Origin of the sequence: Actinomadura harenae, from assembly GCF_003696215.1 — a bacterium.
GTDB lineage: Bacteria > Actinomycetota > Actinomycetes > Streptosporangiales > Streptosporangiaceae > Spirillospora > Spirillospora harenae.
Map to the genome: position 1 here is coordinate 1 of NZ_RFFG01000005.1, position 57,671 is coordinate 57,671.

Here is a 57,671-nt window from a genome sequence, read left to right on the forward strand (position 1 = left end):
GGCGGCGGCAGCGGCGAGCGAGGCGAGCAGGACGGCGACCGCGAGCAGCGCGCCGCGCACCCGGCCGACGGGGACGCCGAGCGCGCGTGCGGCCTCGTCGCCCATTTCGAGCGTCCGCAGCGCGCGCCCGCACGAGGCGGTGACGGCGACCGCGAGCGCCAGGGCCGCGAGGACGGGCGCGGCCTGCTTCCAGTCGCGTCCGTCCAGGCTGCCGGTCAACCACAGGACGGCGCGCGCGGCATCGGTGACCTGCGCCTTCGTCAGCAGGTAGCCGTTCACGCCGGTGAGGATCGCGGCGACGCCGACGCCCACGAGGACGAGCCGCTGCCCATGCGCGCCGTGCCGTCCGGTGAGCAGGACGATGAGCGCGCCGGTCAGCGTCCCGCCGGTCACCGCGCCGGCCGCGAGCCCGACCCCGCTCCCGCCCGCGAGGACGGTCGCGACGAGCACGCCCGTGGCCGACCCCTGCGTGAATCCGAGCAGGTCGGGGCTGCCGAGCGGGTTCCGTGACAGGGACTGGAACAGCGCGCCCGCCAGGCCGAGCGCCGCGCCGACGGCGAGCGCGGTGGCGGCGCGCGGCAGCCGCAGCCGGTTGACGATGAAGTCGGTGGACGCGTCGCCGCGTCCGAGCAGCGCCCGCACGACGTCGCCGAAGCCCACCGGGTAGTCGCCGCCGCCGATCGCGAAGACGCTCACGACGACGGCCACGGCGGCGAACGCGGCCGCGACCAGCACCGCGCGCGGGCTGTAGCGCAGCGAGACGCCGCCCGCCCTCAGCGCGTTCACAGCGCCACCGCCTTCCGCCGCCGGACGAAGTGGAGGAAGAACGGCCCGCCGAGGACCACGGTCAGGACGCCGACCGGCACCTCGCCCGGACGCGCGACGACGCGTCCGAGGACGTCGGCGGTGAGCATCAGCACGGGCGCGGCGAGCGCGCTGTACGGAAGCAGAAACCGCAGGTCAGGGCCGGTGACGGCGCGGACGAGATGCGGCACCATGAGGCCGAGGAACGCGACCGGCCCGCACGCCGCCGTCGCCGCGCCGCACAGCAGCGTGACGGCGGCGATCCCGGCGCCGCGCACCAGGGCGGGCCGCGCGCCGAGGGCCCGCGCCGTGTCGTCGCCCATCGCGAGCGTGTTCAGCGGACGGGCCAGCGCGACCGCGAGCACGACGCCCACCAGGACGAACGGCGCGACCGTCCGCACGGTCGAGGCCTGCGCGGCGGCGAGGCTGCCGACCGTCCAGAAGCGCATCCGGTCGAGGGACGCCGTGTCGAGCAGTTCGACGGCGCTGACGTACGAGGCGAGCGCGGCGCTGACGGCCGCGCCCGCGAGCGTGAGCCGCGCCGGGGTCGCGCGGCGACCGCCGCCGATCCCGTAGAGCAGGACGGCGACGATCCCCGCCCCGGCGAACGCGAACCACACGTACCCGGAGAACGAGGTGACGCCGAGGAACGAGATCGCCGTGACGACCGCCGCGGACGCCCCGACGTTGATGCCGAGCAGCCCGGGATCGGCGAGCGGGTTGCGCGTGAGGGCCTGCATGAGCGCGCCCGCGAGGCCGAGCGCCGCGCCCGCGACGAGCCCGAGCGCCGTGCGCGGCAGCCGCATCCGATGGACGACCGTGTACGCCTCCGTCCCCGAGTCGGTGAGGCCGCGCCACACCTCGGACGGTCCGAGCGGGCGCGCCCCGACGGCCAGGCTGAGCGCGGCGACCGCCGCCAGCAGGACGGCGGCGAGGGCGAACCGCCGTACGAAGGTGAACGTCACGGGCGACTCCTCGGGGGACCTGGACAAAAACTTAGGTTAGGTTAACCTAAGTTCTGCCTATCGGACCGATAGGCGATCCTGCGGCCCATCCCCGATCCCGGAGAACGCACGACATGACGAACCTCGCCTCCTCCCACCTGTCCCGGCGCGGCCTGCTCGGCGCCGGCGGAGCGCTCGCCCTCGGAGCCGTCCTCACCGCGTGCGGCGGCGGCCGCGACGGCACCGCGAACGCGTCCGACGACGGAGGGGCCTGGTCCTTCACCGACGACCGCGGCCAGAAGGCGGAGGCGGCGTCCCGTCCGCGCCGCGTCGTCGCCTACGTCGGCGCCGCCGCCGCGCTCTGGGACTTCGGCGTCACCGACCGCATCGTCGGCGTCTACGGCCCGGCCAGGCTCAAGGACGGCGGCCGCGACCCGCAGGTCGGCGACGTCGACATCAGCAAGGTCGAGATCATCGGCAACGCCTACGGCGAGTTCAACATCGAGAAGTACGCGGCGCTGCGCCCCGAGCTGCTCGTCGACCACATGTTCGTCAAGCCGAACCTGTTCTACGTCCCCGCCGAGAGCAAGGACAAGATCTTCAAGCTGGCCCCCGGCGTCGGCGTCCAGACCGGGGACACCACGCTCACCACCCCGATCGAGCACTACGCCGCCCTCGCCGTCGCGCTCGGCGCGGACCTGAGGTCCCCCGCCAACACCGCCGCCAAGAACCGCTTCGACAAGGCCGTCACGTCACTGCGCCTGGCCGCCGCCGCGAACAAGGGCCTGAGGGTGCTCGCCGCGTCCGCCAGCCCGAACCTGTTCTACGCCTCGTCCCCCGCGAAGAACGCCGACCTGCGCTTCCTCAAGGACCTCGGCGTCGAGGTCATCGCCCCCGGCAAGCTCGACCAGGCGGGCTACTTCGAGTCGCTGAGCTGGGAGAACGCCGACAAGTACAAGGCCGACGTCATCCTTCTGGACGCCCGCACCCAGGCCCTCCAGCCCAAGGACCTCGGGTCCAGGCCTTCCTGGGGGAACCTGCCCGCCGTGAAGGCCGACCAGGTCTTCGCGTGGGAACCGGAACCCCGCTTCTCCTACGCGGGCTGCGCCCCGATCATCGAGAGGCTCGCCGAGACCGTCAAGAACGCGAAGAAGGTGGCCTGACCCGATGTTCCGCTTCTTCGACCTGCCCGTGCTCCGCACGGCGCGCCTCGGCCCGTCCATGCTGAGGATCACCTTCGCCTCCCCCGCCGGGTTCCTCTCCGGCGGACGCGACCAGCGCTTCAAGCTGTTCTTCCCGCACCCCCACCAGGACCGCCCCGTCATGCCGGACGTCCCGGACGACGACTGGTTCGCCGCCTGGCGCGCCCTCGACCCCGCCGAACGCGCCGTCATGCGCACCTTCACCGTCCGCGCGCAACGCCCCGGCGAGGTCGACGTCGACTTCGCCCTGCACGGCGACCTCGGCCCCGCGTCCCGCTGGGCGTCCCGCGCCCGCCCGGGCGCCCGCCTCCTCGCCCTCGGCCCGACCGCCCCCGACAGCGGCGGCGTCGAGTTCGCCCCGCCCGCCTCCGCGCAGGCGATCCTCATCGCCGGGGACGAGTCGGCCCTCCCCGCGATCGGCGGCAACCTGGAGTCCCTGCCGTCCGGCGCGTCCGCGCACGTCTACGTCCAGATCTCCCACGAGGACGACCGCCAGGACGACCTCCCCGGCCACGTCACCTGGCTCGTCCGGCACCGCGACGAACCCCTGCTGGACGCCGTCCGGAACGCCCCGGCCGTCGACTACGCCTGGCTCGCGGGCGAGGCCGCCACCGTCCGCGACCTGCGCCGCCACCTCGTCCGCGACCGCGGCATGCCCCGCACCGCCGTCGAGTTCATGGGCTACTGGCGCCGAGGCTCCACCGAGGAGACCCTCCTCACCGAGACCCTCGCCGGCGGCACCCCCCACACCCCCGACGACTGACGCATCAGAGGTATCGGGGCAGGTTCAGGACTTGGACGGTGCCGTTCCGGTCGGAGGTGATGACGACCTGGCGGCCGTCCAGTTCGGTGATGCGGAGAGCGGTGATGGGGTGCTCGCCGCAGGTCGGCTCGGCGAGGAGGCGGCGGGCTTCGAGGTCCCAGGCGCAGACGGTGCCGTCCTCGGAGCCGGTGACGGCGACCGCTCCGCCGTCCAGCACCGTCGCGTCCAGGCAGGTCACGGCGGCGCACGGCACCTCGATCGGGTCCTCCCACTCCCCCGTGGCCAGGCCGCCGACCAGAAGCGTCCGCCCGCCGGACGCCACGACGCGCGGAACCCCGGCGTCCACCAGGGCGAAGTCGCGCAGCTCCACGTCGATGTCGTCGATCTCGAGGAGGAGCGCGTCGTTCTCGATGTCCCAGACGAACACGCGGGCGTCGCCGCCGGGCCCCACCAGGACGGGCCGGTCCTTCAGCGTCCCGGCGGCGACCGCGCTGGACGCGCGGGAGAACGCCTCCAGCGCGTTCACCTCGATCAGATGGTCGTAGGGAGAAGGCGCGTCCGCCGGGTCGGCTTCACCCGGTTCCGCCACCGCCGGATCCCACAACTGGACGGGCGGACCCGACGAGACCCCCACGACGAACCAGGTGCGGCCCCCGACGACGGCCGCCGTCGCCGAGGCCACACCGCCGTCCTCGGCGTACATGCGCACCGCGCCGCTCTCCAGGTCCCACTGCGCGAACCCCTGACGGTCGCCGCCCCCGCCGACCACGATCCGGCCGTCCACCACGGTCGCAGCGAGCGCGGCGAGCTCGGTGTACCCGTCCTCCCCGAACCACGGATCGCCGAGCGCGTGCTCCGTCCAGGTGTCGCGCGCGAGATCCCAGCTGAACGCGCGCAGACTCCGGTCGTGCGTCCCGACCAGGAACGGCCGGCCGTCACGCTCGACGACGTCGAAGTCCCGGATCGCCCCGTCGAAGGGGATCCGGCCGACGGTCACGGTGGGGAGGGGAGGCATGCCCGGATCGTAGGCGACCCACCCCCTCGCGATCACCCCTTTCGGGATCTTCCCGGCGCCCCTGCGATGATCAACTCATGAACACCGAACTTCCCGCACCCCTGGTCACCGGGCTCGGACTCCGGCTGCGCCCCTGGGACGAGGCCGACCTGGACGCCATGGTCACGCTGTTCGACCACCCCGACTTCGCCCGCTGGACGCCGCTCGTGTCGCCCTTCGACCTGGACGCCGCGCGCGCGTACGTCCAGCGGAGCCAGGAGCGCCGCGAGAGCGGGAGCACCCTCCAGCTGGCCGTCACGACCGACGGCCGCGCGCCCCTCGGCGAGGTCCTGTCCATCTCCAGGCTCGACGAGCCGGTCCCCGCGATCGAACTCGCCTACGGCATCGGCGCGGAGCACCGAGGTCAGGCCCTCGCCAGCCGCGCGGTCCGCCTCATGACGGGCCACGCGTACGAGACCCACCCGGGCGCGCGGGTCATCCTGCGGATCGTCGACGAGAACACGGCGAGTCAGCGCGTCGCGCAGGCCACCGGGTTCCACCTCAGCGACGAGGAGCCCGTCACGCGCGAGGTTCCGGGCCGTCCGGCCGCCGTGCTGCGCACCTGGGTCCACCGGCCGGACGCGTCATGAGTCGCCCGGCGTGAGCCGGAGGGTGGCGGCGTCAGAGCGGATCGCCACGACCCGGACCGTCAGCATCGTCCGGCCGCTCCCGACCGTGACCGGACCGCTCGGCCCCGCCTCCCCGGACCCCGTCCCGCCGCCCTCGAACGTCCAGCGCATCGACACGCGATCGGGCTCGACGGCCGTGACGACCAGCGGCCCGGCCTCGAAGTGCTCCGCCAGCTCGATCTGGTCCCCGGTGCGGACCCGCACCTCGCAGCGCGCCTCCCGGCACCCCGCCAGGCCCGTCCCCTCCACCGCCCCGTCCTGAACGGACGGCGCCTCGGACGCCCTCGACAACAGCGGAAGCGGCGGACTCGACGACCCGTCCTCCCCGCCCCCGCCACACCCGCCGGCCAACAAGGCCAGCCCGACGACACCCGCGCTGAGAGTACGTGCCCGCATGGCTCCCGCTTCTTCCCGTCACCTGCCGTACTCCCTCCCCGCCCACCCCCGCTCCGACACTCCCCGGAACGCTTTGTGAGCGGGATGTGTCCATAGCCCGCCCCCGCTCTCACACTCTGATCAACTGACGAAGGGTCAACACCGCCGTAAACTCCCCGTACGGCGGCGGAGAGGAGCCCGTATTGGCGGAGAAGCAGGCAGCCCCCTTTCCGGTGACCGAGCTTCTCCGAGCAGTGCGGGCGGAGATCGACGCAACCCTCCAGGACGACCACACGAACGCCGAACGCGTCGCGCTCCAACGCGGCCAGAGGACGGGCGGCTCCGACGACGCCCGCGAGTACGTCTTCGCCTGCCGTACCTGGAAGGACGCGTTCACCGGGAGGGACCTCCTGATCAGGCCGGGTCGCGGCCGGGAGGCGTGGGAGCCCGCGCAGGCGCGCAAGTTGCCGGACGGGAAGGTCCTCGTCACCACGGCGGCCGACCTCGGCTCGGCCGTCCAGGGCGCGACGCTCATCGAGGACGAGACCGCGAGCCTGGACCTGCTCGCGCAGAAACTGGAGTCCGCCGGGGGCAAGGGCGGCCCGATCGACCCCACGTCCGCGGGATGGCTCGTCGGGCGGGGACGCCCGCGCGTCGACCGCTGCCGCACGCCCGAACAGTTCGTCGCCGGTTACCGCGACCTGAGTCTGAACCCCCGGCAGCGCCGGGCGATCGAACAGGCCCTCGCCAGCGAGGTCACCTTCATCTGGGGTCCCCCTGGGACGGGCAAGACCGACGTCGTCACGTCCGTCGTCGAAGGGTGTCACCGGCAGGGGCTGCGCGTGCTGTTCGTGGCCCCGACGCACGTCGCCGTCGACCAGGCGCTCCTGCGCATCTGCGCGACGCTGGAGTCCGAGGAGGGCTTCGCGGACGGCCTCGTGCAGCGGGCGGGCGACATCGCCGTCGAGGCGCTCGCCAGGAAGTACGGCGAGCGGATCAGTCCCGAACGGCTGATCGCGCGCCTCTCGTCCCGGCTGGACGAGCAGATCGGCCTGCGCTCGCGGCAGCTCGCCCAGATCAGCGAGCCCCTCGCGCTCCACGCCGAGCTCGGCACGCTCCAGGTCCTGTGGAACGAGCTGGTCCAGCGCGCGGCCGCGGCCCAGAGCACGGTCATGAGGTCCGAGGCCGCGATCCGGACCGAGGGCGCCGCCGCCGAGGACCTCGTCCGGGCGATCAACGAGACCCCGGAGCCCGGCAGGCTCTTCCACCAGCGCAGACAGGTGAAGCTCGACGAACTGCACCGCCAGTACGCCCAACGGCGGCAGGCCGAGCAGATGGCGATGCAGCGCCGTGCCGCGGCTCAGGCGGAGGAGCGGCGGGTCACCGCGGAGGCGCGCGGCGTCAAGACCCGGCTGGATCTGTTGAAGGCCCGGCTGGAAGGCCAACCTCCCGCGGCACAACTCCAGCAGTTCGCCGACCAGATCGAGGCCGACCTCAAGGAACTCCAGGCGGAGCGGGGCAAGGTGCCGGACGCGGTCCGCGCGCGATGCCGGATCCTGGGCACCACCGTCGCCAAGGCCGTCCAGTCCCGGCGGCTGCTCGACGAGGTCGACGTCGTCGTCCTCGACGAGGCCGGCATGGTGGACCTCCCGTCCGCCTGGCTGACCGCCGGGCTGGCCCGCCGCCGCGTGGTCCTGGCGGGCGACTTCCGCCAACTGCCCGCCGTGACCCGCGGATCGGACAGCCGGACGGCGTCCAAGGACGACAAGGCCCACTCACGGCTGTGGATGGACCGGGACGTGTTCCACGCCGCGGGGCTCGTCGACGCCTCGGGCAGGGTCCGCACGGACGACCGTCTCGTGGCCCTCAACGAGCAGTACCGGATGCGCCCGGCGATCTGCACCCTCGTGAACGAGGTCGCCTACCCCGACTCCCCGCTGCTCACCGGACGCGACGACACGTCCCGGCTGCCGCCGTCACCGCTGATCGACGGCGCGCTCGTCCTGATCGACACCTCGTCCCGGCAGATCGGGAGCGGCGGCCAGAAGGCCCACCTGTCGAACCCGGTGCACGAGGCCGTCATCCACGAACTGATCCGCGGCCTCCAGTACGACACCGTCCTGCCCGCCCGGAAGCAGGACGGCGTCCGGCCCACCGAGCGGATGGCCGTGATCTCCCCCTACGCCGCCCAGAAGCACGCGCTCAAGGGCAGCCTCAAGTACCGCTTCGGCGAGGAGTACGAGGGGCTCGTCGACACCGTCCACCGCTTTCAGGGAAGTCAGCGGCCGCTCGTGGTCATCGACACCGTCGCGGGCGCGGGGAGACGGCCCGGGTACTTCTACGAGGGCACCGGCCTCGCCTCGCACACATGCCGCCTGCTCAACGTCGCGCTGAGCCGCGCCCAAGACCACCTGGTCGTCGTGGCGAACGTGGACTACCTACGCGGGGAGCTTCCCCCGGGCGGCGAGGCCGTCCGGATGCTCGACCGGCTGGAGAGGTTCGCGCAGCGCGTCCCCGTCGACGACCTCGTCCCCGTCCGGGCGGCCGCCGACCTCGGTTCCCTCGCCCCCGAGGACCTCGCCCGTCCGGCCTTCTTCCCCGCCGACGAGGTCGACCGCGCCGTGGCCTGGGACATCGCCCGCGCCACGACGAGCATCGACGTCTACTGCGCGTTCCTCGGAGTCGCGCCGACCAGGAAGTGGCTAAACCCGTTCTCCGAACGGATCCGGGCGGGCGTGCGCGTCACCGTGCACACCCGCCCGGCCGATCCCGCTTCCCGGGAGGAACGCCTGGTCGGTGAACTCCGGGCCGCGGGTTGCGAGGTGATCCCCCGTGACCGCATGCACGAGAAGGTCCTGATCGTGGACGACAGGGTGCTGTGGCACGGATCCCTCAACCTGCTCGCCCATTCCGGCTCGACCGACCTCATGATGCGCGTCACCGACCCGACGTCCTGTGAGCGCGTCAAACGCATCGTGGACCGCGCCCAGATGGACCGCCCCGCCCGAAAGCCGCCCGCCGCAACGCACGACAACGGCGTCCGCCCTGGTCAGATTCACGATGGACGCCTCTACCTCGATGTCTCCTTCGCGGAGAAGGACCAGGCGAAGCGCGCAGCGAAGGCCCGCTGGGACGCCGCCCTGAAGCTGTGGCACGTCCCGGCCGACACCCCCAGGCACCTCGTCGAGCGCTGGCTCCCCGACCAAGGAAACCCCACCAGGTAAGACCGGCCATCGCCGCACCCGAACCACAGGAGGAGGGCGCTACTGCGGTTGGAGCCCGAGCACCACGGTCACACCGGTCCGTCCTCGACACCTCCCCGGTCTCCTGTCGACGGGGCTTCCGAAGAGCCTGCGAGGACGCTCGGGTCGCCGTCGCTCCACACGCTGACCAATGTGCGGCGGGTGAATCGCCAGCCTTCGTTCGTGCGGCGCAGACGGTCCGTGTAGCGCCCCGCTCCGAGGTACTTCTGGCCGCCCTGGCCGACGTGCTGGGCCTGGACGTAGCAGGTGTGCTCGGCCTCGTCTCCGTCCACCTTCACCATGTGGTTGCCGAGAAGGTGCTGGGTGGCCTGGAGGGGTTGCAGCACGAGGGAGATCCGGGCGACGGCGTCCGGGGCCGGCAGCGGTGCGCCGTCGCCCGCGTACTCCCAGGTCGCGTCTTCGGTGAACAGCGATCCGAGTTCTGCCCAGTCCTTGGCGTCCAGGGCGGCGGCGTACCTGGTCGCGACTTCGAGAATGGCGGACCGATCGGTGATCTGCCGCAGAAGTGCTTGTTCCTTCGTTAGCGACGGCATGAGCGGCCTCTTTCCGGTGTTGATCGTCGAAAGCGGTTCCATGGTCCGAAGGCGCAGGCCCGTTGGGAAGAAGGCACTTTCATGTCCCACCGTCACACCGATGTGACACGCCAGGTCGCGGACGCGTGCCCGGTCACGGAGGTTCTGGACCGGGTCGCCGGCAAGTGGAGCATCGGGATCCTGATGGCCGCGGGAGAGGGGCCGGTGCGGTTCACGCAGCTCGAGCGGTCGCTGACCGGCATCAGCCGGCGCATGCTCACGCTGAACCTGCGCAAGCTGGAACGGGACGGCCTGCTCACCCGGACCGTCCACCCGACCGTGCCGCCGAGGGTCGACTACGCCCTCACGCCCTCCGGCGCCGAACTCCGCGAGGCACTGCTGACGCTGACCGGCTGGGCGCGGCGCCATGGCGGCACGATCGCCGTGGCTCAGCAGGCCTACGACCGGGAGCACGCCGTCGATTCCGGCTCCGCGCGTTGAGGGGGACGGGCCAGTACGGCGCCGTCCCGTGCGCGTAAGCGTTCGGGTGTTGCCTACCGACCGGTCGGTATGGTGATATCGGGCACACGTACCGGCCGGTCGGTCCCACCGGGAGGATGGTCGTGATCCCCAGCACCATGCAGGACTTCCCGCTCACGGTCTCCGCGCTCATGCGGCACGGGCGGCTGATCTATCCCGACAGCCAGTGCGTGACGTGGACGGGCGGGCAGGCGCCGCCGCGTCGGGCGGGGTTCGCGGAGATCGCCGGGAACGCGGAACGGCTCGCGGCCGCGCTGACGAGGCTCGGCGTCCGGGCGGGCGACCGCGTCGCGACGTTCGCGTGGAACGACCAGGAGCATTTCGAGGCGTACCTCGCCGTGCCGTCGATGGGCGCGGTGCTGCACACGCTGAACATCCGGCTGTTCCCCGAGCAGCTCGCGCACATCGTGAACCACGCCGAGGACTCCGTGGTCATCGTGGACGACTCGCTCGTCCCGCTGCTCGCGCGGATCGCCGACCGGATGCCGACCGTCCGGCACGTGATCGTCGTCGGGGACGGCGACGCGTCCGCGCTCGGACGTCCCGTCCTGCGGTACCGCGAGCTCCTGGACGCCGAGGAGCCCGGGTTCGCGTGGCCCGAGCTGGACGAGCGGTCGGCGGCGGCGATGTGCTACACGTCCGGGACGACGGGCGACCCGAAGGGCGTCGTGTACTCGCACCGTTCGACGTTCCTGCACGCGCTCGCGGCGAACTCGTCGTCGCTGGTCGGGCCGCGTGAGGACGACCGGGTGCTCGCGATCGTCCCGATGTTCCACGTGAACGCGTGGGGGCTGCCGTACGCGTCGCTGCTGTCCGGCGCGTCCCTGCACATGCCGGGCCGGTTCCTCCAGCCCGAGCATCTGACCGCGTTCATCGCGTCCGAGCGGACGACGGTCGCGTCGGCCGTCCCGACGATCTGGCACGCGATCCTCGACCACGGCGAGCGGCACCCCGTCGACCTGTCGTCGCTGCGGCTGGCGAACTCGGGCGGGGCCGCCGCGCCGCGCTCGCTGCTCGAACGCGCGCACGAGCGGTACGGCCTGCGGATCGTCCAGGGGTGGGGCATGACCGAGACCAGCCCGCTCGGCGGGATGGCGTTCCCGCCGCCCGGGGTCGACCCCGACTCGGCCGAGGACGTGGACTGGCGCATGAAGTCGGGCCGTGTCGCGTCCGGCGTCCAGATGCGGATCACCGACGCCGCCGGCGACGAGCTTCCCTGGGACGGCGAGTCGGTCGGCGAGATCGAGGTCCGCGGCCCCTGGATCACCGGCTCCTACCACCGGGCGGACGCGCCGGAGAAGTTCCACGACGGCTGGCTGCGCACCGGCGACGTCGGCACGATCGACCGCCGCGGCTACTTCCAGATCACCGACCGCGTGAAGGACGTCATCAAGTCGGGCGGCGAGTGGATCTCGTCCGTCGAGCTCGAGGGCCACCTGATGGCGCACCCGGCAGTCGCCGAGGCCGCCGTCATCGGCGTCCCGGACCCGCGCTGGGACGAACGGCCGCTGGCCTGCGTCGTCCTGCGTCCGGACGCGACGGCGACCGCCGCCGAACTGGCCGGGTTCCTGCGCGGGCGCATCGCGAAGTGGCAGGTCCCCGAGTACTGGACGTTCCTGGACGAGGTGCCGAAGACGACCGTCGGCAAGTTCGACAAGAAGCCGCTGCGGGCGGCGCACGCCGCGTCCGAGCTGACGGTCGAACGCCTCTAGGCGCGCGGCGCGGGCGGGCGGGAACGCCTCTAGGCGCGGGCGACGGGGGTGGCGAGGAGGCCGTCGAGGAAGAGGCCGACGTAGTGCTCGCCGATCTCCTCGGCCCTCAGCCGCCCGCCCGGCCGGTACCACGCGCCGATCTGGTGGACGGTCCCGAAGAAGAAGTTCACGACGATGTCGGCGGGCGTCCCGGACCGGAACGTCCCGTCGGCCTGCCCCTCCTCGACCAGCGCGCGGAACCGCTCGTGGTACCGCCGCCGCTCCGCCCGGACGGCCGCCCGCCGCTCCGGGGACAGCAGGTGCGTCGAGCGGAAGAAGACCGTCAGGTCCTCGAGGTTGCCGAACGAGGTGCTCAGGACGTCCACGGCCGCCGCGCGGACGCGCTCCTCGACCGTCCCGGGGCCGTCCGCGATCTCCTCGAGCCGCCGGGTCTGCACGTCGAGCAGCCGGTGGTAGATCTCGTAGAGCAGCTCGTCCTTGGAGCCGTAGTAGTGGTACATCGCGCCCTTGGTGACGCCCGCCGCGGCCACGATCTCCTGGACGGACGTCCCCTCGTAGCCCTTCTCGGCGAACAGCCGGGTCGCGACGGCGACCAGCCGCTCCCGCAGCGTCCCGCCGTCCCGCGGGGGCCCCTCGTCCGGCGGCGTCACGCGGCGCCGCCTTCCCGGAAGAGCGGCAGCAGGACGTCGTCCACGATGCCCTGGATCTCGGCGTCGGTGCGGCGCGGCCGTCCCGCGACGCAGTAGTAGAAGAGCAGGGCGGGCCCGGCGGACGCGGCGCTCTCGGACGCCGTGCCCCCGTGCGCGCGGACGAGCTCGGCGATGCGCTCCTCGCACGGCCGCGTGACGGACACGTGGAACAGCGTGCGCAGCTCGCCCGTGCCGTCGGAGGCCTCGGCGGCGACGGTCTGGAACGCCGTCCCGCGGGAGTCGTTGAGCGCGTGGTCGAAGTAGCGGAGCAGGTCGGTCAGGCCGTCGCGCAGCGGGGTGCCGCCGGGGATCTCGGGCGGCTCGGGAAGCAGGTCGCGCAGCGCGTCGCGGACCAGCTCCTCCTTGTTGTGCCAGCGCCGGTAGAGGGCCGCCTTGCCGGTGCCCGCCGCCGCGGCGACCTTGTTGGTGCTCAGCTTCGCGTAGCCGACGCTGTCGAGCTGCTCGACGACCGCGTCGAGGATCGCCCGGCGCAGTTCCTCTCCGCGCCGCCGGGACGCCGTGACCGTCACCCGTCGTCCCCCTCTCGGACCTCGATCATCGTAGCGCGGGAAATAGTGGACCACCTGGTTCCCTAAACGCCGCTTCCTCCCCTACAGTGAACCACCTGGTTCCCTACTGTGGAGGTCCGCGTGTCACGCGCCACGCTCACGCTCGCCGTGATCGTCTCCTGCGAGCTGATGCTCATGCTGGACGGGACGATCACCAACGTCGCGCTGCCCGGGATCCGGGACGGCCTCGGCCTCTCCCCCGGCGGCCTCGCCTGGGTGAGCAACGCGTTCCTGCTCGCCTACGGCGGCCTCATGCTCCTCGGCGGACGCGCCGGAGACGTCCTCGGCCGCCGCCGCGTCTTCGTCGGCGGCATGGTCCTGTTCACCGCCGCGTCCCTGCTCGGCGGCCTCGCCCAGAACCCCGCCTGGCTCATCGCCGCCCGCGCCGCCCAGGGCGCCGGGGCCGCGCTGGCCGCCCCCAGCACCCTCGCCCTGCTCACGACCAACTTCGACGGCCCCGCCCGGACCCGCGCGCTGAGCGTCTACTCGTCGGTCACCGCGTCCGCGATGACGCTCGGCCTGGTGCTCGGCGGCGTCATCACCTCCACGCTCTCCTGGCGCTGGGTGCTGCTGGTGAACGTCCCCATCGGCGTCCTGGTCGTCGCGCTCACCCCGCGCGTGGTCACCGAGTCCCCGCGTCTCGGCGGACGCTTCGACCTCTCCGGCGCCCTCACCTCGGCGCTGGGCCTCGCCGCCCTCACGCTCGGCCTGGCCGGAGTGGGGAACCGGCCGCTCGCGATCGGCCTCGGCGTCCTCCTGCTGGCGGCGTTCGTGCTGGTCGAGCGGCGGGCCGTCCAGCCGGTCACGCCGCTGCGCCTGTTCGCCGACCGCGCCCGCTCGGCCGCGCTCCTGGCCCTGCTGCTCATCCCGATGACGACGATGAGCGCGCAGTTCCTGATCGTCCAGTACCTGCAGGAGGCCCTCGGCTGGGGAGCGCTGCGCGCGGGCCTGGCGTTCCTCCCCATGGCGTTCGGGATGTTCGTCACCGCCCGCTACGCGCCGCGCGTCATGGGCGCCCTGTCGTCACGCCTCGTCGCGCTGCTCGGGACCGTCCTGATGGCGGGCGGCCTCGCCTGGCTCGCCTTCCTCCCGGAGACGAACGGCTACGCCCTCGGCGTCGCCGGACCGCTTCTGCTCCTCGGCGCGGGGCTCGGGTTCGTCGTCGTCCCGTTCAACATGACCATCATGGCCACGGTCGCGCCCGCCGACTCGGGCGCCGCGGCCGGCCTGCTGCAGACCGCGATGCTGACCGGAGCGTCGATGGGCATCGCGGTGCTCTCCAGCGTCTACGCCTCGTCCGTCGACGGACGCGCGGCGTCCCGGTCCGTCATCGCGGACGGCATGAGCGGCGCGTTCACCGTGGCCACCGTCCTCGCCGCCGTCGCGTTCCTGGTCGTCCTGGCGGCCTTCCGGACGCCCGCTCCCCCGGTCCCGGACGCCCCGCGCGAGCCCGCGCCCGCGCTCGAGGGCGAGAACGGCCGGGTCTGACCCCGTCAGCCCGCGCGGTGCCGAGCGACGATCAGGTTCACCAGCGGCGTGATCAGGACGGCGTTCGGCACCTCGTGGTTGGTGACGAGCACGCCCTTCTCCCGCCCGCGGACGGCACGACCGGCGCAGGCGGCACGACCGGCGCGGACGCCATCGGCGCGGGCGTGGGTGGCGCACCTGGCACGGGTACGGCGTCCGGGGGCGGCGGAGGCGGGGCGGGCTTGGCGTGCTCGGTCCAGACGGCCCCGTCCCACCAGCGGAGCCCTCCCCCGCCGTACGGATCGGAATACCAGCCCGGTCGGCTCATGCCGTCCTCCCACACATATCGGGCCCAGGCTACCGACGCTCGCGGCGGTCAGCGCGGGACGGCCACCAGCACCGTCGCCAGCGCCCACCCCCGGCGTTTGCCGACCAGCGGACGCAGCAACTGCAGCCTGCCGCCGTGGACGGCCGTCTCGTACCTCCCGCAGAAGTCCCGCTGGTAGGTGCGCCCCGAGACCTTCTGGCAGGCGACCGGGCCGCCGTCCAGGTTCAGGGCCAGGCGCAGTCCCAGGCCCGCCCGGGGCAGGTACGCGGCGAGCGAGCGCAGCGAGAAGTAGGCGTCCCTGGTGGTGCCGACGATGATGTTCCCGGTGCGGTCCTGGCCCAGGAAGCTGCGGTTCGCCAGCCACCGCTCGTCCTGCTGGTCGGCCCGTCCGCGGCCGTCCGCGCCGATCAGCATCGGATAGGACACCATCGCCTGCCGCGCCCCGTCGACGGCCTGCCGCCAGTCGCGTCCGGCCAGGTCCACCAGCCGGGTGCCGTCCGGGCCGTCCACGAACGCCCCGTGCGCCGCCTGGTAGGACGCGGGCCCGAGCCGGCGTCCGTCACTGACCACGGGGGTGTCCGGCCTCCCGTGGCGGTCGAAGTAGCTGCCGTTGACGACCAGCGCCGCCCCCGTCGCCTTCATCCACGCGCCGACCCCCCGGTCACCGGCCGGACGGTTCAGCACCCGGAACCGGTACCGGGCCGGGTCGATCCGCGTGAGCAGCAGGGCGTCCACGTGCCTCCCGCCCACCCGGACGGGCTGCTCCGCGACGTCCATCCCCGGCGACGCCTCGCGCCACCGCACCGGCGCCGCCTCGTCGGGCGTCCGCCGCCCCGCCAGCGACAGCCGGATCCCCTCCGACAGGCGCGCGTCGTCCGGCCTCACGTCGATCCACGTGCTGGCCCCGCGCCGCAGCAGCACGTTGATCCCGTACCGGCCGCCCTCCCCGTAGGCGATCGCCACGGCCCCCAGCCCCAGCGCCAGGACGAGCAGCAGAGGCGCGACGACGGCCGCCGGCCACGACCGCAGAAACCCGGACCCGATCATGCCGGTTATGACGCCACCCCGACCGGAACAGTTCGGACCATCCACCACATCGACCCCGAGAACGCCGAAGACCCCGCCTCGTGATCACGAGGCGGGGCCTTCGGAAGATGGCTCCCGCGATTGGACTCGAACCAATAACCTGCCGGTTAACAGCCGGCTGCTCTGCCAATTGAGCTACGCGGGATTGTCCCTTGCCGCCGGGGCTTTCGCTCCCTGGCGACAGGAATACATTAGCGCATCCAGGGAGTGGTTCGCTCCTCCGAATCGGGCGCGGGGGTGAGGCCGACGTGGGCGGGTATGGGTCCGATCACGGTTCGTCGCGTCCTGTGGGGGTGGGATGAGGTACCGGGTTCCGTTCGTGGTCGGGCTCATGGTGGGGTACGTGCTGGGCGCCAGGGCCGGACGCGAGCGGTATGAGCAGATCAGGCGGGCGTCGCGGAAGGTCGCCGGGAGTCCGGCCGTCAAGGGGGCGGCGGGCGCCGTCCGGGAGCGGGCCTCGGACGCCGGGGGGCGGGTCGTCGAGAAGGCCCGCGAGCACGGCGGCCCGGCGCCGAAGGGCTCCGGGCACGGCGCGCACGGCCCGCACCACGAGAAGGCGCACGCGGGGAAGGCGCACGCCCACCGGGGGCGGGGCCGGGGCCGGAAGGGCCGCAGGCACGGAAAGGCCGACGCGGACGCCGAAGCGCCCGGCATGGAGGCCGGGCGGGAGAACGCGGACTTCTAGGGTCTCTCAAAGACCGCGCCCGCAGGGCAGGCGGCTTTGAGTCACGCGTTAGAGACCCGTCTGGCGGCGGAGGTCCTCCAGGACCTGTTCGGCCTGGGCGCGGAGGCCCGGGTCGTCCGGGTCGAGGCCCGGGTCGAAGACGAAGGTCCAGCGGACGGCGCCGCCGCCCGGCGGACGGCGCCCGGCGATGCGGACGCCGCCTCCGTTCGGAAGCTGCGCGTGCTGGGACACGGCCACGGTCGAGGTGACGCGCTCGCGGACGGTCTCCGGGACGGATCCGGGATCCGACAGGCGGACGTGGTGCTCCGGGCCGCCCAGGGTCTCCTGGACGTGGAGCCAGCCGTCCTTCCAGGAGGCCTGGTCGACCTGTTCCCAGGGGACGCGGGCCAGGCCGTCCTCGGTCGGGACGTAGAGGGCCCGGGTCGTGGCGACGACGTGGGATCCGCCGCGGGTCCCGGCGGCGGCGAGCACGCGGTCGCCGCGCGGAAGGTCCAGGGCGGCGCGGACGTCCGCGGGGAGGGCTCGGTTCGACCGGGGCAGGCGCATGATCCCAGCGTAGTCGGCGGCGGGCCGGGCGGACCGCCGGGCGGGCGCGCCCGGCGGGCGAGCCGTCAGGCGGCTCTGGGGGCCCGGCGGGCGCCGAGGAGGTCCAGGACGAGGGCGGCGGACCAGCTGTGGTCGTGGCCGCCGCGGCCCGTCCCGTCGAAGGGGTCGAAGAACTCGCGGAAGCCCGACTGCCGGACGAGGCGGAGGGTGGACCCGTACAGCAGGTCCGCGACGACGGTGTGCCCGTGGGCGAGGGCGCCGTGCCAGACGAGCCAGTTGGTGTTGATCCAGGTGGGGCCGCGCCAGTGGCCGCCGCGGTCGAAGGCGGGCGCCTGGATGTCGCAGGTGGGGACGGGGTATCCGGCCGCCCCGGCGAAGCGCGCGGACAGCAGCAGGTCGACGAGGCGCCGGACGTTCGCGGCGGGGAGGTCCGGGTCCAGGAGGGGCGCGAACGACGCGATGGTGACGACCGGGAGGAGGCGGCCGTCGCGGAGGTCGCGGGCGCGGAAGCAGCCCTGTTCGGCGTCCCAGAGGTGGTCCAGGAGGGCCGCGTGGACGCGTTCGGCGCGGGCGCGGTGCGGGGCCGGGTCGGCGCCCGCGAGCACGGCGATCTCGGCCAGGGCGTGCTCGGACACGAGGTAGGCGGCGTTGAAGAGCGGGTCCTCGATGACGAACGGGTGGTCGTCGCGGATGTAGGCGGGGTCGTAGTCACGCGCGCGCAGGAGGGCGACCAGGTGGACGTACCGGTCGTAGTCCTCGCCTGTAGGCAGGTCCCGTGGGGTGCGGCCCGGCGAGTAGGCGGCGGGCGGGAGGCGGAGGGCTCCCAGTGGACGGTCCCAGGCGGGGCTGTTGTCCAGGCCGGATTCCCAGGGGTGGCATATGGCGACCAGGCCCGAACCGGAGAGGTCGCGGGCCTCGGCCAGGTAGCGGTGCTGGGCGGCCAGGCGCGGATAGAGGACGCGCAGGAAGTCGCGGCTGCGTTCCGCTTCCGGTGGGGACGCGCTCTCGTGCAGGCGCAGCGCGGCGAGCGCTTGCAAGGGCGGCGAGGTGAGGCCGGACGTCCGGACGCCCTGCGGGGCGTGGCGCGAGACGCTGCCGCGATGCCACAGCCCGGCGTCCGGGAAGTAGCCGTTCCGGGGCAGGGTGTCGTTGAACACCAGGTGCGGGAGCAGGCCGTCCGCCCACTGGCCGCGGAACAGCGACCGCAGCTCCCGCTCGGCGCGGTCGCGGCGGTGCCGGGCGAGCCCCATCACGGCGAACGCCGAGTCGAGGCTCCACTGGTGCGGATACAGGCCCGGTGAGGGGACGGTCGCCGTCCCCGTCCAGTTGGCGTCCAGGACCCGCGCCGCGGCCTGCCACAGCGCGGTCTCGTCGCCGGTGAGACGGGAGCTCATGGGTGTCGCATGTCCTCCCGGGGGCGGTGCGGTTACCGCGATTGTGAACCCTGGAAGGCGTCCCGACGACCCTTGGCGGCACGTAGCTTGTCTTCGCCTGACCCGCCTCGCCCGTGATCGACCACTGCCGGCGGCCGCCGGCGCGCGGCCGCTACGGCATTCCCCCAGGCCGGACGGCCTTCTCGTCCTCCTCGAGCGCGGCGATCTCCTGCTCGGAGGGCTCCCCGCCCGCGGGCTCGGGGGAGGATTCCACGGACTCGGCGGCCGTCTCGCGGCGGTTGCGGACGACCGAGGACAGGAACGACACCAGGATCAGGCCCGCGCCGATGCCGCCGGTCACCCAGTCCGGCAGCTCGTGCCCGATGCTGATCATCATGCAGACCGACAGCGCGCCGATCGCCCAGTGCGCGCCGTGCTCGAGGTACTCGTACTCGTGCAGGGTGCCCTTGCGGACGAGGTAGACCGTCAGGGACCGGATGTACATCGCGCCGACGCCGAGGCCGAGCGCGATGACGATCGGATCGGTGCTGATCGCGAACGCGCCGATCACGCCGTCGAACGAGAACGACGCGTCCAGGACCTCCAGGTACAGGAACAGGAAGAACCCGGCCTTGCCGACCGCGAGCGCGGCGCTGCTCGGGCCGCCGCGGCGCGCGGGGGCCGCGCCGGCCTCCTGGCCCGCCTCCCCGGCCTCCCCGGCCTCGTCCGCCTCCTCGTCGTCGCTCACGTCCGAGAACAGCGCGCCGAGGCCCTCCACCAGGATGTAGGTGATCATGCCGAGGACTCCGGCGATCATCACCTCGGCGGGGTCGTCGGCGACCAGGCCGGACACCAGCGCGAGCACGCCGCCGGTGACCACGACGGGCAGCTGGTCGAGCCGTCCCATCCGGGCCAGGAAGCGCTCGGGCGGGCCGAGCCAGCGCAGCTCGCGCTCCTCGAACACCCAGTTCAGGAACAGCATGAGCAGGAACGCCCCGCCGAACCCGGCGATCATCGGGTACGCGTCCCGCATGATCGTCTCGTAGCGGTGCGGCTCGGACAGCGCCAGGTCGAACGCCCTCATCGGGCTCAACTTGGCCGTCAGCGCCACGATGACCAGCGGGAACAGCAGCCGCATGCCGAACACCGCGACCGCGATGCCGACGGTCAGGAAGATCTTCTGCCAGAACGGCGACATGCGGTCGAGCACCTTGGCGTTCACCACGGCGTTGTCGAACGACAGCGAGATCTCCAGGACCGCGAGGATCGCCACGAGGGCGAGCGCTCCGGGCCCCTGGTAGGCCAGGGCGACGAGCATGGCCACCCCGGTGAGGGCGGCGGACCAGCCGAACGTGCGAAGGATCATGCGCCCGGTTTCCGTGTCGAGGGTCGGTGGGGGGTGCGGCCCGAGGGCCGGTGGGAAACGGTGCGGCCCGAAGGCCGGGGCCGGTGGGGAACGGTGCGGTTCATCGGACCGGCAGACCGTGCTCGTGGACGATCTCCCGCAGCCCGCCGGGGTAGCCCCGGCCGACCGCGCGGAACGTCCAGCCTGCGGCCCCGCGGTCCAGCTCGCCGAGCAGGACCGCCGTGGCGGGGTCGTCGGCGCGGCGGGCGGGCAGGTCGTAGCGGGCCAGCTCGGCGCCGTCCGGACGCCGGGACAGCCGGACGCGCACCGCCCGGACCTGCCCGAGGCGCTGCTCCCGGTTCTCGGCGTCGAAGATCGAGACGGGGAAGGCGATGCGGGCGCAGCGGTCCGGGACGGCGGCGAGGTCCACGTCGATGATCTCGCCGGGGCCGTCCGGGGCCGGTCCTCGGTGCTCGACCGAGCCGTCCGGGCTGCGCGGGTTGTTGAAGTACACGAAGTGATCCTCGGACAGGACGGCGCCCGCGTCGTCCAGCATCAGGGCCGCCGCGTCGACGTCGAAGTCGGCGCGCGGGTCCCCGGGCGGCGTCCATCCGAAACCCACCGACAGGGCGGGCGGGGCGGATCCGGGCAGGGGGACGCCGACTCCCCCGGTGAGCGGAACAGCCATGACGGACCACTTCCTCGGAGTCGGCGAACCGGCCGCCGGCCGCGGCGGGCCGGCCGGCGCCGACGACGGGACGTTCTTCGACGCACTCGCGATGCTATCCGCTCCGGCCGGGATCGGCTCGCCCGCATGATCATCCGGAGCGGGCCGCCCGGTCACGCGATGCCGGTCATGCGAGGCCGGTCATGCGAGCCGGTCATGTGAAGAGGGTCTCTCCCCAGTAGCCGCCCTCCTGGACGCCCGGCGGGCAGGCGTAGACGCCCGACCCGACGTGCTGGACGTACTCGTTCATGGCGTCGGTGGCCAGATTGTTCTGGACGCGGATGAAGCCGGTGCGCGGGTCCCGCTGGAAGGCGATGAAGAACAGGCCCGCGTCGAGGCGGCCGAGGCCGTCCGAGCCGTCGGTGAACGAGTAGCCGCGGCGCAGGATGCGGGTGCCGCCGTTGGAGTCCGGATGGGCGAGCCGGACGTGCGCGGTCGGCTTCAGCTTCGCCAGGTCGACCGCGTCGTGCTCGCGCCTCTGGCCGATCGGGGCGCCCACGTTCTTGTCCCGGCCGAAGACGTCCTCCTGCTCACCGAGGGACGTCCGGTCCCAGGTCTCGATGTGCATGCGGATGCGGCGCGCGACGAGGTAGCTGCCGCCCGCCATCCACTCCGCGCCGTCCGGCCTGCCGGCCCAGATGTGCTTGTCGAGCGCGTCCGTCTCGGTTCCGGCGACGTTGCGGGTGCCGTCCTTGAAACCGAACATGTTGCGCGGGGTCTGCGCGTCCGGGGTGGTGGACGACGTCTTGCCGAACCCCAGCTGCGACCAGCGGACGGACACGACGCCGAACCCGATGCGCGCCAGGTTCCGGATCGCGTGCACCGCCACCTGCGGGTCGTCCGCGCACGCCTGGACGACGATGTCGCCGTCGCTGCGCGCGGGGTCGAGGTTGTCGCCGGGGAAGTGCGGCAGGTCGACGAGGGCCGCCGGGCGCTTGGCCTTGAGGCCGAAGCGGTCCTTGCCGTCCTTCTCGAACAGGGTCGGGCCGAACCCGACGGTCAGCGTCAGCCGGGACGGCGGGAGGCCGAGCGCCTCGCCCGTGTCGTCCGGCGGGGACACCTCGGGACCGCCGACCGCGCCCGCGCCGACAGGCTTCCCGGCGGTCATCGCGGCGGCCGCGGCCGTCCAGTCCTTCAGCATCCGGACGAGCTTGGCGCGGTCGCCGGTGACCACGTCGAACGCGGCGAAGTGCAGCCGGTCCTGGACGGGCGTGGCGATGCCCGCCTGGTGCGCCCCGTGGAACGGGATCGGGGACGTGACGTCGCTCCCGCCGCCGTCGCCGCCGCTCTTCGCCACGACACGGTCGATCCCGGCCCCGGCCGCCGCGCCGACGACCAGGCTCGCTCCGCCGAAGCCGAGCATCCGCCGCCGCGACATCCGCGCGTCCATCCGCGCCGCCCGCTCCCCGTCTCCGGCCACTTGGCCACCGCCTCCGGTCACTCGGCCATCGCTCTGGCCGCCGCTCATTTGGCCATCGCTCACTTGGCCACCGCTCATTTGGCCACCGCGCCCGCGAGCTTCGACAGCGGCTCGCCGAGGGCGTTCACCGCGTCGGCGAGGGACTTGCGGTCGCTCTCGCCGACCTTGTCGTAGGAGACGTAGCCGTCGCCCTTGGCGTACTTGGCGAGCAGGTTCTCGACGGCGGTGAAGTTGTCGTCCAGGTCCTTGGCGAGCTGCGCGTCCTTCTCCTGGACGACCGGGCGGAGCAGGTCGTAGACCTTCTTCGCGCCGTCCACGTTGCCCTTGAAGTCCCAGAGGTCGGTGTGGCTGAACGCCTCCTCCTCACCGGTGACCTTGCCGGTGGCGACCTCGTCCAGGAGCTCCTTCGCGCCGTGCGCCATGTCGTTCACCGGGTCGAGGTTCAGCGTCCCCATCTGGCCCCGGAGGTTCTTCAGGTCGGCCATGAGGCGGTCGGCGTACCGCTCCTTGCCCTTGACCGAGCCGTCCTTCCAGAGCGCCTTCTCCAGCAGGTGCCAGCCGGACCAGTTCGCCTTCTCCGCCGGCTTCAGGTCGGCCTCGCGCGCGTCGACCTTCGGGTCGATGTCGCCGAACTTCTCGGCGACCGGCTCGATCGTCTCCCAGCCCATCCGGGACGGCGCGTACAGCGCCTTCGCCTTCTCCACGTCGCCCGCCTTGACCGCGTCGGCGAACTTCTGGGTCTTGGCGATCGTATCGTCCACCTGCGCGAGGACGAACGTCCTGTAGTCGGCCGAGGCCTTCGCCAGGCGCGGGTCGGCGGACCCGGCGGCGCCGCCCGCCCCGGTGACCTTGATGTCCTTGGACGGGCCCTTGCCGGTCTGACCCGCGCTGCACAGCGCCTTGTAGTCGCCGGCGGCCAGGTTCACGACGAAGTTGATCGTGGTGCCGGGGCCGATGTTCTCCCGCTCGGCGATGATCTTGCCGTCCGGGCGGAGGATCTCGAACTCGTTGGCCTGCGAGCCCTTGTTGAACACCTTGAAAGTGATCTTGCCCGCGGGGATCTCCGTCTTCGCGACCTCACACGCGCCGTCGGACGCGGTCACCTTGATCGCGTCGCCGCCGCCCTTCTCGTCACCACCGCCGCACGCCGCGAGCAGGGACGCCGAAAGGGCGGTGACGCCCGCGAGGGCGAGAACGGACGAGGAACGCATGACGGACTCCAGAACGGACTATTTGGTAAGGCTTGCCTAAATTAGCTGAACCTAACCAGATGACGTCAAGTCACGTTCTGGACAGTGACTAGAAACACCCCTCCCGCGTGCCCCGTCCGGCCTGGTCAGCGGCCTGGTCAGCGACTTGGTCAGCGGCCTGGCCGGCAGCCGGTCAGCGGCCCGGGTCGCGGAGGCCGATGGTGAGGTTGCGGGCGGCCATCGGCGGGCCGCCGGGAGCCGCGTCCGGATGGAACGGAGGCACCCCGCCGCCCTGCTGGTACTGCGGCTGGTTCTGTTGCGGCTGGTTCTGCACGTTCTGGACGGGATCGACCCACACGGCCGTCCCGTACGCGCACACCTCGTGCCCTCCCCCGGCCCCGAGCGCCACGGCGTCCAGGCGCATGCCGACGATGGCGTTCGCGCCCTTGCGGCGCGCGTCCTCGGCCATCCGCTCGACGGCCTGGCGGCGCGCGGCGTACAGCCCCGCCCCCGCCTGCTCGCCGGTGTTCATCCGGAACGTCCCGCTGGACCCCGGTCCGGGCACCGCGCCCTGATCGGTCTGGACGGCCACCCCCAGCGCCTCGCCGAGCATCCCGCGAATCGCGTACCCGGCCAGCGCGTCAGTCGTCACGATCAGCATGGAACCCCACGCTACCCCCCAACTCCGTCACACGCGCCCCGTCCCACCCCTCACCCACAAATCACCATCACACGCCACGAAACGGGGGACGGGCGCCTGAGGCCGGGACGGGCCGCCGGGCAGCACCCTCTCCAGGAACGGGCGCGGGCGGCCGAGGCATGGGCGGCCCACGGCGTTGCCGCGTCGCAGGCGGCCCCGGGCATGGGCGGGCCGTCCGGGCCGCGTCCTCGCCGGGTGAGGCGTGGGCGCGGCCCGGAGCGCTGCGCCGCCGGGGCGCCGGACGTCCGGGGGACGGCCGTCAGTCGAGATACTCGCGGAGCATCTGGGCGCGGGAGGGGTGACGGAGCTTCGCCAGGGTCTTGGACTCGATCTGCCGGATGCGCTCGCGCGTGACGCCGAACTCCCGGCCGACCTCCTCCAGGGTGCGGGGATGCCCGTCGGCCAGGCCGAAGCGCAGCTGGATGATGCGCTGCTCCCGTTCCGACAGCGTGCCGAGGATGTCCTCCAGCTGGTCCTGCAGCAGGATGAACGCGGCCGCCTCGATGGGGACGACGGCGTCGGAGTCCTCGATGAAGTCGCCGAGGTCGGAGTCCTCCTCTCCGATCGGGGACTGGAGCGACACCGGTTCCTGGGCGATCCGCTGGATCTCCACGACCCGGGTGGCGGTCAGCCCCATCTCCCGGCCGATCTCCTCGGGCACCGGTTCCCGGCCGAGGTCCTGGTGGAGCTGGCGCTGCACCCGCACCAGCTTGTTGATGGTCTCCACCATGTGCACCGGGATCCGGATGGTCCGGGCCTGGTCGGCGATCGCCCTCGTGATCGCCTGGCGAATCCACCAGGTGGCGTAGGTCGAGAACTTGAAGCCCTTGGTGTAGTCGAATTTCTCGACGGCGCGGATGAGTCCGAGATTTCCCTCCTGGATCAGGTCGAGGAACAGCATTCCCCGGCCCACATAGCGTTTGGCGATCGAGACGACCAACCGCAGGTTCGCCTCGATCAGACGTTGCTTCGCCCGGATTCCCTCCCGGGAGAGCAGTTCGAGGTCGAGTCGCTGCGCCGCGGAGAGGATGGCGGTATGCGCCACTTTCTCCTCGGCGAAAAGACCCGCCTCGATTGATTTCGCCAGTTCGACTTCATCTTCTGCCGTGAGGAGCGGAACGCGACCGATCTCTCTCAGGTAGATGCGCACCAGGTCGCTCGTCGGCGCCCGCTTGCCGAGATCTGTCTCGTCTACTCGCGCGACGTCCTCGGTCTCCTGCGGAGACTCCAGGACCTCGACCCCCTGTTCCGCGAGCATTCGGACGACCCGCTCGAGCGAGTCGTCCGGCAAGTCCGAGCGGTCGAGTGCGGCAGCGACGTCATCGACGGTCACACCGCCGCGTTCTCTGCCACGTGCGACGAGGTCCGCCACCTGGTCAACCGATGGCGCCTCGCTTGGCAGCACCGAAGGGCCCACGTGGACAGTCTGCGTTATGGAGGGGCTAGATCACAGGACCCATTTTGCGGTCTCTTGACTTACCGCTATCCAAGCCCGCGCTCCCGCAACACCCGTCTCTGCTGCTCAAGCGCGACAAGATCACCGAAGAGCCGGTGATAGTCCTCAGCCTGCTCGGCCGGATTCAGCCGTCCGAGTTTAGACTTCACGTCCCCGATCTGCCGGGTGAGCAGGCGTTCCTGAATTCGGGCCAGCAAGGCTGCCGCATATCGGTCATCCGATTCGGACGCGGACTGTGTCTGTTCGACTGCGAGCATGGTGATCAGGTCCTTGACCTGCGTGTTCGCGGCCTGCTCCAGGAGCCGGGAGATCCACTCCGACGGATCCGCCGCCGACGCGACGCCCCCGGCCGCGCCGATGACGCCCCGGACGGTCGCGTGCGCGGGCACCAGGAACGCCTCGCCCGGGACCAGGTCGAACCCCGGCCCGACCACGGCCGGACGCTGCACGACCAGCTTCAGCAGCTCGCGCTCGAGCACGACGCCCGGATCGTGCGGGTCGAAGGCCGGGGTTTCGGGCCGCCCCGAATCCGTCGCCGGCTCGTCCCGTCCCTGTCCGGGCGGCCCGTAACCCGCCGAGCCGGACGGCCCGTATCCACCGTTGCCCTGCGAGCCGTACCCGCCGTGGCCCCGGGAGCCGTTCGGCCCGGCCTCGCCGCCGCCGTAGCCCTGACGCCCGCCACCGCCGTACCCCTGGCGGCCGCCGCCCTGACCGCCGTTGCCGTATCCCTGGCGCCCGCCGCCCTGGCCGTTGCCGTAGCCGCCGCCATTGCCGCGTCCGCCCTGGCCACCGCGCTGGCCGCTGCCCGGGTGCTGGCCCTGGCCCTGGCCGTTGCCGCCCTGCCGCTGCTGCCCGCCGGGCCCCTGGGCGCCCCGCCGGGCATGCTCGCGCTGGGACAGTTCGCGGACGCGCTGGAGCACGAACCGCTCGTCCATGATGCCGAGCCAGCGGTCCAGGTTGACCGCGTACATCTGGCGGAGCGCGCGGTCCTTGATGCGGGCGACGATCGGCGCGGCGGCGTCGAGGGCGGCGAGCCGTCCCTCGGTGGTGTTGAGGTCGTGCTCGCCGATCCTGGACCGGACGACGAACTCGAACAGCGGGGTGCGCGAGGCGACCAGGTCGCGCACGGCCGCCTCGCCGTGCTGGACGCGCAGGTCGCACGGGTCCAGGCCGTCCGGCTGGACGGCGACGAAGGTCTGCGTGACGAACTTCTGCTCGCCCTCGAACGCGCGCAGCGCCGCCTTCTGCCCGGCCGCGTCCCCGTCGAAGGTGAAGATCACCTCGCCGCGGAACTCGTCCTGGTCCATCAGCAGCCGGCGCAGGATCTTGATGTGCTCGTCCCCGAAGGACGTCCCGCAGGTCGCGACGGCCGTCGGCACGCCGGACAGGTGGCAGGCCATCACGTCGGTGTAGCCCTCGACGACGACCGCCTGCCGGGACCGCGCGATCTCCTTCTTCGCCAGGTCGGCCCCGTACAGGACGTTCGACTTGTGGAAGAGGGGCGTCTCGGGGGTGTTCAGGTACTTCGGGCCTTCGTCATCGTCGTACAGCTTGCGCGCGCCGAACCCGACGACGTCGCCGGACAGGTCGCGGATCGGCCACATCAGGCGGCCGCGGAACCGGTCCATCGGCCCCCGGCGGCCCTCCTTGGCCAGCCCGGCGGTGATCATCTCGGCGTCGGCGAACCCGCGTCCGCGCAGGTGGCGGACCAGGGCCTCCCACTCGCGCGGCGCGAACCCGACCCCGAACCGCTCGGCGTCGGCGGCCTCGAAACCCCGCCCGGACAGGAACCGGCGGCCGATCATGCCCTCGGGCGAGCGCAGGTTCTCGGCGAAGTACTCGGCCGCCACCCGGTGCGCCTCGACCAGCCGCGCCCGCTGCCCCGTCTCCTGCCGGGGCTGGAACGCGCCGCCCTCCTCGTACCGGAGGTGGATGCCCGCCTTGGCGGCCAGCCGCTCGACGGCCTCGGAGAACGTCAGGTGGTCGATCTCCTGGACGAACTTGATCACGTCGCCGCCGGCCCCGCAGCCGAAGCAGTACCAGAGGCCCCGGGCCGGGGTGACGTTGAACGAGGGCGACTTCTCGTCGTGGAACGGGCAGAGCCCCTTGAGGTTGCCCCCGCCCGCGCTTCGCAGCTGGAGGAACTCGCCGATCACGGCGTCGATCGACGATCGCTCTCGTACGAGCGCTATGTCCTCATTACGAATCCGGCCTGCCACAGCGAACGAGTCTAGGCGCGCCCTCGGACAATCCGCGCCGGTCCGCCCCGATCACGCACCCCCGGCGTCCGGTGATCGCCCTCCCGCGATCATCGGCCGTCGAGGGCGCGGCGGAGGCGGGTGAGGGCCGGGGGGATGTCCTCGGTGGAGATGGCGCCGTAGCCGAAGACGAGGCCGTTGGACGGGGGTTCGGTCACGGCGAAGTCGGAGAGCGGGAAGAGGGCGACGCCCTCGGCGTCGGCGGCCTGGACGGCCTGGACGTCGGACGGGGCGGAGAGGCGGGCGCTCAGGTGGAGGCCGGCGGCGGACGGGACGAGGGTGAGGCGGTCGGCGAGGCCGGTCGTGAGGGTGTCGGCGATGAGTTCGTGGCGTTCCTGGTAGACGCGGCGGGACCGGCGGATGTGGCGGGCGAGGAGGCCCTCGTCGATGAAGCGCGCCAGGGCGGCCTGGACGGGCGGGTCGCCGTGCCAGGACGTGACGTAGCGGGCCATCCGGAACGCGTCGTGGAGGGCGGGCGGGGCGACGAGGAAGCCGAGGCGCAGGACCGGGCGCATGAGCTTGGAGAACGTGCCGAGGTAGAGGACGCGCCCGTCCTCGTCCAGGGACTGGAGGGGTTCGATCGGGCGGCCGCCGAAGCGGTACTCGGTGTCGTAGTCGTCCTCGATGACGACGACGTCGCGGCGGCGGGCCCAGTCGAGCAGGGCGCGGCGGCGGGGCAGCGACATCGGCATGCCCAGCGGGAACTGGTGGGACGGGGTGAGGTAGACGGCGCGGACGTCGGGCGGGAGCGCGTCGACGCGCAGGCCCTCGGCGTCCACGGGGACGCCGGTCACGCGCAGGCCCTGGGAGCGGAACAGCAGCTGGGCGGGCGGGTAGCCGGGGTCCTCGACGGCGACGTGCGCGCCGGGTTCGAGCAGGACGCGTCCGACCAGGTCGAGCGCCTGCTGGATGCCGGACGTGACGATCACGTCGGACGCGCTCGCGCGGACCGACCGCGACACCCCGGCGTGCCGGGCGATCGCCTCGCGCAGGACGGGCAGCCCGGCCGGGTCGCCCACGTCGTGGGTCCTCGGGCGGAGCTCGGCCGCCATGAGCCGCCGCCACGCCTCGTAGGGGAACAGGCGCGTGTCGGGGAGGCCCGCGCGCATGTCGTACGGGACGTCCTGGCGCCAGTACGGCCAGGCGCGCAGGCCGGTCCATTCGGGGCGGGGGCGGAGCGGGGAGGCGGCGGGCGCGTGCCGGGACGGCGCGGCCGACTCGCGGACGAACGTGCCCGCGCCGACGCGCGCCGTCAGGTACCCCTCGGCGGCGAGGCGGTCGTAGACGACCGAGACCGTGCCGCGCGAGACGGCGAGGCGGCGGGCGAGCTCGCGGGTGGCCGGGAGGGCCTCGCCCGCGCGGAGGCGGCCGTCCAGGACGGCGTCCCTGAGCTGCCGGTACAGGCTTCCGGTGAGGTCGCGGCGGTCGTCCAGGGTGATGTGCAGCTCCACGCGCGCAGTCTAGATTGGCACAGTGGCCCGGGTCGATATTGGATCTGGACGTAGGCCATTCCGGGTTCCTACGGTGAACCCATGGACGTGCTGACTGAACTTCTCTCCTCGGACTTCCGCGACCTGGACCGCCGGGCGCTCGCCTTCTTCGCCTCCCTGACCACCACGATCAAGCCCGCCGACCTGGCCCGTCCGACGCCCTGCCCCGACTGGACGCTGCACGGCCTGCTCCGGCACCAGGTCGGCCAGGACGAGGGGTTCGCGGCGGCCGCGCGGGGCGAGGGGGACGCCCTGGCGGCGTGGCGGGGCGGCTCGCTCGGCGACGACCCGCACGCGGCGGTCGTGGCGTCCGGGCGGCTGGTGACCGGGGCGTTCGCGGACGACGCCGTCCTGGACCGCGAGTTCGCGCTGCCCGAGGTGCGCGACGGCGGGCTGTACCCGGCGCGGCTGGCGATCACGTTCCACGTGGTCGACCTGGTCGTGCACGCGTGGGACGTCGCCGCCGCGCTCGGCCTGCCCTGGGAGCCGGACGACGAGCTGGTCGAGGCGTCCCTGAAGGTCGCCGCGATCGTCCCGGACGACGCCGCGTCGCGCGCCCCGGGCGAGTCGTTCGCGCCGTCCCTGCCCTCTGCCGGACGCGGCGGACGCGAGCGGCTCCTGACGCTCCTCGGCCGCGACCCCGCCTGGCGTCCGGCCGTCTGACCGGGCCGGGCACCTGACCCGACCGGGCCGGGCACCTGGAGGAGTCAGTCCACGCCGGTGCCGCTGTAGAAGGAGATCTTCCATTGGATCTTCTTCTGCTGGGAGCGGAGCAGGCGGATCTGGTCCTCGACGCGGCGGTCGTGGTCCTGGAGCAGCGCGAGCCGCTCGGCGAAGGTCTCCGCGCCGCCGCGGGCGAGCTCGGAGTAGCGGAGCATCTCGGCGATCGGCATGCCGGTCTCGCGCAGGCAGCGCAGCATGCCGAGCCAGTTGAGGTCGTCGTCGCTGAACACCCGCCGTCCGGACGCGTTGCGCGCGATGCCGTCCAGCAGGCCGATCTTCTCGTAGTACCTGAGGGTGTCGATGCTGAAGCCGCTCTTCTCGGCGGTCTCGGACGGAGAGTAGGAGCTCACAAAGGTCAGGATTCCACCTGGAGTCCGCTCCAGGTCAACCATGGCCCTTGACCCGGAGTGCCCTCCAGGTCGGAGACTCGGTTCCATGCGCATCGGACTTCAGGTACCCAGCTTCACCTTCCCCGGCGGCGCCGGGCGGATCGCGGCGGAGTACGGCCGGATGGCCCGCGAAGCCGACCAGGCCGGGCTCGACTCGCTCTGGGTGATGGACCACTTCTTCCAGATCCAGAGCGTCGGGTCCGCCGAGGAGCCCATGCTCGAGAGCTACTCGGCGCTCGCGTACGCGGCGGCGCTCACGACGAACATCACGCTCGGCACGATGGTGACCGGTGTGAGCTACCGGTCTCCCGGCCTGCTGGTCAAGACCGTCACGACGCTGGACGTGCTGTCCGGCGGGCGGGCGTGGCTCGGCGTCGGCGCGGCCTGGAACGACGAGGAGTCGCGCGGTCTCGGCCTGAACTTCCCGCCGACGGCCGAGCGGTTCGAGCTGCTGGAGGACGCGCTCCGGCTGGCCCATCGGATGTGGAAGGGGGACGAGAGCGCGTTCGAGGGCGCGCGGGTCTCGGCGGAGCGTCCGCTGAACTCGCCGCAGTCGCTGCGCCGTCCGCACCCGCCGATCCTGGTCGGCGGGATGGGCGAGAAGAAGACGCTGCGGTTCGTCGCGAAGTACGCGGACGCCTGCAACATCTTCGACGGCGACCAGCTGCCGCACAAGCTGGACGTGCTGCGCGAGCACTGCGAGCGCGAGGGCCGCGACTACGCCGACATCGAGAAGACGTCCCTGACGACCCTGCCCGAGGGCGGTTCGGCCGGGCAGGCCGTCGAGACGGCCGGACGGCTCGCCGAGGCCGGAATCGACCACGTGATCTTCTCCCAGCGCCCCGGCCAGGACATCGCGAGCCTGCTCGGCGGGGCCCGCGCCGAGGTCGAGAAGATCGTCCCGGCGGGCCGCTGACCTCAGGCGGGGACGCGACGGGCCCGGACAGGGCGGGGCGGCGGTCCCGGCACGGCGGACGGCCCATAAGGTCGGGGCATGGGTTCGTTCCGCCAGGCCGGGACCGTCGTCACCGGCCACCGCTTCCCCGTTCCGCTCGACCACGACGACCCGGACGGGCCGCGGATCGAGGTGTTCGCCCGCGAGGTCGTCGCGTCCGCGCACGCCGGCCGCGACGACCTGCCGTGGCTGCTGTTCCTCCAGGGCGGGCCGGGGTACGGGTCGCCGCGTCCGTCCGGGCGGGAGGGCTGGCTGAACCGGGCGCTGTCGGACTTCCGCGTCCTGCTGCTGGACCAGCGCGGTACCGGCCTGTCCACGCCGGTGACGGCGCGGCGGGTGGCGGCGCTCGGCGGCCCGGCCGAGCAGGCCCGGTACCTGACCCGGTTCCGCGCCGACTCGATCGTCCTGGACGCCGAGCTGATCCGCCGCGAGCTGCTCGGCGACACCCCGTGGACGATCCTCGGGCAGAGCTACGGCGGGTTCTGCGTGAACACCTACCTGTCGTTCGCGCCCGAGGGCGTCCGGGAGGCGCTGGTCACGGGCGGCACGCCCGGTCTGGCCGCGGCCGCCGAGGACGTGTACCGGCGGACGTACCCGCGCGTCGCCGCCAAGAACGCCGCGTTCTACGACCGCTACCCCGGCGACATCGACCTCGTCCGCGACATCGCGCGGCGGCTCGCGGGCCACGACGAGCGGATGCCGAACGGGCGGCGGCTGACCGTCGAGGGCTTCCAGTCGCTCGGCCTCATGCTCGGCATGGGCGACGGCGCCGACCGCATGCACTACCTCCTGGAACCGGCCTTCGCGGACGGCGGGCCCGAGCTGTCGGAGGTCTTCCTCCAGCAGGCCGGGGCGCTCCTCAGCCACACCGACGCGCCGATCCACATCGTCCTGCACGAGGCGATCTACGGGCAGGGCTCGAACCCGACCGGGTGGGCGGCGCAGCGCGTCCGCGACGAGTTCCCCGAGTTCGCCCCGGACCCGGACGACCGCGACCCGCTGCTGTTCACCGGCGAGATGATCTACCCGTGGATGGTCGCGGACGACCCGTCCCTGGCGCCGCTGCGCGAGGCCGCCGACCTGCTCGCCGAGCACGACGACTGGCCCGCGCTGTACGACCCGGCGCGGCTGCGCGGCAACGACGTCCCGGTCAGCGCCGCCGTCTACCACGACGACATGTACGTGGACTTCGAGCTGTCGATGGAGACCGTCCAGTCCGTCGGGAGCGCCCGCGCGTGGGTCACCAACGAGTGGGAGCACGACGGGCTGCGCGTGAGCGACGGGCAGGTCCTGGACCGTCTCCTCCGCATGTCCCGCGGCGAGGTCTGAGACCCGCCCTCCCCAGGCCCCAGGCTCCCCCGTCAGACGACGGGGTCCAGGGCGACCAGCCTGGGGACGGCCGCCAGCAGTTCGCGGGTGTAGCCGTCCTCGGGGTGGTCGTAGACGGTGTCGACGTCGCCGGTCTCGACGACGCGTCCGGCGCGCATGACGGCGACGCGGTCGCAGACCCGCCGGACGACGGCGAGGTCGTGCGAGACGAACAGCAGCGCCAGGTCGCGTTCGGCGCGGAGCTCGGCGAGCAGCGCGAGGATCTGCGCCTGCGTCGAGACGTCCAGGGACGTCACGGGCTCGTCGCAGACCAGCAGGCGCGGGCCGGGCCCGAGCGCGCGGGCGATGCCGACGCGCTGGCGCTGCCCGCCGGAGAACTCGTGCGGGTAGGCGTCGTAGCGGCCGGGGTCGAGGCCGACGCGGTCCATCAGGTCGCGCGCGGTGCGCTCGGCGCCGGGCTCGCCGAGGACGCGCAGCGGGTCGGCGATGCTGTCGCCGACCGTGCGGCGCGGGTTGAGCGAGGCCAGCGGGTCCTGGAACACCATCTGGAGGTCGCGGCGCGAGGGCCGCAGGTCGCGGGCGGAGAGCCGGGTGACGTCGCGTCCGGCGAACTCGATCCGCCCGGAGGACGGCGCGAGCAGCCGCACGACCAGCCGCGCGAGGGTCGTCTTCCCGCTGCCGCTCTCCCCCACGACGCCGAGGGCCTCACCGGGCGCGACCTCCAGCGACACCCCGTCCACCGCCGGAACGGCCCGCCTCCGCAGCGGCGGCCCCGACACGAAGTCGCGCCGCAGATCGGTGACGCGCAGCAAGGGCTCCCGCCCCCGCGGCGGCTCGTGGCCTTCCGTGGCGCCGGGCGCCTCCGGGCGCGCCGGAGAGGTCACGCGGAGGCGCGGCGCGTCCAGGCGGGGGACGGACCGGAGGAGCTCGCGCGTGTAGCGGGCGGACGGGGTCCGCAGGACGCCGTCGACCGGCCCGTGCTCGACCGCGACGCCGTCCCGCATGACCAGGACGTCGTCGGCGGTCTCGGCGACGACGCCGAAGTCATGGCTGACCAGCAGCAACGCCATTCCGGTGTCGGTGCGGAGCTCGTCCAGGAGGGCGAGCAGGCGGGCCTGGACGGTGACGTCGAGGGCGGTGGTCGGTTCGTCCGCGACCAGGACGCGGGGCTCCAGCGCCAGGGCCATCGCGATCAGGGCGCGCTGGACCATGCCGCCGGAGAACTCGTGCGGGTGGGCGCGGGCGCGGCGCGGCGCGTCCGGGATGCCGACGCGGTCCAGGACCTCGACGGCCTTCGCCGCGGCGGCGCGGCGCGACGCGCCCGTGTGGACGCGGTACACCTCCGCGATCTGGTCGCCGACGCGCAGGTAGGGGTCGAGGGACGACAGCGGGTCCTGGAACACCATCGCGATCCGGCCGCCGCGCAGCCGCCGGAGGTCGGCGCCGGACGCGGCGAGCACGTCCGTGCCGTCCAGGAGGACCGAGCCGGTGACGTCCGCGCCGACGTGCAGGCGGGCCAGGGCGAGCGCGAGGCTGCTCTTGCCCGAGCCGGACTCGCCGACGACGCCGAGCGCGCGGCCGGGTTCCAGGTCGAACGAGACGCCGCCGACGGCCTCGCGGTCGCCGAAGCGGACCCGCAGGTCGCGGACGGAGAGGACGGGGGTCATGCGAGTTTCACTCTCGGGTCGATGGCGGCGTGCAGGAGGTCCGCGGCGGCGTTGGCGATCACGACGGCGGTCCCGGACAGCAGCGTCACGCCGACGATGACCGGCAGGTCGACGCTGGTGGTGGACTCGACGGCCAGCTTGCCGATGCCCGGCAGGCCGAACATGCTCTCGGTGAGCATCGCCGACACGATGATCGTGGCCAGCTCGACGGCGGTGAGGGTGGCGACGGGGGCGAGCGCGCCGCGCAGCGCGTGCCGCCGGACGACCTGCCGCTCGGACACCCCGTACGCGCGGAACGTCCGGACGTGGTCCTCGGCGAGCGTCTCCAGGGTGCCCGCGCGCGCGACCCGCGCGAACAGCGCCGCCTCGATGAGCGCGAGCGCGCACCACGGCAGCACCAGGTTGCGCGCCCACTCGGCGGGGTTCCGCGTGAGCGGGACGTAGCTCGGGAACGGCAGCACCTTCAGCCAGGCGCAGAACACCAGCAGCAGGACCAGCCCGATCAGGAACACCGGGGTCGAGAACCCGAGCAGGGTCACGCCGGTGATCAGGCGCTCCACGAGCGTCCCGCGGCGCAGCGCCGACAGCATGCCCGCACCGACGCCGGCCACCAGCGCCAGGAGGAGGGCGCCGAGCGTCAGCGACGCCGACACGGGCAGCCGGTCCAGGAGCAGGCTCGTCACGGGCTGGTCGGACTGGAACGAGTAGCCGAGGCAGGGCGCGGCGCAGTGGTCGACATCAGGGCCGGACGAGTAGTCGCGGCCGGCGACCAGCCCCTCCAGGAAGTGCCAGTACTGGAGGTGGACGGCCTGGTCGAGGCCGAGCTTGTGCCGGGTGACGTCGAGCTGCTCGGGCCCGCACCGCTTGCCGCACGCCAGGACGGCCGGGTCGCCGGGCATCAGGTAGAAGAGCCCGTAGACGATCGCCGACATCACCAGCAGCACCGCGACCGTCGCGAGGACGCGTCGCGTCAGGAACCAGATCACGCGTTCGTCCTTCCGGGGCCGGGGACGGAGGTCCGCTTCCGAACGCGGGCGGACGGCCCGCGCCTGTGAATCCGCACAGAGCTCATGTGAATCCGCACGGGGCTCATGTGAATCCGCACGGAGTTCATACGCGCACGCTCCGGGGGTCCAGGGCGCGGCGGACGCCGTCGGCGAACAGGGAGAAGGCCAGCAGGGTGACCAGCAGCAGACCGCCCGGGATGATCACGTAGGCGGGGTCGGTCTGGAACCAGGTGGTGGAGGTGGAGAGCATCTGCCCCCACGAAGGCGTCGGGGGCCGGACGCCCGCGCCGAGGAACGACAGGCCCGCCTCGTTGACGATGTTGTTGGGCACCTTCAGCGCGGCGAGCACCATGAGCGGGGTGGCGAGGCCGGGCAGGATCTCGCGCAACGCGATCCGCAGCGGCCGGGCGCCCGCGAGGCGGGCCGCGTCCACGTACTCGCGCGAGCGCAGCGACATGGCCTGGGCGCGCGTGACGCGAGCGATGTTCCCCCAGTTCACGGCCGTGATCGCGAGCGCGACCAGGACGGGCCGGGGCACCGACTGCGGGACGATCGCCATCAGCGCGAGCGCCAGCAGCAGCGACGGGAACGCGATCGCGATCTCGATGACGCGGCCGAGCACCGCGTCCAGGCGGCGCCCGCCGAGCCCGGCGGCCAGCCCGATCGCGATCCCGATGACCAGCTCCAGGACGGTCGCCGCGAGCGCGACGCCCAGCGAGACCCGCGCCCCGTGGACGACGCGGGCGAACACGTCGCGTCCGGTGCCCGGCTCGACGCCGAGCCAGTGGTCGCCGCTGATGCCGCCGAGCGCGCCGCGCGGGACGCCGCCGCGCGCCGAGTCGAGCAGCCGGCTGTGGAAGGTGGTGGGGTCCTGCCCCTCCAGGGCGGTGAGCAGCGGCGCGGCGAGCGCGGCCAGGGCCAGCAGGCCGACCAGGACGAGTGCGGCGAGGGCGGAGCGGTCGGCGAGCAGCCGCCGCCAGGCCCCGCCGCGCCGGGACGGAGCGGGGTCCGTCCCGGCGGCGGCTTCGGTGTCGAGCAGGGTCACGGCCGCGCGGTCACTTCACCGAGACGGACGAGACGTCGTACCAGCCGCGCCACTCGTCCACGTAGGCGTTCTTCACGTCCTTGCCGAACAGCGCGACGGTCTTCGGGTGGAACAGCGGGACGACCAGGGCCTGCTTGCCGATGGTGGCGTCGAGCGCGCCCCAGCGCGGGGCCGCCTGGGCGGCGTCGGTGATCGTGTTGATCCGGTCGATCTCCTTGTTCACCGCCGGGTCGTTCAGCTGGGCGAGGTTGTAGTTGCCGCCGCCCGTGAGGATCTGCCGTCCGTCGAAAACGGGGGTGAGGAACGGGCCGCCGGCAGGCCAGTCCGCGCCCCAGGTCTGGAGGCTGAGGGCGGGCTGTGTGGAGGGCTTGCCGGTGACGTTGCGGTAGTCGTCGTCGCTGAACGGCTTCGGCTTCACGGTGATCCCGGCCTGCTTCAGCGCGTCCTGGACGGCGGGCGCGACCTTGGGTCCGATGCCGTCGGTGTCGACGTTCGGGTACGCGAGGTCGACGGTGAGGCCGTTTCCGTATCCGGCCTGGGCGAGCAGCTCCTTGGCCTTGGCCGGGTTCCCGGTCTCACCGGCCGGGAAGTAGTCGTACGGCTGCTGCCCGAACGCTTTGCCGTCCGGCAGGAACGTGGTGGCCGGGGACGCCAGCTCGCTGCCGCCGATCGCGTTGATCACCGACTGCCGGTTCACCGCGTACGCGACGGCCTGCCGGACCCGGATGTCGTCGAACGGCTTCTTGGTGGTGTCGAACGCGAGGTACTTGGTCTCGCCGAACACGCCCCGCGCGACGCGCTTGGCGAGGTTCGGGTCGCCGCCGACGCGGGCGAGCTGCTCGGGGCCGACGGACGTGTCGGTGGTGATCGCCTTGGCGTCCGCGCCGGACCCGCTGGACAGCCTCTGGTCGATGACCGTCGCGTCCAGGCCGGCGGTGATCTCGATCCGGTCCGGGCAGGCGAGCCGCTGGTCGTCGACGGCCCGGGACCAGGACGTGTTCCGGACGAGCACGAGACGCTTCCCGACCTCGTACTTCTCGACCTTGTACGGGCCGCTGGAGACGGGCGCGTTCTGGTACTTGACGCCGGTGTCCCTGGCCTTCGGGACGGGCGAGAACTGGGTCGCCGTCGCGAGGTAGGGGAAGTCGCCGTGCGGCGCGCGGAGCTTGAAGACGATGGTCCTGTCGTCCGGCGTCTCGATGGACTTCAGGTCGGCGCCCTTGTAGGGCCCCTGGTAGCCGGTGCCGTCCACGAGCCAGTCGTGCAGGTAGGGCGCGCCGCCGGGCAGCTCCGGCGCGAACGAGCGCTCGATGCCGTACTTGACGTCCTTGGACGTGATGGGGGTGCCGTCCTCGAACTTCAGGCCGTCCCGGAGCGTGTACTTCCAGGTCCTGGCGTTGTCGCCGGGGGTGCCGAGGTCGGTGGCCAGGTCGGGGACGGGCTTGGTGCCGTCCTGCCCGGGGACGCGCTGGCGGGTGGTGAGCGTCCGGTACACCAGCGACGGGAGCGCGCCGCCGCCCGAGGTGTAGAGCGTGGCCGGGTCGAACTTCCCGAGTCCGCCCTGGTTGAGCACGGTCAGCGTGCCGCCCTGGCAGGTCTTCGCATCGAACGCGGCATCGGACGCGACATCGGACGCCGCGCCGCCGCCGGAGCCGGAGCCCCCGCCGCAGCCGGCCACGGCGGACGTGGCCGCCAGCAGCGCGGATCCGAGGAGGACGAACGGTCGCAGCCTCATGTGGGGTGCCTCTTCTCCCTCTGCGCCCTCGGGGGATCGGGGCGCGAGGCATGACCGTAACCGCCGTTCCGGGCTTTTGCAACTTTCCCTACCTTTTTAGTAGGTTGGCGGCGGGAGAGAACCCCTCCCGGCGTTCCGGAAGGGGTCGCAAGTCAGTCGGTCGCGGGTCAGGCGGTCGTGGGGGTGAACACCCATTTGCGGTACGACCAGTAGCGGAACCACGAGCCGAGGCCGAGACCGGCGAGCAGGCTGAGGTTGTAGGCGATCCCGCCGTGCAGGTGCAGCGTGTAGTAGACGAAGCCCGTGCACAGCACCTGGATCAGCATGCCGATGCCGTTGAGCGTCAGGAAGATCGCGAACTCGCGGCCGGAGCCGTCGCTGTCGCGGTGCCGGAACGTCCAGTACCGGTTCGCCAGGTAGGACGTGCCCGTGGAGACCAGGGTCGGGATGACCACGCTCGTCACCGGGGACCCGCCGAGCCAGGCGCGCAGCAGGTTCGCCCCGCCGATCGTGATCACCGTGCCCACGAACCCCACGAAGCCGAAACTGAGCAGTTCGCTCAGGAACGGCCGGTAGGGACGCACGGCCATGGCCACTTTGGTGGGCCTTGACCGCTGCAAGGTGCTCACTTGCCGGAACATTACCCGACACGTCCGGATGGATCGCCTCGACCCTGATCACAGAAAGGTCAACGATCAGCGGCGCGCGTCACGCCCGCGAGCAGGACGATCATGCCCGAGAGCACCGCCGGGACGGCCAGCGCCCACGGCAGTCCGACCGCCTGCGCGACGAGCCCGATCACCGGAGGGCCGCCCAGCAGGCCGAGGTAGCCGACCGCCGTGACCCGGGCGATCCCGTGCGCCGCCGGGACGCCGGGCAGGTTCCCCGCCGCGCTGAACGTGACCGGCGCCACCACCGCGACTCCGGCCCCGAACAGTGTGAAACCGGCGACGGCCGCCCACGGCTCGCCGATCGCGAGGCCGCCGCCGAGGCCCGCGCACGCCACCAGCGACCCGGCCCGCAGCACCCGCGCGGCCCCGAAACGCCCGACGACCCGGTCCCCGGCGAGCCGTCCGACGGTCATGGCCACCGCGCACCCGGCGTACCCGAGGCCCGCGAGCCCGGCCCCGGTCCCGAGGGACTCCTTCAGGTAGACCGCGCTCCAGTCCGCCATCGCGCCCTCGCCGACGAACGAGCAGAGCCCGATCACGCCGAGCAGCGCCAGCAGGAACCCCGCCCCTGTTCTCTTCCGACCCGGGGCGGCGACGGGCTCGCCGTCCGCGATCGGGTCGGAGAGGACGGTGCCGGGCTCCTCGTCCAGATGCGGATTGGAGCGATCCAGCAGGCCGCGCGCGCCGGTGAGCAGCAGGACGGCGAACAGGACGCCGAGGACGCTCAGGTGCACGCCCACCGGCACGCCCGCGTGCGCCGCCGCTGATCCCGCCACGGCCACGGCCAGCGTCCCGATGCTGTAGACGCCGTGCAGGCCCGACATGATCGGACGCCCGTAACCGCGCTCGATCGCGACGCCCTGGGCGTTCATCGCGACGTCCATCAGCCCGAGGGACGCGCCGAGCAGCACCAGCGCGCCGACCAGCATCGGCAGGTTCGCCGCGAGGCCGAGCGCCACCGGGGCCAGCGCCGCCGCCGTCCCGGACACCAGGACGGTCGCCCGGCTGCCCCAGCGCGCGACCGTGCGGCCCGCGACACGGGTCGCGAGGACGACCCCGACCGGCGAGCCGAGCAGCGCCAGGCCGAGCGTCCCGGCGCTCAGCCCGAGATGCTCCTTGATCTGCGGGATCCGCGCGACCCAGGCCGCGGCGGAGAGCCCGTGCGCGAGGAAGGCCACGGTGACCGCGCGCCGCGCGGTCCGCAGGTCGGGGAGCACCGGGGGCGCGAGAGCGGTCACCCCCCACACCCTATGACCGGAATCGCCCGATTTTGATCTCCGGACTCAGAGCAGTTCGGCGAGCGGCACCTTCGGGTCGGCCAGCCGGGCCCGGTCGGGCGAGGCGCCACCGGCGACAAGGCGGCGCAGGTCGTCCGCGACCTCCCAGACGTTGACGTTCATCGCCGCGGCCACCCGCCCGGCGGAACGCCAGAACGCGATGAACTCCAGGGAGCCGGGCTCGCCGCGGAACACGACCTCGTCGTACTCCCCCGGGGACACCAGGCCCGTCATCTCCATGCCGAGCTCGTACTGGTCGGAGAAGAAGTACGGCAGCGCGTCGTGGACGACGTCCCGGCCGAGCATCGCGCGCGCCGCGACCGGGCCGCCGTCCAGGGCGTTCGCCCAGTGCTCCACCCGGACGCGCCGTCCCAGCACCGGATGGTCGTGCGACGCCACGTCGCCCGCCGCGAAGATGTCGGGATCGGAGGTGCGCAGGCCCGCGTCCACGAGGATCCCGTCGGAGACCTCCAGGCCCGCGTCCTCGGCCAGCGCGGTGTTCGGACGGGCGCCGATCCCCACGATCACGACGTCCGCCGGGATCTCCGCCCCACCGGACGACACGACCGCCGACACCTGGCCCGCGCCCCAGAACCCGGCCACGCCCTGGTCGAAGCGGAGGTCCACGCCGTGCCGCCGGTGCAGGCCGGCGAACACCTCGCCCGCCTCGGGTCCCACATGCCGGTACAACGGGCCGGGGTCGGGTTCGACGATCACCACGTCGTTGCCGTAGGAGCGCGCCGCCGCGGCGGTCTCCAGGCCGATCCAGCCCGCCCCGGCCACCACGACGCGCCGTCCGCCCGGGGACAGCGCCTCGCGCAGCACCGCCGCGTCCGAGAGCGTGCGCAGGTAGTGGATGCCCTGGAGTTTCGCGCCCGGGACGTCCAGCCTCCTCGGCGACGACCCCGTGGCCAGAAGCAACCGGTCGTAGCCGAGCCGCTCCCCCGTCGACAGCACGACCACGTGGGCGCCGCGCTCCACCGACGTCGCGGACGTCCCGGAGCGCAACTCCACCCGGTTCTCCTCGTACCACCCCGCCGGGTGGACGTGCGCCGACTCCCGCGTGTCCGTGCCCAGCAGGAACCCCTTCGACAGGGGCGGACGCTCGTACGGGCGCTCGATCTCCTCGCCCACCAGGACGACCCGTCCTCCGAACCCCTCCCGCCGCAGCGTCTCCGCCGCCTTGGCTCCGGCGAGGCTCGCTCCGACGATGACGAACGTCTCCTCGGGCATGGCGTGTCTCCTTAGCGTGGGCTCCCGGACACGGGCCGTCCCTCTCTGACTACGCCGACTCCCCTCCGGAGACAAGGGCACGATGGCGGGCGACCGCGGAGGTGTCGGTGAGGGACGCGATCTGGTCGACGACGGCGCGCAGCCGCCCGGCGTCGTCGGACGCGGCCTCGAACGCCTCGCGGAAGACCGGGTCGAGGGTGCCCGGGGCCCCCGCGACCATGCGCTCCGCCAGCTCCATGATCAGTTCGCGCTGGCGGGCGCGCTCGGTCTCGTGGCTGATCCAGACGTGGTGCGCGGTGATGCCCTTGAGCACGGCGCACTCCAGCCGCTGCGCGCGCGGGACGATGAGGTCGGCCGCGTACCGGCTCAGCGGACGGTCGCCGTAGGCGGCGCGCGTCTCCTCCTCGGCCGCGACGCAGAACCGTCCGATCAGGGAGCTCGTCAGGTTCTTCAGTGCGGCGAGCGCCCGCGTGGACCCGTCGTAGCGGTCCGGCCAGTACGGCTCGGCGAGCAGGTCGGTGAACCGCGCCTCGAGTTCCGCGACGTCCGCGACCACCGGCTGCGCCCTGCGCGCGGGCAGGCCGTGCCCGTGCACCCCGGACATACCGGTGCCGGACGGATCGCCGGGCGCCGCCGAGCAGTACAGCTTCACCGCGGTCTCGCACACCAGGCGCAGCTCGGCCGGATCGGCGAGCAGTGCGAAGTCGATGTGCCCGGCGACCAGCGCGTCCTCCAGGTCGTGGACGGAGTAGGCGACGTCGTCGCTCCAGTCCATGACCTGGGCCTCGAAGCACGCGCGGCCCTCCGGCGCGTCCTCGCGGACCCACCTCGCGTACGCGCGGTCGTCCTCGTAGACGCCGTACTTGCCGTTCACCGCGTCGGCCCGCGTCCACGGGTACTTCATCGCGGCGTCGAGCGCGGCGCGGGTCAGGTTCAGGCCGACGCTGCCCCCGTCCGGGGCGAACGACTTCGGCTCGAGCCGGGTCAGGACGCGCAGGCTCTGCGCGTTCCCCTCGAAGCCGCCGCAGTCGCGGGCCACGACGTCGAGGGCGACCTCGCCGTTGTGCCCGAAGGGCGGATGGCCGATGTCGTGCGACAGGCACGCCGTCTCGACGAGGTCCGGATCGCAGCCGAGGGACTTGCCGAGCTCCCGTCCGACCTGGGCGCATTCGAGGGAGTGGGTCAGGCGGGTGCGCAGGATCTGCGGGCTGCCCGCGGGGTCGGGTTCGCCGGGCGACGCGACCTGGGTCTTGGCGGCCAGCCGGCGCAGCGCCGCGCTGTGCAGCACGCGCGCCCGGTCGCGCTCGAAGGCGGTGCGGTCACGGCGTTTGGGCGGCTCGGGGGCCCGGCGCGCACGATCGAAGTCGGTGTATACGCTCATCTCCTCCCAGCGTACGCACCGCACCTCGAACCCGCCGACGCGACCATCGACCCCCTACCACCGAGGCGAGGGCAAATGACCGCAAGTCGAAGGAAATCGGCCGCCAGCCGACGCCACCCGTCCACGAACCTGCCGGGGTGCGGCGCATGACCACCACGCTGCGCGCGATCCTCGCGCTCACCCTCCTCGCCGGCTTCTACCTGCTGGTCGGGCTCATCCTCGCGGTCGCCGTGGCCGCCGACGCGCTCTACCTCACCCACCCGTCGCACCTCGCCGCGCTCAAGGGCGTGATCGTGCTGACCGTCGCGGCGCTCGCGCTGCTGCGCGCCCTGTTCATGGTCGGCCGCAAGAAGGACGGCGACGACGCCTACGGACGGATCGTCTCCCCGCAGGAGGAGCCGGAGCTGTGGCAGGAGGTCACCGCGCTCGCCGGGGCCGTCGGCACCGCCCCGCCGGACGAGATCCGGCTCGTCCCGGACGTGAACGCCGCCGTCATGGAGGAGACGTCCTGGCTCGGCCTGCGCGCCAGGCACCGGCGGATGTTCATCGGGCTGCCGCTGCTCGGACTGCTCAGCCGGTCCGAGCTCGCCTCCGTCCTCGGGCACGAACTCGGCCACTACAGCGGCTCGCACACCCGCCTCGGCCAGCCCACCTACCGCGGACGCGTCGCACTCATCCGGACCGTCGGCGGCCTCGGCAACCACCCCTTCGTCCAGCGGCTGTTCGTCTGGTACGCCAAGCTCTACTTCCGCATCTCCGAGGCCGTGTCACGCCGCCAGGAACTCGAGGCGGACGAGTTCGCCGTGAAGATCGCCGGACGGCGGGCCGCGTCCGAGGCGCTGACGAAGGTGCACATCGCGGGCGCCGCGTGGGGGGCGTACGGGTCGGAGTACCTGCCACTGATCGGGCCCGCCAAGGCCCGTCCGACCGAGCTGTACGGGGGCCTGCGGCACCTGCTGAACGGCCAGCGCGAACGGTTCCTGAACGAGGCGAACAGCGCCGAGACGTCCCCGTACGACTCCCACCCGAGCCTGCCGGACCGGCTCGCCGCGATCTCCCGGCTGCCCGAGAGCCCCGTCCACGTGGACGGACGGCCCGCCGCGACCGTCCTGCGCGACCCGGCCGGCGCCGAGCGCGCCATCGAGGCGGACCTCTGGTCGGACGAGGCGCGCGCCCTCCCCGCCGTCCCCTGGGAGGAGCTCGCCGCCCGCGCCCTGTACAACGGGGCCAACGCCGAGGCGGTCAGCGACCTGCTCGTGGCGGCGCAGCGGATCAACGGCGCGCCCGAGCCGACCCTCGGCGGGGCGTTCGCCGCCGTCGCCGCCGGACGGATCGGCGAGCTGGCCGCCGGGCTCCGCGACCTCGGCTGGCAGGGCAACGGCGACGACCCCGCCCTGGTCGAGAACGTGCTGGTCCGCGCGGTTCAGGGCGTCCTGGTCGAGACCCGCCGGGCGCGCTGGATCCTGTCCTGGGAGGGCCCGATCACGCTGCGGGACGCGTCCGGCGCGGAGGTCGAGGTCAAGGACGCCGTCTCCCACGTCATCGCGAACCCGGCGGCGTCCGGCGAGCTGCGCGCCCTGCTGGAGCGCTACGGCGTCCCGGCGGAACACCGTCCCGCCCTCCTGGCCGCCCAGGCCCAGGGGCCGTACCGGCAGGCGCCCCACCCGCAGGGGCCGTACCCGGCGACGCAGCAGGGGCCGTACCCGCAGGGGCCGCCCCGCTAGGACGGCGGGTCAGCGGCCGGGCGAGGCGGTCGGGGAGACCGTGGTGCCGGGATTGTCCGGGACGACGCCCTTGATCGTCTCGTCTGGGGTGTGGACGCTCCGGCCGAGCAGGACGTAGGAGAGGTATCCGCCGGTCTCGCGGACGATGTAGTGGTACTGGGTGTCGCGGGTCTGGACGCTCGGGCCGCTGCGGGTCGGCGAGCCGGCGGGGCTGATGCCGTTGTCGGACGCCATCCGCTTGGCCCGCAGCTCGTGCCACGGGTCGGTGACGATCACGCCGGAGTGCAGGCCCAGACGGCGGTACTCGGCGCCGACGGCCTTGAAGCTCTCCAGCGTGTCGCGGCCCACCGGGACGGAGACGACCTTGTCGGCCGGCACGCCGCCGACCCGGACCAGCCAGCGGCGGCCGGAGTCGGCCTCGGTGAAGTTGTCGCCGGGCGCCTTGCCGCCGACCGTGACGATGCGCGGCGCGACGCCCTGCTTGTAGAGCTCCAGGGCGTGCTGGAGCCGCCACTTGAGGGTCGGCGACGGGACGCCGTTGTACTGCGCCGCGCCCAGCACGATGATCGCGTCCGAGCGGGGCCGCTCGTCCTGCCGGGCCTGGTACCAGACGCGGAGGCCGACGGTGAGCGGGGTCACCACCACGGTCCCGACGAGGGCGGCGACCACCCCGACGGTGACCACGAACCAGCGCGGACGGGGCCTGCGCCGTTTGCGTCCGCGCGCGTTGCCGCGCCCGCTCCCGGTCTCCTCGTCGTGGGCCTCGGTCTCGAAGTCCGGCTCGTTCTCCGGCACGTGCAGTTCCCTCGTCATCGCACCTGACACGCTAGTTAGACGACGCCGGAGAAGCGAACGGTTCGCCCGGCCCGCCAGGTATCGAAACCGGACGGACCGGGCGCGAGATCATCCCGGTGCGGCGCCCCCCGGGACATGCCCCGGGACGAGCCCCTGGACGAGGGGTCAGCGGCTGTCGCTGCCCGCCGTCTCGATGGCCGCGCGGCCCGCCTCGAGCCGCGCGACGGGCACGCGGAACGGCGAGCAGGACACGTAGTCCAGCCCCACCTCGTGGCAGAAGTGGACCGAGTCGGGGTCGCCGCCGTGCTCGCCGCAGATGCCGAGCTTCAGGCCCGGACGTGTCGCCCGGCCCTCCTCGACGGCGATCCGGACGAGCCGTCCGACGCCCTCGCGGTCCAGCGTCTCGAAGGGCGAGACGCCGAAGATGCCCAGTTCCAGGTACCGCGAGAAGAACGCGGCCTCCACGTCGTCCCGGGAGAAGCCCCAGGTCATCTGGGTGAGGTCGTTGGTGCCGAAGGAGAAGAACTCGGCCGCCTCGGCGATCTGCCCGGCGGTGAGCGCGGCCCGCGGGACCTCGATCATGGTGCCGATCAGCGCCGGGACGTCCACGCCGGTCGTCTCGGCGACCGCGCGCAGGATGCCCTCGGCCTCCTCGCGGACGGACTCCAGCTCCTGCACCGCGCCGACGAGCGGGATCATGATCTCGGGGCGGGGGTCCCCGCCGGCGGCGCGCCGGGCTGCGGCGGCCTCGGCGATCGCCCTCACCTGCATGGCGAAAAGCCCCGGAATCACCAAACCGAGCCGCACTCCGCGCAGTCCGAGCATAGGGTTCTGCTCGTGCAGCCGGGTCACGGCCTCCAGCAGGCGGCGGTCCTGCGGATCGGCGTCCGCTCCGGCGAGCGCCACCTTCACCGACAGCTCGGTGAGGTCGGGAAGGAACTCGTGCAGCGGGGGGTCGATGAGCCGGATCGTGACCGGCAGCCCGTCCATGGCCTCGAAGATCCCCTCGAAGTCCGCGCGCTGCAGCGGCTCCAGAGCGTCGAGGGCGGTCTGCCGCTCCTCGTCGGTCCCGGCGAGGATCAGCTTCTCGACCAGCTGCCGCCGGTCGCCGAGGAACATGTGCTCGGTGCGGCACAGGCCGATGCCCTGCGCGCCGAACCGGCGGGCGCGGGCGGCGTCCTCGGGGTTGTCGGCGTTCGCCCGGACGCTCATCCGCGCCTTGGCGTCGGCGTGAGCCATGAGGCGGTCGACGGCGTGGACCAGCTCGTCCCCGCCGGTGGCGGGCAGCCGCCCCTCGAAGTACTGGACGACCGGGGAGTCCTCGACCGGGACCTCGCCCAGGTAGACCAGGCCGCTGGTGCCGTCGATGGAGATGACGTCGCCCTCGGTGACGACCACGCCGCCGGGGGCGGTGAACCGGCCCGCGCGGACGTCGACGTCGAGCTCCTCGGCGCCGCAGACGCAGGTCTTGCCCATGCCGCGGGCGACGACGGCGGCGTGCGAGGTCTTGCCGCCGCGGGAGGTGAGGACGCCGCGCGCGGCGACCATGCCCGCCAGGTCGTCGGGGTTGGTCTCGCGCCGGACGAGGATGACGTCCTCGCCCCTCTCCGCGGCGGCGACGGCGGCGTCGCTGCTGAACACGGCCTTGCCGACGGCGGCGCCCGGCGAGGCGTTCATGCCCCGGGTGAGCTTCCGGGCGTCCCCGGCGGCGGAGGTGTCGAAGCGGGGGAACATCAGGTTGGCGAGCTGGTCGCCGGTGACGCGGGAGGCGGCCTCGTCGGCGTCGATGAGTCCCTGGTCGAGCAGCTGGCAGGCGATGCGGAACGCCGCGGCGGCGGTCCGCTTGCCCACCCGGGTCTGGAGCATCCACAGCTTGCCGCGCTCGATCGTGAACTCGATGTCGCACATGTCGCGGTAGTGGTTCTCCAGCGTCTCCATGATCTCGAGCAGCCGGTCGTAGGAGCTCTTGTCGATCCGCTCCAGCTCGGTCAGCGGGACGGTGTTGCGGATGCCCGCCACCACGTCCTCGCCCTGCGCGTTCTGCAGGTAGTCGCCGTAGACGCCCTGGTGGCCGGACGCGGGGTCGCGGGTGAAGGCGACGCCGGTTCCCGAGTCCATGCCGAGGTTGCCGAACACCATCGAGCAGATGTTGACGGCGGTGCCGAGGTCGACCGGGATCCGCTCCTGCCGCCGGTAGAGGATGGCGCGCGGGGCGTTCCAGGAGTCGAAGACCGCGAGCGTGGCGAGGTTCATCTGCTCGCGCGGGTCGGTCGGGAAGTCGCGCCCGGTCCCGTCCTTGACGATCTTCTTGAACGTCTGGACGAGGGCGCGGACGTCGGCGGCGTCGAGGTCGACGTCGTTGGTGACGCCCTTGACGCGCTTGGCCTCTTCGAGGGCGTCCTCGAACAGCTCGCCGTCGAGGTCGAGGACGGTCTTGCCGAACATCTGGATCAGCCGGCGGTAGGAGTCCCAGGCGAACCGCTCGTCGCCCGCCTGCGCGGCCAGGCCCGCGACGGAGTCGTCGTTCAGGCCGATGTTGAGGACGGTCTCCATCATGCCCGGCATGGAGAACTTGGCCCCGGAGCGGACGCTGACCAGGAGCGGGTCGTCCGGCTGGCCGAGCTTCTTGCCCATCGCCGTCTCCAGCGCGGTCAGGTGCTCGTCGATCTCGATCTCGAGCCCCTCGGGGAGGGTGCCGTGCTCGAGGTAGTACCTGCAGGACTCGGTCGTGATCGTGAAGCCGGGCGGCACGGGCAGCCCGAGATTGGTCATCTCGGCCAGGTTGGCGCCCTTGCCTCCCAGCAGATCCTTGAGGTCCTTGTTGCCCTCTGTGAAGTCGTACACGAACTTCGGCACGGGGAGCTCCTTCTCGCTCCGGTTCCACCCAACGACAGCGCTCGGTCTCCCGCACCCGGCCCGCCCGCGATGTCAATAAATGATCGCGTTTGTCCGGGCACTAGAAGCTTCGCCCTGTTTGCGGGGACTGTACCCGCGCAAGCGGCACCCGCTCGCCGCCCGTCGCCACGGCGCGCATTTTCCCAGGTCAGGAGCATTGTAATGGCCTATACCAATGGCGACGGAGCAGACCTCCCCGGTGGGAACCCCCACCAACGCCCGGCCCGTCCGGCGGGCGCACCGGGCCCGTCCCGGCCCCCGGACGGCATGACCGAGCCGACCCGGCCCATGGCCGGGTCATTGCCGAGGGGAGGGAATGATGGATCACAGAGGAGGTGAGGCCGTGAGGCCGAAGGTCGCCGGTGGGCGAGCGGGAGAACCGTTCGCTCCGATCGCCGACTACGGGTTCCTGTCGGACTGCGAGACGACCGCGCTGGTCGCGCCCAGCGGGAACATCGAGTGGATGTGCCTGCCCAAGATGGACTCGCCCAGCGTGTTCGGCTCCATCCTCGACAGGGACGCCGGATATTTCCGGGTCGGCCCCGCGGGCGTCGAGGTGCCCGCCGCCCAGCGCTACATCCCCGGCACGATGGTGATGGAGACCACGTGGTGGGTGCACGGGGGCTGGCTCGTGGTGACCGACGCCCTGCTCATGGGCCCGTGGCACCACGAGGACGAACGGTCCCACACCCACCGCAGGGCCCCCACCGACTACGACGCCGACCACGTCCTGCTCCGCATGGTGCGCTGCGTCAACGGGCAGGCCCAGGTCCGGCTCGACTGCATGCCCGTGTTCGACTACGGCCAGTCCCCCGCCCGCTGGGAGCACTCCGGCGTGGGCTACCACGAGGCCGTCGCGCGCGGGAACGGCGTCGCGCTGCGCCTGACCACCGACATGAACGTCGGGTTCGAGGGCTCGCTCGCCACGTCCCGGACGCTGCTCAAGCAGGGCGACGCCCGGTTCGTCGCGCTGTCCTGGAGCGAGCACGAGCCGCCCGCCACCTACGAGGACGCGCACGAGCGGCTCGTCTGGACCGTCCACCACTGGCAGCACTGGCTGGACCGGGGCCGGTTCCCCGACCACCCCTGGCGCAGCCACCTCCAGCGCAGCGCGCTGACGCTGAAGGGGCTGACGTTCGCGCCGTCCGGGGCGGTCGCGGCGGCGGCGACGACCTCGCTGCCCGAGACGCCCGGCGGCGAGCGGAACTGGGACTACCGCTACACCTGGATCCGCGACTCGACGATGGCCCTGTGGGCGTTCTACACGCTGGGCTACGACTGGGAGGCCAACGACTTCTTCTACTTCATCACCGACGTCGCCGAGGCCGCCGAGGGCAAGCTCCAGATCATGTACGGCCTGGACGGCCGGGAGGAGCTGCCCGAGTCCACGCTCGACCACCTCAGCGGGTACGACGGCGCCCGCCCGGTGCGCATCGGCAACGAGGCGTACGTCCAGAACCAGCACGACGTGTGGGGCGCGATCATCGGATCGGTCTACATGTTCGTGCGCAAGCGCGACCGGCTGGACGACCGGCTCTGGAAGATCGTCGTCAAGCAGGTCGAGGACGCCCTGGACAACTGGCGCCAGCCGGACGCCGGGATGTGGGAGGTGCGCGGCGAGCCGCAGCACTTCACCTCGTCCAAGCTGTTCTGCTGGGTCGCGGCCGACCGCGGCGCGCGGCTCGCCCGGATCCGCGGCGACCACGACCGGGCCCGGCGCTGGCAGGCGGCCGCCGACGAGATCCACGCCGACGTCCTCGCGCACGCGCTGGACGACCGGGGCGTGTTCGTCGCGCACTACGGCGCCACCTCGCTGGACGCCTCGTCCCTGCTGATCCCGCTGCTGGGCTTCCTGCCGCCGGACGACAAGCGGGTCCGCGAGACGGTGCTCGCCATCGCCGACGAGCTGTCCGAGGACGACCTGGTGCTGCGGTACCGGGCCGCCGAGACCGACGACGGCTTCGACTCGGAGGAGGGCACCTTCACGATCTGCTCGTTCTGGCTGGTCAGCGCCCTGGTGATGATCGGCGAAGTGGAACGCGCCAAGGCCCTGTGCGAGAAGCTGCTGAGCTACGCCAGCCCGCTGCAGCTGTACGCCGAGGAGATCGACCCGCACACCGGGCGGCACCTGGGGAACTTCCCGCAGGCGTTCACCCACCTGGCGCTGATCAACGCCGTGATGCAGGTCATCCAGGCCGAGCAGCGCGAGAGCGAGCCGGGACTCGTCTGATCGCAGGGTGAGGGCCGGGGCGGACGTCAGCGTCCACCCCGGCCCTTCGCTCGTCCGGACCGTCCGAAAGCGCCCGGGGTCAGCCGGTGACGCGGTCGAGCGGGGCGGGCGTGAGGACGGAGTGGGCCCGCAGGTAGGCGACGAACGCCTCATGGTCGGGCCTGGCGTTGCGGTAGGGGTCGGTGAAGCCGGTCAGCGCCGGGTAGCCGTCCGCGCCGATCAGCGTGTAGGCGAGCGCCGCGACCCGGTAGGTGCGCGCGGGATCGAGCGGCCTTCCGTCGATGAGGACGTCCTTGGCGTCCACGCGGTCGCCCTCCGGACGGCTCGCGTCGTACCGGTACCGGACGTTCCCGGAGACCGCCAGCGGCGCGAACCCGCCCTTCTGCCACTGCTGCTCGAGCGCCTGGTGGATCTTCTCGCCGGTCAGGCCCACCGTGAGGATCGGGTTGCCGTAGCCGTAGGCGCGCCACGCCTCGCCGTAGGTGATCCGGCCGTCGGCGTCCCCGGGGGACGTGCCCTTGGCGAAGGGCAGGTCGGCGGCGAGGGGCGTGCTGCCGGTGGCGGGCTTGGCGGCGACGAGCGCGAGGTCGGCGCGTCCGGACCTGTTCTGCCCGGCCTCCCACAGCTGGACGTCGGCGGCGAGGTCGCCGAGGGTGCTCTCGCCGTGGGCGTTCGCGGCGCGCGTGAGGTCGCCGGTCTGGGCGGCGAGCGGTTCGGCGGCGCGGCGGTTCCCGCGGTCCGTCCAGTAGTCGGCGATGCGCTTGACCTCGGGGTCGGGCGCGATGTCGCGGGTGACCGGGTGGTTCACCGCCGTCGTCGCGGACCGGTCCACCTCGCCCGAGCGCGGGTCGAGTCTCAGGTCGATCTCGCTGATCAGCCGCCCGTGGTTGAGGCCCTCGATGACCGGACGGGGGTTGCCCGCCGGGTCGGGCAGCGAGCAGTTGAAGCCCGCGTGCCAGTGCCCGGTCACGATCGCGTCGATGTCCGGGGACGCCTGCCTGGCGAAGTCGACGACCGGCCCGGTCGGGTTGACGCAGGCGTTGAAGCCGCCCGCGGCCGTCCCGCCGTCGTGGACGTTCGCCACGATCGCCCGGACGCCGCGTCTCCGCAGCTCGGCGGCGTACCTGTTCGCCGTCTCCAGCAGCGGCAGCGAGCGCAGGCCGGGCTGGTAGGACGTGCTGCCGACCGGCGCGTCCGGAACGGTCAGGTTGATGAACCCGACGGGCAGCCGCCTGCCGTTCGCGCCGCGCACCCACTCGATCGTGTACGGCTTCAGGATGGGCTTGCCGGTGCGCGCGTCGACGATGTTGCCCGTGGAGAACGGGAAGTCCGCGCCGTGGAAGCGGCGGCCGGTCGAGTCGGTGTAGCAGGTGTCCACGTCGCGCTGCCCGAACCCGGCGCAGCGGCCCTTCATCATGTGGTCCTTGAGGTAGGACGGCGAGACGTCCAGCTCGTGGTTGCCCACCGTGGAGAACCGGACGCCCAGCTTGTTCAGCACCTCGACGGTCGGCTCGTCGCCGAACGCGTCCACCTCGAAGGGCCAGCCGCTGAAGTTGTCCCCGGCGGAGAACAGGATCGAGTTGGCCCGGCCCGCGCTCAGGCGCTTGAGGTGCGCAGCGTTGTAGGCGGCGCCGCCGACGCTCAGCTTCGTGCCGTCCGGCAGCTGGACCTGCCCGTTCGCGGCGTCGTTGTACGGCTGGAGGTAGCCGTGGAAGTCGGTGATCGACAGGAGCTGGACGTCCACGGGGGCGGGGGCGGCGAGGGCCGGGGCGGCCTGGAACGTTCCGAGGGCCGCGGCGGCCGCCAGTGGCGCCGCGAGGACGGCCCGCCGCGCCGTGCGGCGTCCCGGCCAGGGGGATCGGGGTGACCGGGGTGAACGCTGTGCCGGCGTGAGCCGCGTGGTCCTCCGTCGTGACGGTCGCATGTGCCGTGTCCGTTTCGTCGGGTGCGGGGGTACGGCACAGCAGATGATCATCCGGAGATGACGCGCGTCCCACGCCGGAACCGACGGCGCGTGAACACCGGACGGGACGCGGGACGACACCCGGCACAGGCGCCGATGGCAGCGCAGGGAGCGATGGCGGCGCAGGGGCCGATGGCGGCGCAACCGCCCAACCCTTCACCGTAACCCGACTTGGAATGTGAAGGACTGTCAGCTTCTGGCCATAACAAGCTCGGTCAACCTCCTTTGCGCGCGCCGTAGATGAAGTTACTTTCGCGTTGCCCACCCCGTAACCGGACAAAGGAGCCTCCGGTGGCACAAATCAGGAAGTCATTCATCATGGGCGCGGCGGCCGTCGCGCTCGTAGCCGGCTCCGCGACCGCCGCGTCGGCGGCCGGAACCGGCATCCACTCGGGCTCGGCGACCGGGCCCCTCTTCACCGGGAACGTCCAGGCGTCGCTGCTCGGAACCGCGTCCGTCACCACCTCGCTCGGCGGCGGATCCTGCAACCAGTCCACGATGACGGGCTCGGTGAACTCCGACGGCACCGGAGTGAAGATCACCGGCGCGTCGTTCACCAACAACCCCGGCCCGTCCTGCCCGGGCGGCGGCGGCAGCGTCGCCGTGAGCGCGCAGGGCCTGCCCTGGACCGGCGGGAACGTCACCTACGACTCCGCCCACACCGGCGGACGCGACGCCAGCATGACCATCGCCGGGTTCAAGGTGAAGGCCGTCGCCAGCATCCTCGGCGGCATCACCTGCTACTACGGCGGCAGCGTCACCGCCAACGGGTTCAACGCCGACAACGCGTCGCGGCCCGTCACCACCGTCAGCCAGGCCGAGATCCAGCTGAACAACGTCACGGTGAACGTCCAGTCCGGCGGCAGCTTCCTCTGCCCGTCGACGGCCACCGTCTCGGCCACCTACCAGCTCCTGGGCGAGAGCTCGCCCGGTTCCGGCACCTACAACCAGCAGCTGTGGGTCGAGAGCTCCTGACCCGCCCCACGTGAGTCCCGCGCCGGCGCGTCCACCCCGCCTCGTTCCCCAGGCGCCCGGCGCAACGTGAAGGGGCCGTCTCCCCGGGAGGGAGACGGCCCCTGTCACGTTCGGGCGCCTCGGCGTCAGCAGCCGACGAGCTGGGCGGCGAGGAACGACTCGACCTGGCTCAGCGAGATGCGCTCCTGGCTCATCGTGTCCCGCTCACGGACGGTCACCGCGTCGTCCTCAAGGGTGTCGAAGTCGACGGTGACGCAGAACGGGGTGCCGATCTCGTCCTGGCGGCGGTAGCGGCGGCCGATCGCGCCCGCGTCGTCGAACTCGACGTTCCAGTTCTTGCGGAGCTGGGCGGCCAGGTCACGCGCCTTCGGCGACAGGTCGGCGTTCCGGGACAGCGGCAGGACGGCCACCTTGACCGGGGCGAGCCGCCGGTCGAGCCGCATGACCGTGCGCTTCTCCAGCTTGCCCTTGGCGTTCGGGGCCTCGTCCTCGGCGTAGGCGTCCATCATGAACGTCAGCGTGCAGCGGTCGACGCCCGCCGCGGGCTCGATCACGTACGGGACGAACTTCTCGCCGGCGTCCTGGTCGAAGAACGACAGGTCCTGACCGGACGCCTTGGCGTGCGTGGACAGGTCGAAGTCGGTGCGGTTCGCGACGCCCTCGAGCTCGCCCCACTCCTTGCCGGAGAAGCCGAAGCGGTACTCGATGTCGACGGTCCGCTTGGAGTAGTGGGACAGCTTGTCCTTCGGGTGCTCGAAGAGCCGCAGGTTCTCCTTCTTGATGCCGAGGTCGGAGTACCACTGGAACCGCTGGTCGATCCAGTACTGGTGCCACTCCTCGTCGCTGCCCGGCTTGACGAAGAACTCCATCTCCATCTGCTCGAACTCGCGGGTGCGGAAGATGAAGTTGCCCGGCGTGATCTCGTTGCGGAACGACTTGCCGATCTGGCCGATGCCGAACGGGATCTTGCGGCGGGACGCCTGCTGGACGTTCAGGTAGTTGATGAAGATGCCCTGCGCGGTCTCCGGGCGCAGGTAGGCCAGGCCCGACTCGTCCTCGATCGCGCCGAGGTAGGTGCGGAGCATGCCGTTGAACATCTTCGGCTCGGTGAACGCGCCCTTGACGCCGCAGTTCGGGCAGGTGACGTCGGCCAGGCCGTTCGGCGGCTCCTGGCCGTGCTTCTCCTCGTACGCCTCGGTCAGGTGGTCGGCGCGGAACCGCTTGTGGCAGGACTGGCACTCGGTCAGCGGGTCGACGAACTCGCGGACGTGGCCGCTGGCCTCCCAGACCTCGCGGGCCAGGATCACCGAGGAGTCGAGGCCGACGACGTCGTCGCGGCCCTGCACGACCGACTTCCACCACTGGCGCTTGACGTTGTTCTTCAGCTCGACGCCGAGCGGGCCGTAGTCCCAGGAGGAGCGCAGTCCGCCGTAGATCTCGCTGGACGGGAACACCAGGCCCCGCCGCTTGCTGAGATTGATGATCGTGTCCATCACGTCGTTACGGCGTGCCATGGCTGTTCTCCATCCGGCTGGCGGTCGGCGGGTGAGTTCGTCACGCGCCCTGCCGGTCGGACTTCCGTCGGACGGAGGGCGACGCGTGATCCCCGTTGATCGTGCTCAGGCTGCTGCGTTCTCTTCGCGGAGCGGTGCTCCGGGCAGCCCTCCCCAGCTTAGGGCACCCGGAACGGCGGCCGAACTCGATATCCGGGCACCCGATACCGGTCCGATGCCGGAGCGTTCCGGTTCAGTAGACCCGGCCGTCCACGGCGTTGCTGTCCACATAGAGGGTCACGCCGCCGTGCCGCTCCTTGTGGTCGCCTCTGTACTGCTTGATCCGGCGATGCGGGTGCCACCAGGAGTTGGGCAGATAACGGCTTCCATAGACGCGGGCTTTACCGTCCCAGTGGGCGAACCAGATCGACGGGGGCTTCACGATGCCCTTGGCTCTGCCTAGATCACGGATCCCGGATTTCGCGCTGCTGTAGACGCCTGCCGAGTAGGCGCGATGGCTCAGGGAGGTCGTCCACGACTGGAGGAACCGCAGGACGGCGGAACGGCACCACGCCTTATGGTCGTACGCCTCCATGTCGTAGTAGATCGGCATGCTCTTGGGGATGCCGAGCGCGCGCGCACGAGCCACGGCGTCCACAGCCGCCGAACGGCCCTCCTGCGCGGACTTCTTGGTGCTGAAGCGGGCCATGTGCCCGGTACAGGGCGCCTGCGGCCCCACATAGGTGGGGATCAAGCGGTATCCCATCTTCCGGACGGCCCTGACCCATCGCGCGTTCAGGTGCGGCTGCGCGCATCCGCGCGCGACTCCGCCGATGTACACGTTGGTCACCGAGTACGCCCCGCGCCAGGCCTTCATCGCCCTGAGGGACGGCGCGGCGCAGGCGTCGAAGCCGCGCCCGGTCACCCAGACCCGCGGCGCCGCCCGGCGTCCCGCCGGTCTCGCCGACCGCTTCCGGGACCCGTGTCCCCGGTGTTTCCCCGCCCCTGGCCGCTTCCGGTGCCTCCTCGGCCCCGGCCGCTCGCGCACCCAGGCCGTCCGGGAGGCGGACGCGTCGCCGGTCCAGGCGGTCGTCCAGGCTGTCGTCCAGGCGGCCGTCCAGGCGGGGGTGAGGCGGGTCGCCCGCAGGACGTCGCGGAGGGCCTCCGGGTGGCCGCCGTACAGGCCGGTGATCGTGACGCCAGCCTCCGGCAGCGGGACGCGGACGACGCCGTTCCGCCCGTGGGGCAGCGCGAGCGAGGCCAGCCGGTCGGCGCGCAGCGGACCCCGCCGCTCGGCCGAGGCGGCGGGACGGCTCCGGGGCCGGATGATCACGGCCTCGGCTCCGCCGATCACCCGCGCCGGGCACGACGTCTGCTCCCCCGGCGTCCCGAGGTAGATCGCGCGGCGGTCCAGCCTGACGCAGGTCCCCGGCTCGGCGTCCAGCCGGTGCACCTCCCACCCGCTCGGCACCGGCACGATCACGCCCCGGTACGCCACCACGCCCCGGTACGCCCCGCGCCTTGCGCCCCAGGCCGGCCCCGGGACCGGCGCGGTGGCGGGCGGCGTGGCGCGCGGGACGACGGGGTCGGCGGCGGCATGGCCGATGACCAGGGAGGAGACGGCGGTCAGCGCCGCGAGGCCCGGCGCGGCGATCGGCACGGCACCTGGACGCACGTCGGTCCCCTCCCCGTGAGCGCCCGCGGGCCGCGAGCGGCGCGAACCCTCATGATCACGTCCGGGGGCGGACCGGCCACGGGGCACGCCGGGGGTTTCCCCGATCTTGGCCGCGGCGGGCTGGGAGGATGGCCCGATGATCGCGATCACCCGGTTCCGGGTCTCCTCCGAGCGCGCCGAGACCTTCGCCGCCGAGATGGCGGCCGTCCTGTCCGACCTGGCCGCCGGGCCGGGGCACCGCGCGGGACGGCTCGCCCGCACCGTGGACGACCCGGAGCTCTGGGCGCTGATCACCGAGTGGGACGGCGCGGGCTTCTACCGCCGCGCCCTGGGCGCCCCCGGCATCCGGATGCGCCTGATCCCCCTCGCCGCGATGGCGATCGACGAGCCCGGCGCCTACGAGGAGGTCCTCTGAGCGGCCCCCTGAGCAGGCTCTGAGCAGGCTCTGAGCGGACCCTGAACGCGGGGCCGGACCGGGCACCGGCGTGCCTGTTGCGTCCGCCACATCCGTGATGACGGTTTTGACAACCGTTTTCATTTTGTCCAGACTTGGGGCGTGCTCACGATCCGTTCCTCCCGGCGCGCCCCGCGTCGCGCGCTCCCCCTCGCCGCCGTCGTCCTCGCCGGCGCCCTCGGCCTGTCCGCCTGCGGTTCGGGGGACGGCGGGAGCGGCGGGCGCACCAAGGTCGTCGCCGGCTTCTACCCGATGGCGTGGCTCGCCGAGAAGATCGGCGGCGACACCGTCAAGATCGAGACGCTGACCAAGCCCGGCGCCGAGCCGCACGACCTCGAACTCACCCCGCGGCAGATCGCCGACGTGCAGAGCTCCGACCTCACCCTGTACATCAAGGGCGTCCAGCCCGCCGTGGACGACGCGGTGGCCAAGCGCGCCAAGCACAAGTCGTTCGACGCCGTGACCGCCGTCACAACCCTCCCCGCCCACGACCTGGGCGAGGAGGAGGGCCACGGCCACGCCGACTACGACCCGCACGTCTGGGTCGACCCCGGGCGCATGGCCGCCATCGCCCAGGCCGTCGGCGACCGCCTCGCCACCGCCGACCCCGCGCACGCGGCCGACTACCGGCCCCGCACGGACGCGCTGGTCAAGCAGATCAAGGACCTGGACACCGCGTTCCAGAACGGCCTGAAGACCTGCAAGCGCCGGACGATCGTCACCTCGCACGCCGCGTTCGGCTACCTGGCCGACCACTACGGCCTCACCCAGGTCCCGATCGCGGGCGTCGACCCGGGCTCCGAGCCGTCCCCGAAGCGGCTGGCGCAGCTCACCGACGAGATCCGGAAGACCGGGGCGACCACCGTCTTCACCGAGACGCTCGTCAGCCCGAAGGTCGCCGACGCGCTGGCCCGGGAGGCGGGCGTGC

49 protein-coding genes and 1 tRNA gene (1 of these 50 running past the window's edge) are annotated in these 57,671 nt (G+C 72.7%); 16 read left to right on the top strand and 34 right to left on the bottom strand.

Annotated elements, in window-relative coordinates; translation table 11 throughout:
- Both EBO15_RS03925 and EBO15_RS03930 read right to left on the bottom strand, forming a co-directional pair.
- Positions 1–786 (bottom strand): FecCD family ABC transporter permease (locus EBO15_RS03925; protein ID WP_122192916.1); only part of this gene is annotated, 786 nt, incomplete at its 3' end.
- Complete coding sequence (locus EBO15_RS03930; RefSeq protein ID WP_233615919.1) at positions 783–1,769, bottom strand: FecCD family ABC transporter permease; 987 nt, start codon at positions 1,767–1,769, stop codon at positions 783–785. The genes EBO15_RS03925 and EBO15_RS03930, both read right to left, overlap by 4 nt.
- A gap of 113 nt (positions 1,770–1,882) precedes the next feature.
- On the opposite strand from EBO15_RS03930, the gene EBO15_RS03935 reads away from it, so the two are divergent.
- A complete protein-coding gene (locus EBO15_RS03935; protein ID WP_122192918.1) occupies positions 1,883–2,911 on the top strand; it encodes an ABC transporter substrate-binding protein in 1,029 nt (342 codons plus the stop codon).
- 4 nt (positions 2,912–2,915) lie between these two features.
- Positions 2,916–3,713, top strand: a complete 798-nt coding sequence (locus tag EBO15_RS03940; RefSeq protein WP_122192919.1) for a siderophore-interacting protein — start codon at positions 2,916–2,918, stop codon at positions 3,711–3,713.
- A 4-nt stretch (positions 3,714–3,717) separates the two neighbouring features.
- Here EBO15_RS03940 and EBO15_RS03945 read toward each other — a convergent pair whose 3' ends face one another.
- Positions 3,718–4,728 carry a WD40 repeat domain-containing protein gene (locus EBO15_RS03945; RefSeq protein ID WP_147481372.1) on the bottom strand — a complete coding sequence of 337 codons (1,011 nt, stop codon included), beginning with the start codon at positions 4,726–4,728 and terminating at the stop codon, positions 3,718–3,720.
- A 77-nt stretch (positions 4,729–4,805) separates the two neighbouring features.
- Here EBO15_RS03945 and EBO15_RS03950 point away from each other — a divergent pair, with 77 nt between their 5' ends.
- Positions 4,806–5,357, top strand: a complete 552-nt coding sequence (locus tag EBO15_RS03950) for a GNAT family N-acetyltransferase (protein ID WP_122192921.1) — start codon at positions 4,806–4,808, stop codon at positions 5,355–5,357.
- On the opposite strand, the gene EBO15_RS03955 is transcribed toward EBO15_RS03950, so the two are convergent.
- A complete protein-coding gene (locus tag EBO15_RS03955; RefSeq protein WP_122192922.1) occupies positions 5,352–5,792 on the bottom strand; it encodes a hypothetical protein in 441 nt (146 codons plus the stop codon). The genes EBO15_RS03950 and EBO15_RS03955 overlap by 6 nt on opposite strands.
- Before the next feature lie 212 nt (positions 5,793–6,004).
- Between EBO15_RS03955 and EBO15_RS03960 the strand changes: the two genes are divergently transcribed.
- Positions 6,005–8,995 carry an AAA domain-containing protein gene (locus tag EBO15_RS03960; protein WP_233615920.1) on the top strand — a complete coding sequence of 997 codons (2,991 nt, stop codon included), beginning with the start codon at positions 6,005–6,007 and terminating at the stop codon, positions 8,993–8,995.
- Positions 8,996–9,063: 68 nt separating this feature from the next.
- Here the strand turns inward: EBO15_RS03960 and EBO15_RS03965 are convergent, their stop codons facing one another.
- Positions 9,064–9,567: a nuclear transport factor 2 family protein gene (locus EBO15_RS03965; RefSeq protein WP_122193031.1), complete on the bottom strand. Its 504-nt coding sequence runs from the start codon at positions 9,565–9,567 to the stop codon at positions 9,064–9,066.
- 81 nt (positions 9,568–9,648) lie between these two features.
- Between EBO15_RS03965 and EBO15_RS03970 the strand changes: the two genes are divergently transcribed.
- Together EBO15_RS03970 and EBO15_RS03975 are read left to right on the top strand one after the other, a co-directional pair.
- Positions 9,649–10,047: a winged helix-turn-helix transcriptional regulator gene (locus EBO15_RS03970; protein ID WP_122192924.1), complete on the top strand. Its 399-nt coding sequence runs from the start codon at positions 9,649–9,651 to the stop codon at positions 10,045–10,047.
- A 122-nt stretch (positions 10,048–10,169) separates the two neighbouring features.
- Positions 10,170–11,798, top strand: coding sequence for a long-chain fatty acid--CoA ligase (locus EBO15_RS03975; protein ID WP_233615921.1), 1,629 nt, complete (start codon positions 10,170–10,172; stop codon positions 11,796–11,798).
- A 29-nt stretch (positions 11,799–11,827) separates the two neighbouring features.
- Here EBO15_RS03975 and EBO15_RS03980 read toward each other — a convergent pair whose 3' ends face one another.
- On the bottom strand, positions 11,828–12,448 hold the full coding sequence (locus EBO15_RS03980; protein WP_122192925.1) for a TetR/AcrR family transcriptional regulator: 621 nt from the start codon (positions 12,446–12,448) through the stop codon (positions 11,828–11,830).
- Positions 12,445–13,017 (bottom strand): TetR/AcrR family transcriptional regulator, encoded by a 573-nt coding sequence (locus tag EBO15_RS03985; protein ID WP_122192926.1) that lies wholly within the window; start codon positions 13,015–13,017, stop codon positions 12,445–12,447. The genes EBO15_RS03980 and EBO15_RS03985 overlap by 4 nt, the downstream gene beginning before the upstream one ends.
- 120 nt (positions 13,018–13,137) lie before the next feature.
- Between EBO15_RS03985 and EBO15_RS03990 the strand changes: the two genes are divergently transcribed.
- Entirely contained in the window at positions 13,138–14,544 is a 1,407-nt protein-coding gene (locus EBO15_RS03990) for an MFS transporter (protein WP_122192927.1), read from the top strand.
- A 52-nt stretch (positions 14,545–14,596) separates the two neighbouring features.
- Here the strand turns inward: EBO15_RS03990 and EBO15_RS03995 are convergent, their stop codons facing one another.
- From EBO15_RS03995 to EBO15_RS04005, 3 genes are all read right to left on the bottom strand, one after another.
- The gene (locus tag EBO15_RS03995; RefSeq protein ID WP_122192928.1) at positions 14,597–14,851 is read right to left on the bottom strand and encodes a DUF2510 domain-containing protein; all 255 of its coding nucleotides are present in this window, start codon (positions 14,849–14,851) and stop codon (positions 14,597–14,599) included.
- Positions 14,852–14,899: 48 nt separating this feature from the next.
- Entirely contained in the window at positions 14,900–15,898 is a 999-nt protein-coding gene (locus EBO15_RS04000) for a phosphodiester glycosidase family protein (protein ID WP_122192929.1), read from the bottom strand.
- 108 nt (positions 15,899–16,006) lie between these two features.
- Positions 16,007–16,082, bottom strand: a tRNA-Asn gene (locus EBO15_RS04005).
- Between the two features lie 153 nt (positions 16,083–16,235).
- Between EBO15_RS04005 and EBO15_RS04010 the strand changes: the two genes are divergently transcribed.
- Positions 16,236–16,622, top strand: coding sequence for a hypothetical protein (locus tag EBO15_RS04010; protein ID WP_122192930.1), 387 nt, complete (start codon positions 16,236–16,238; stop codon positions 16,620–16,622).
- Positions 16,623–16,670: 48 nt separating this feature from the next.
- Here the strand turns inward: EBO15_RS04010 and EBO15_RS04015 are convergent, their stop codons facing one another.
- From EBO15_RS04015 to pdxR, 10 genes are all read right to left on the bottom strand, one after another.
- On the bottom strand, positions 16,671–17,168 hold the full coding sequence (locus EBO15_RS04015) for a hypothetical protein (RefSeq protein WP_122192931.1): 498 nt from the start codon (positions 17,166–17,168) through the stop codon (positions 16,671–16,673).
- Positions 17,169–17,233: 65 nt separating this feature from the next.
- Complete coding sequence (locus tag EBO15_RS04020) at positions 17,234–18,562, bottom strand: MGH1-like glycoside hydrolase domain-containing protein (RefSeq protein WP_122192932.1); 1,329 nt, start codon at positions 18,560–18,562, stop codon at positions 17,234–17,236.
- Positions 18,563–18,713: 151 nt separating this feature from the next.
- Positions 18,714–19,907, bottom strand: coding sequence for a DUF475 domain-containing protein (locus EBO15_RS04025; protein ID WP_122192933.1), 1,194 nt, complete (start codon positions 19,905–19,907; stop codon positions 18,714–18,716).
- Between the two features lie 100 nt (positions 19,908–20,007).
- Positions 20,008–20,574: a TerD family protein gene (locus tag EBO15_RS04030; RefSeq protein ID WP_122192934.1), complete on the bottom strand. Its 567-nt coding sequence runs from the start codon at positions 20,572–20,574 to the stop codon at positions 20,008–20,010.
- A 193-nt stretch (positions 20,575–20,767) separates the two neighbouring features.
- The gene (gene efeB / locus EBO15_RS04035; RefSeq protein WP_233615924.1) at positions 20,768–22,033 is read right to left on the bottom strand and encodes an iron uptake transporter deferrochelatase/peroxidase subunit; all 1,266 of its coding nucleotides are present in this window, start codon (positions 22,031–22,033) and stop codon (positions 20,768–20,770) included.
- 74 nt (positions 22,034–22,107) lie between these two features.
- Positions 22,108–23,244, bottom strand: coding sequence for an iron uptake system protein EfeO (efeO, locus tag EBO15_RS04040; protein ID WP_122192935.1), 1,137 nt, complete (start codon positions 23,242–23,244; stop codon positions 22,108–22,110).
- A gap of 172 nt (positions 23,245–23,416) precedes the next feature.
- Positions 23,417–23,884: a YbjQ family protein gene (locus EBO15_RS04045; protein ID WP_122192936.1), complete on the bottom strand. Its 468-nt coding sequence runs from the start codon at positions 23,882–23,884 to the stop codon at positions 23,417–23,419.
- 298 nt (positions 23,885–24,182) lie between these two features.
- Positions 24,183–25,328 carry an RNA polymerase sigma factor RpoD gene (rpoD, locus tag EBO15_RS04050; protein ID WP_122192937.1) on the bottom strand — a complete coding sequence of 382 codons (1,146 nt, stop codon included), beginning with the start codon at positions 25,326–25,328 and terminating at the stop codon, positions 24,183–24,185.
- 77 nt (positions 25,329–25,405) lie between these two features.
- Positions 25,406–27,598: a DNA primase gene (dnaG, locus tag EBO15_RS45745; RefSeq protein ID WP_122192938.1), complete on the bottom strand. Its 2,193-nt coding sequence runs from the start codon at positions 27,596–27,598 to the stop codon at positions 25,406–25,408.
- 89 nt (positions 27,599–27,687) lie between these two features.
- Positions 27,688–29,088, bottom strand: a complete 1,401-nt coding sequence (pdxR, locus tag EBO15_RS04060; RefSeq protein ID WP_122192939.1) for a MocR-like pyridoxine biosynthesis transcription factor PdxR — start codon at positions 29,086–29,088, stop codon at positions 27,688–27,690.
- Between the two features lie 81 nt (positions 29,089–29,169).
- Between pdxR and EBO15_RS04065 the strand changes: the two genes are divergently transcribed.
- Complete coding sequence (locus EBO15_RS04065; RefSeq protein ID WP_122192940.1) at positions 29,170–29,790, top strand: TIGR03086 family metal-binding protein; 621 nt, start codon at positions 29,170–29,172, stop codon at positions 29,788–29,790.
- A 44-nt stretch (positions 29,791–29,834) separates the two neighbouring features.
- Here EBO15_RS04065 and EBO15_RS04070 read toward each other — a convergent pair whose 3' ends face one another.
- On the bottom strand, positions 29,835–30,200 hold the full coding sequence (locus EBO15_RS04070; protein ID WP_122192941.1) for a MerR family transcriptional regulator: 366 nt from the start codon (positions 30,198–30,200) through the stop codon (positions 29,835–29,837).
- 85 nt (positions 30,201–30,285) lie between these two features.
- Between EBO15_RS04070 and EBO15_RS04075 the strand changes: the two genes are divergently transcribed.
- Both EBO15_RS04075 and EBO15_RS04080 read left to right on the top strand, forming a co-directional pair.
- Positions 30,286–31,155: a TIGR03560 family F420-dependent LLM class oxidoreductase gene (locus tag EBO15_RS04075; protein WP_122192942.1), complete on the top strand. Its 870-nt coding sequence runs from the start codon at positions 30,286–30,288 to the stop codon at positions 31,153–31,155.
- A 78-nt stretch (positions 31,156–31,233) separates the two neighbouring features.
- Entirely contained in the window at positions 31,234–32,523 is a 1,290-nt protein-coding gene (locus EBO15_RS04080; protein WP_122192943.1) for an alpha/beta fold hydrolase, read from the top strand.
- Positions 32,524–32,555: 32 nt separating this feature from the next.
- Here EBO15_RS04080 and EBO15_RS04085 read toward each other — a convergent pair whose 3' ends face one another.
- The 8 genes from EBO15_RS04085 to EBO15_RS04120 form a co-directional block, all read right to left on the bottom strand.
- On the bottom strand, positions 32,556–34,190 hold the full coding sequence (locus tag EBO15_RS04085; protein WP_122192944.1) for a dipeptide ABC transporter ATP-binding protein: 1,635 nt from the start codon (positions 34,188–34,190) through the stop codon (positions 32,556–32,558).
- Complete coding sequence (locus EBO15_RS04090) at positions 34,187–35,176, bottom strand: ABC transporter permease (protein WP_122192945.1); 990 nt, start codon at positions 35,174–35,176, stop codon at positions 34,187–34,189. Before EBO15_RS04090 ends, EBO15_RS04085 begins: the two co-directional genes overlap by 4 nt.
- A 124-nt stretch (positions 35,177–35,300) precedes the next feature.
- On the bottom strand, positions 35,301–36,242 hold the full coding sequence (locus EBO15_RS04095; protein ID WP_122192946.1) for an ABC transporter permease: 942 nt from the start codon (positions 36,240–36,242) through the stop codon (positions 35,301–35,303).
- Positions 36,243–36,252: 10 nt separating this feature from the next.
- Entirely contained in the window at positions 36,253–37,977 is a 1,725-nt protein-coding gene (locus EBO15_RS04100) for an ABC transporter substrate-binding protein (RefSeq protein ID WP_122192947.1), read from the bottom strand.
- Positions 37,978–38,144: 167 nt separating this feature from the next.
- Positions 38,145–38,567, bottom strand: a complete 423-nt coding sequence (locus tag EBO15_RS04105) for a GtrA family protein (protein ID WP_233615925.1) — start codon at positions 38,565–38,567, stop codon at positions 38,145–38,147.
- 98 nt (positions 38,568–38,665) lie between these two features.
- Positions 38,666–39,886 (bottom strand): MFS transporter, encoded by a 1,221-nt coding sequence (locus EBO15_RS04110; RefSeq protein WP_233615926.1) that lies wholly within the window; start codon positions 39,884–39,886, stop codon positions 38,666–38,668.
- A gap of 45 nt (positions 39,887–39,931) precedes the next feature.
- Positions 39,932–41,158 (bottom strand): NAD(P)/FAD-dependent oxidoreductase, encoded by a 1,227-nt coding sequence (locus EBO15_RS04115; protein WP_122192948.1) that lies wholly within the window; start codon positions 41,156–41,158, stop codon positions 39,932–39,934.
- Between the two features lie 49 nt (positions 41,159–41,207).
- Positions 41,208–42,539: a deoxyguanosinetriphosphate triphosphohydrolase gene (locus EBO15_RS04120; protein ID WP_122192949.1), complete on the bottom strand. Its 1,332-nt coding sequence runs from the start codon at positions 42,537–42,539 to the stop codon at positions 41,208–41,210.
- Between the two features lie 146 nt (positions 42,540–42,685).
- Here EBO15_RS04120 and EBO15_RS04125 point away from each other — a divergent pair, with 146 nt between their 5' ends.
- On the top strand, positions 42,686–44,263 hold the full coding sequence (locus EBO15_RS04125) for a M48 family metallopeptidase (RefSeq protein ID WP_122192950.1): 1,578 nt from the start codon (positions 42,686–42,688) through the stop codon (positions 44,261–44,263).
- A 9-nt stretch (positions 44,264–44,272) separates the two neighbouring features.
- Here the strand turns inward: EBO15_RS04125 and EBO15_RS04130 are convergent, their stop codons facing one another.
- Both EBO15_RS04130 and ppdK read right to left on the bottom strand, forming a co-directional pair.
- Positions 44,273–45,076 (bottom strand): YdcF family protein, encoded by an 804-nt coding sequence (locus EBO15_RS04130; protein ID WP_122192951.1) that lies wholly within the window; start codon positions 45,074–45,076, stop codon positions 44,273–44,275.
- A 147-nt stretch (positions 45,077–45,223) separates the two neighbouring features.
- A complete protein-coding gene (gene ppdK, locus EBO15_RS04135; protein WP_122192952.1) occupies positions 45,224–47,914 on the bottom strand; it encodes a pyruvate, phosphate dikinase in 2,691 nt (896 codons plus the stop codon).
- Positions 47,915–48,296: 382 nt separating this feature from the next.
- Here ppdK and EBO15_RS04140 point away from each other — a divergent pair, with 382 nt between their 5' ends.
- Positions 48,297–50,183, top strand: coding sequence for a glycoside hydrolase family 15 protein (locus EBO15_RS04140; RefSeq protein ID WP_233615927.1), 1,887 nt, complete (start codon positions 48,297–48,299; stop codon positions 50,181–50,183).
- Between the two features lie 79 nt (positions 50,184–50,262).
- On the opposite strand, the gene EBO15_RS04145 is transcribed toward EBO15_RS04140, so the two are convergent.
- Complete coding sequence (locus tag EBO15_RS04145) at positions 50,263–52,107, bottom strand: bifunctional metallophosphatase/5'-nucleotidase (RefSeq protein WP_122192953.1); 1,845 nt, start codon at positions 52,105–52,107, stop codon at positions 50,263–50,265.
- Between the two features lie 330 nt (positions 52,108–52,437).
- Here EBO15_RS04145 and EBO15_RS04150 point away from each other — a divergent pair, with 330 nt between their 5' ends.
- Positions 52,438–53,121 (top strand): hypothetical protein, encoded by a 684-nt coding sequence (locus tag EBO15_RS04150; RefSeq protein ID WP_147481373.1) that lies wholly within the window; start codon positions 52,438–52,440, stop codon positions 53,119–53,121.
- 125 nt (positions 53,122–53,246) lie between these two features.
- On the opposite strand, the gene EBO15_RS04155 is transcribed toward EBO15_RS04150, so the two are convergent.
- Together EBO15_RS04155 and EBO15_RS04160 are read right to left on the bottom strand one after the other, a co-directional pair.
- Positions 53,247–54,614: a glycine--tRNA ligase gene (locus tag EBO15_RS04155; protein ID WP_122193037.1), complete on the bottom strand. Its 1,368-nt coding sequence runs from the start codon at positions 54,612–54,614 to the stop codon at positions 53,247–53,249.
- Positions 54,615–54,867: 253 nt separating this feature from the next.
- A complete protein-coding gene (locus EBO15_RS04160) occupies positions 54,868–56,289 on the bottom strand; it encodes a DUF1906 domain-containing protein (RefSeq protein WP_147481374.1) in 1,422 nt (473 codons plus the stop codon).
- Positions 56,290–56,425: 136 nt separating this feature from the next.
- On the opposite strand from EBO15_RS04160, the gene EBO15_RS04165 reads away from it, so the two are divergent.
- Together EBO15_RS04165 and EBO15_RS04170 are read left to right on the top strand one after the other, a co-directional pair.
- Positions 56,426–56,704: an antibiotic biosynthesis monooxygenase family protein gene (locus EBO15_RS04165; RefSeq protein ID WP_122192956.1), complete on the top strand. Its 279-nt coding sequence runs from the start codon at positions 56,426–56,428 to the stop codon at positions 56,702–56,704.
- Positions 56,705–56,845: 141 nt separating this feature from the next.
- Positions 56,846–57,671, top strand: the 5' portion of a protein-coding gene (locus EBO15_RS04170; protein ID WP_233615928.1) for a metal ABC transporter substrate-binding protein. Its footprint extends 113 nt past the window's final position; the window shows 826 of its 939 coding nt (coding positions 1–826); its start codon is at positions 56,846–56,848; its stop codon lies beyond the right edge, outside the window.

Coding starts and splice junctions, on each gene's coding strand:
- EBO15_RS03935 (WP_122192918.1), top strand. CDS start 1,883: ATGACGAACCTCGCCTCCTCCCACCTGTCCCGGCGCGGCCTGCTCGGC.
- EBO15_RS03940 (WP_122192919.1), top strand. CDS start 2,916: ATGTTCCGCTTCTTCGACCTGCCCGTGCTCCGCACGGCGCGCCTCGGC.
- EBO15_RS03945 (WP_147481372.1), bottom strand. CDS start 4,728: ATGCCTCCCCTCCCCACCGTGACCGTCGGCCGGATCCCCTTCGACGGG.
- EBO15_RS03950 (WP_122192921.1), top strand. CDS start 4,806: ATGAACACCGAACTTCCCGCACCCCTGGTCACCGGGCTCGGACTCCGG.
- EBO15_RS03955 (WP_122192922.1), bottom strand. CDS start 5,792: ATGCGGGCACGTACTCTCAGCGCGGGTGTCGTCGGGCTGGCCTTGTTG.
- EBO15_RS03965 (WP_122193031.1), bottom strand. CDS start 9,567: ATGCCGTCGCTAACGAAGGAACAAGCACTTCTGCGGCAGATCACCGAT.
- EBO15_RS03970 (WP_122192924.1), top strand. CDS start 9,649: ATGTCCCACCGTCACACCGATGTGACACGCCAGGTCGCGGACGCGTGC.
- EBO15_RS03995 (WP_122192928.1), bottom strand. CDS start 14,851: ATGAGCCGACCGGGCTGGTATTCCGATCCGTACGGCGGGGGAGGGCTC.
- EBO15_RS04000 (WP_122192929.1), bottom strand. CDS start 15,898: ATGATCGGGTCCGGGTTTCTGCGGTCGTGGCCGGCGGCCGTCGTCGCG.
- EBO15_RS04010 (WP_122192930.1), top strand. CDS start 16,236: ATGAGGTACCGGGTTCCGTTCGTGGTCGGGCTCATGGTGGGGTACGTG.
- EBO15_RS04015 (WP_122192931.1), bottom strand. CDS start 17,168: ATGCGCCTGCCCCGGTCGAACCGAGCCCTCCCCGCGGACGTCCGCGCC.
- EBO15_RS04020 (WP_122192932.1), bottom strand. CDS start 18,562: ATGAGCTCCCGTCTCACCGGCGACGAGACCGCGCTGTGGCAGGCCGCG.
- EBO15_RS04025 (WP_122192933.1), bottom strand. CDS start 19,907: ATGATCCTTCGCACGTTCGGCTGGTCCGCCGCCCTCACCGGGGTGGCC.
- EBO15_RS04030 (WP_122192934.1), bottom strand. CDS start 20,574: ATGGCTGTTCCGCTCACCGGGGGAGTCGGCGTCCCCCTGCCCGGATCC.
- efeO (WP_122192935.1), bottom strand. CDS start 23,244: ATGCGTTCCTCGTCCGTTCTCGCCCTCGCGGGCGTCACCGCCCTTTCG.
- EBO15_RS04045 (WP_122192936.1), bottom strand. CDS start 23,884: ATGCTGATCGTGACGACTGACGCGCTGGCCGGGTACGCGATTCGCGGG.
- EBO15_RS04065 (WP_122192940.1), top strand. CDS start 29,170: ATGGACGTGCTGACTGAACTTCTCTCCTCGGACTTCCGCGACCTGGAC.
- EBO15_RS04075 (WP_122192942.1), top strand. CDS start 30,286: ATGCGCATCGGACTTCAGGTACCCAGCTTCACCTTCCCCGGCGGCGCC.
- EBO15_RS04080 (WP_122192943.1), top strand. CDS start 31,234: ATGGGTTCGTTCCGCCAGGCCGGGACCGTCGTCACCGGCCACCGCTTC.
- EBO15_RS04085 (WP_122192944.1), bottom strand. CDS start 34,190: ATGACCCCCGTCCTCTCCGTCCGCGACCTGCGGGTCCGCTTCGGCGAC.
- EBO15_RS04100 (WP_122192947.1), bottom strand. CDS start 37,977: ATGAGGCTGCGACCGTTCGTCCTCCTCGGATCCGCGCTGCTGGCGGCC.
- EBO15_RS04105 (WP_233615925.1), bottom strand. CDS start 38,567: ATGGCCGTGCGTCCCTACCGGCCGTTCCTGAGCGAACTGCTCAGTTTC.
- EBO15_RS04115 (WP_122192948.1), bottom strand. CDS start 41,158: ATGCCCGAGGAGACGTTCGTCATCGTCGGAGCGAGCCTCGCCGGAGCC.
- EBO15_RS04120 (WP_122192949.1), bottom strand. CDS start 42,539: ATGAGCGTATACACCGACTTCGATCGTGCGCGCCGGGCCCCCGAGCCG.
- EBO15_RS04125 (WP_122192950.1), top strand. CDS start 42,686: ATGACCACCACGCTGCGCGCGATCCTCGCGCTCACCCTCCTCGCCGGC.
- EBO15_RS04130 (WP_122192951.1), bottom strand. CDS start 45,076: ATGACGAGGGAACTGCACGTGCCGGAGAACGAGCCGGACTTCGAGACC.
- EBO15_RS04145 (WP_122192953.1), bottom strand. CDS start 52,107: ATGCGACCGTCACGACGGAGGACCACGCGGCTCACGCCGGCACAGCGT.
- EBO15_RS04155 (WP_122193037.1), bottom strand. CDS start 54,614: ATGGACACGATCATCAATCTCAGCAAGCGGCGGGGCCTGGTGTTCCCG.
- EBO15_RS04165 (WP_122192956.1), top strand. CDS start 56,426: ATGATCGCGATCACCCGGTTCCGGGTCTCCTCCGAGCGCGCCGAGACC.